Source organism: Candidatus Hydrogenedentota bacterium (assembly GCA_035416745.1).
Lineage (GTDB): Bacteria > Hydrogenedentota > Hydrogenedentia > Hydrogenedentales > SLHB01 > UBA2224.
Map to the genome: position 1 here is coordinate 1 of DAOLNV010000042.1, position 46,051 is coordinate 46,051.

25 protein-coding genes are annotated in these 46,051 nt (G+C 60.2%); 13 read left to right on the forward strand and 12 right to left on the reverse strand.

What is annotated here, in order from left to right:
• The 3 genes from PLJ71_13275 to PLJ71_13285 form a co-directional block, all read right to left on the reverse strand.
• Positions 1 to 752: Gfo/Idh/MocA family oxidoreductase (locus PLJ71_13275; protein ID HQM49653.1), on the reverse strand; the 752-nt coding region annotated here is incomplete at its 3' end.
• Between the two features lie 150 nt (positions 753 to 902).
• Positions 903 to 3,437, reverse strand: a complete 2,535-nt coding sequence (locus tag PLJ71_13280) for a glycoside hydrolase family 38 C-terminal domain-containing protein (GenBank protein HQM49654.1) — start codon at positions 3,435 to 3,437, stop codon at positions 903 to 905.
• 324 nt (positions 3,438 to 3,761) lie between these two features.
• On the reverse strand, positions 3,762 to 6,215 hold the full coding sequence (locus tag PLJ71_13285; protein HQM49655.1) for a hypothetical protein: 2,454 nt from the start codon (positions 6,213 to 6,215) through the stop codon (positions 3,762 to 3,764).
• A 395-nt stretch (positions 6,216 to 6,610) separates the two neighbouring features.
• Here PLJ71_13285 and PLJ71_13290 point away from each other — a divergent pair, with 395 nt between their 5' ends.
• Positions 6,611 to 8,590 carry a DUF4838 domain-containing protein gene (locus PLJ71_13290; protein HQM49656.1) on the forward strand — a complete coding sequence of 660 codons (1,980 nt, stop codon included), beginning with the start codon at positions 6,611 to 6,613 and terminating at the stop codon, positions 8,588 to 8,590.
• A 115-nt stretch (positions 8,591 to 8,705) separates the two neighbouring features.
• On the opposite strand, the gene PLJ71_13295 is transcribed toward PLJ71_13290, so the two are convergent.
• Complete coding sequence (locus PLJ71_13295; GenBank protein HQM49657.1) at positions 8,706 to 11,042, reverse strand: hypothetical protein; 2,337 nt, start codon at positions 11,040 to 11,042, stop codon at positions 8,706 to 8,708.
• A gap of 609 nt (positions 11,043 to 11,651) precedes the next feature.
• Between PLJ71_13295 and PLJ71_13300 the strand changes: the two genes are divergently transcribed.
• From PLJ71_13300 to PLJ71_13320, 5 genes are all read left to right on the forward strand, one after another.
• Positions 11,652 to 14,075 carry a GH116 family glycosyl hydrolase gene (locus PLJ71_13300; protein ID HQM49658.1) on the forward strand — a complete coding sequence of 808 codons (2,424 nt, stop codon included), beginning with the start codon at positions 11,652 to 11,654 and terminating at the stop codon, positions 14,073 to 14,075.
• A gap of 3 nt (positions 14,076 to 14,078) precedes the next feature.
• Complete coding sequence (locus tag PLJ71_13305; protein HQM49659.1) at positions 14,079 to 15,353, forward strand: hypothetical protein; 1,275 nt, start codon at positions 14,079 to 14,081, stop codon at positions 15,351 to 15,353.
• A 258-nt stretch (positions 15,354 to 15,611) separates the two neighbouring features.
• Complete coding sequence (locus PLJ71_13310; protein HQM49660.1) at positions 15,612 to 16,937, forward strand: Gfo/Idh/MocA family oxidoreductase; 1,326 nt, start codon at positions 15,612 to 15,614, stop codon at positions 16,935 to 16,937.
• A 32-nt stretch (positions 16,938 to 16,969) separates the two neighbouring features.
• On the forward strand, positions 16,970 to 18,037 hold the full coding sequence (locus PLJ71_13315; GenBank protein ID HQM49661.1) for a Gfo/Idh/MocA family oxidoreductase: 1,068 nt from the start codon (positions 16,970 to 16,972) through the stop codon (positions 18,035 to 18,037).
• A 78-nt stretch (positions 18,038 to 18,115) separates the two neighbouring features.
• Positions 18,116 to 19,690 (forward strand): exo-alpha-sialidase, encoded by a 1,575-nt coding sequence (locus PLJ71_13320; GenBank protein ID HQM49662.1) that lies wholly within the window; start codon positions 18,116 to 18,118, stop codon positions 19,688 to 19,690.
• A 424-nt stretch (positions 19,691 to 20,114) separates the two neighbouring features.
• On the opposite strand, the gene PLJ71_13325 is transcribed toward PLJ71_13320, so the two are convergent.
• The 4 genes from PLJ71_13325 to mprF all read right to left on the reverse strand — a co-directional run bounded on the left by PLJ71_13325 (position 20,115) and on the right by mprF (position 26,217).
• Positions 20,115 to 20,879 carry a DUF72 domain-containing protein gene (locus PLJ71_13325; protein HQM49663.1) on the reverse strand — a complete coding sequence of 255 codons (765 nt, stop codon included), beginning with the start codon at positions 20,877 to 20,879 and terminating at the stop codon, positions 20,115 to 20,117.
• 56 nt (positions 20,880 to 20,935) lie between these two features.
• On the reverse strand, positions 20,936 to 21,844 hold the full coding sequence (locus PLJ71_13330) for a twin-arginine translocation signal domain-containing protein (GenBank protein ID HQM49664.1): 909 nt from the start codon (positions 21,842 to 21,844) through the stop codon (positions 20,936 to 20,938).
• Positions 21,845 to 21,860: 16 nt separating this feature from the next.
• Positions 21,861 to 23,414, reverse strand: coding sequence for a Gfo/Idh/MocA family oxidoreductase (locus tag PLJ71_13335; GenBank protein ID HQM49665.1), 1,554 nt, complete (start codon positions 23,412 to 23,414; stop codon positions 21,861 to 21,863).
• Positions 23,415 to 23,631: 217 nt separating this feature from the next.
• Positions 23,632 to 26,217 (reverse strand): bifunctional lysylphosphatidylglycerol flippase/synthetase MprF, encoded by a 2,586-nt coding sequence (gene mprF / locus PLJ71_13340; protein HQM49666.1) that lies wholly within the window; start codon positions 26,215 to 26,217, stop codon positions 23,632 to 23,634.
• A 430-nt stretch (positions 26,218 to 26,647) separates the two neighbouring features.
• Here mprF and PLJ71_13345 point away from each other — a divergent pair, with 430 nt between their 5' ends.
• The 5 genes from PLJ71_13345 (at position 26,648) to PLJ71_13365 (ending at position 35,930) form a co-directional block, all read left to right on the forward strand.
• The gene (locus tag PLJ71_13345) at positions 26,648 to 27,457 is read left to right on the forward strand and encodes a class I SAM-dependent methyltransferase (protein HQM49667.1); all 810 of its coding nucleotides are present in this window, start codon (positions 26,648 to 26,650) and stop codon (positions 27,455 to 27,457) included.
• A 75-nt stretch (positions 27,458 to 27,532) separates the two neighbouring features.
• Positions 27,533 to 28,321 carry a formylglycine-generating enzyme family protein gene (locus PLJ71_13350; protein ID HQM49668.1) on the forward strand — a complete coding sequence of 263 codons (789 nt, stop codon included), beginning with the start codon at positions 27,533 to 27,535 and terminating at the stop codon, positions 28,319 to 28,321.
• Positions 28,322 to 28,850: 529 nt separating this feature from the next.
• The gene (locus tag PLJ71_13355) at positions 28,851 to 28,997 is read left to right on the forward strand and encodes a hypothetical protein (protein HQM49669.1); all 147 of its coding nucleotides are present in this window, start codon (positions 28,851 to 28,853) and stop codon (positions 28,995 to 28,997) included.
• 195 nt (positions 28,998 to 29,192) lie between these two features.
• A complete protein-coding gene (locus PLJ71_13360; protein ID HQM49670.1) occupies positions 29,193 to 32,285 on the forward strand; it encodes a GH116 family glycosyl hydrolase in 3,093 nt (1,030 codons plus the stop codon).
• An 81-nt stretch (positions 32,286 to 32,366) separates the two neighbouring features.
• Positions 32,367 to 35,930 carry a hypothetical protein gene (locus PLJ71_13365; GenBank protein ID HQM49671.1) on the forward strand — a complete coding sequence of 1,188 codons (3,564 nt, stop codon included), beginning with the start codon at positions 32,367 to 32,369 and terminating at the stop codon, positions 35,928 to 35,930.
• 215 nt (positions 35,931 to 36,145) lie between these two features.
• Here PLJ71_13365 and PLJ71_13370 read toward each other — a convergent pair whose 3' ends face one another.
• From PLJ71_13370 to PLJ71_13380, 3 genes are all read right to left on the reverse strand, one after another.
• A complete protein-coding gene (locus tag PLJ71_13370; protein HQM49672.1) occupies positions 36,146 to 37,711 on the reverse strand; it encodes a sulfatase-like hydrolase/transferase in 1,566 nt (521 codons plus the stop codon).
• 63 nt (positions 37,712 to 37,774) lie between these two features.
• Positions 37,775 to 39,316, reverse strand: coding sequence for a twin-arginine translocation signal domain-containing protein (locus PLJ71_13375; GenBank protein HQM49673.1), 1,542 nt, complete (start codon positions 39,314 to 39,316; stop codon positions 37,775 to 37,777).
• 381 nt (positions 39,317 to 39,697) lie between these two features.
• Entirely contained in the window at positions 39,698 to 40,990 is a 1,293-nt protein-coding gene (locus tag PLJ71_13380) for a hypothetical protein (protein ID HQM49674.1), read from the reverse strand.
• A 652-nt stretch (positions 40,991 to 41,642) separates the two neighbouring features.
• Between PLJ71_13380 and PLJ71_13385 the strand changes: the two genes are divergently transcribed.
• Both PLJ71_13385 and PLJ71_13390 read left to right on the forward strand, forming a co-directional pair.
• Positions 41,643 to 43,202, forward strand: coding sequence for a DoxX family membrane protein (locus PLJ71_13385; protein HQM49675.1), 1,560 nt, complete (start codon positions 41,643 to 41,645; stop codon positions 43,200 to 43,202).
• 86 nt (positions 43,203 to 43,288) lie between these two features.
• On the forward strand, positions 43,289 to 44,065 hold the full coding sequence (locus PLJ71_13390; protein ID HQM49676.1) for an SGNH/GDSL hydrolase family protein: 777 nt from the start codon (positions 43,289 to 43,291) through the stop codon (positions 44,063 to 44,065).
• Between the two features lie 257 nt (positions 44,066 to 44,322).
• Here PLJ71_13390 and PLJ71_13395 read toward each other — a convergent pair whose 3' ends face one another.
• Positions 44,323 to 45,504, reverse strand: a complete 1,182-nt coding sequence (locus tag PLJ71_13395; protein HQM49677.1) for a Gfo/Idh/MocA family oxidoreductase — start codon at positions 45,502 to 45,504, stop codon at positions 44,323 to 44,325.
• Between the last annotated feature and the right edge of the window lie 547 nt (positions 45,505 to 46,051).

A 46,051-nucleotide genomic window follows, 5' to 3' on the forward strand; every position in this document is an offset into this window, starting at 1 on the left:
AAATCCCAGAAACCGCGCCAGGTAGTGGGACAATAGACGGGATGATACGGCCGTTCGTTCGCCGGGCCCAGCCAGAGATTCCAGTCCAGGGTTTCGGGAACGGGCGGCCTTTCCTTCGGACGCGCCATGACCGGAAAATCGGACCAGGGATCGCCCCCGACGGGACGGTCGCTCCATGCATACACTTCACGCACCTTGCCCAGGACTCCGGCCCGCACCCACTCGCGAAGACGGCGGATCTCCTCGGAGGAATGTCCCTGGTTGCCCATCTGGGTCTGCAGGCCGGTCTGACGCGCCGTCTCGGTCAGTTTTCGCACCTCATAGATACTGTGCGCGAGCGGTTTCTGGCAATAGAGGTGTTTGCCGGCGCGCATCACGGCCATGGCAGCCACGGCATGAGTGTGATCGGGGGTGGCTACGATAACCGCATCGACATTCTGATGCTCCTTATCGAGCATAACGCGGAAATCGCGGTAGCGGCTCGCTTTTGGAAACTCTTTGTAGGTACCGGCGGCACGCTCATCGTCGACATCGCACAACGCGACGATATTCTCGCTGCTGCAGGCGCGGATATTCGCTTGGCCCATACCGCCAACGCCGATGGCCGCGATGTTGAGGCGTTCATTGGGCGAAACGCGCCCCGGTACGACCTGCGCTGTGTTGACGCGTGCCGCATGGACCGAAAGTCCTGCTGTTGCCGCCAATGCCCCAGACGTAGTCTTCAAGAACCTGCGCCGACTGATATGTGACATGTCACTGTCCTTTCCCGCCGTTGACAAGATAGAATAGACTCATTCTTTGACACCAAGAGCTTCGACCGGCCGCACCGTCCTTCTCCGTCATGGTCAGAGCCCGATTAACTCAGCTTGCGGGTGCGAATCCAGCCCCTGCTGAGCTCGACCTCAGAAACCATGGGCGAATTTGATTCTCAGCGTCTTGATCTCGTAGGGCTCGAACTGTGCTCTGACCGTTGACCCGGCGTGATCGCTCATGAACGCGACCGGGTCTTCGAGGAGGTCCGTCTCTTCAGCATTCTTGATTTCGGACGGAAGTGCGATTTTCACTGTCGTCTTCTTCCCGCGAAACTCGCAAAGACGGAGAACGAGCCGATCGGAATCGTAAGCTTTCTTTACCGCTTCGAGGTAAACGCCGTCATCGGGCTGCACAGAAAAGAAGGAATTTTCAGGCGGCAATGCTCCGGCATGCGCTTCCGCTTGAAACGCTCTCAGGGGAACGTTGAAGCCGTAGCCCTGCTGCATCACGCCGGCCTCCTGCCATGGTCTTCCGTGGGCGTATAGACTGTACCCCAACGAATGGGCGCCCTCGTCGGTATTGTTCGCGGGCGTTGTCGGACTGCGGAGAATACTCATCCGGACGGTATGTCCTTTCACATCATGTGCGTACCGCGCGTTGTTCAACAGGCTTACGCCGTAGTCCCCGGCGCTGAGATCGACCCATTTCTGGGCGGGATACTCGTGGCCGTTCGCAGGGCGGACAATCGGAGCGTACGGGCCGTCGTATGTCACCCGAGGATCGTTCAGCGCGAGCGGAAATGCGACCTTCACCATGGTGTGCACGTCGTGCCAGTCCATCGACAGCCGAAAGTCCACGCGCGGGACTCCCGCATACAGACGGATGTCCTGGGTAAAACGCGAGTTCTGATAGGAACGCTCGATGCGCACGGCTTTGCACACCGGCCCGTCTCCAGTCACTGTGACCAAAGCCGGCGTGCACACGTCGCGGGCCTCGCCCGGACAAAACGGCGCTTCGTCCTTGCCCATAACAAACCGGCCTTCCGAGTCGCCGTCATCGCTTATAGCGACTATCACGTTGCCTTCGCCATTGAGGATTTCGCGTTTTGCCTTCTTGTCGGTGATGTGTGAGAGATAACCGGTCTCGGGGTTGAGCTCGACTCGGAAGAACTCGTTCTCGAGAACGAACGGCGGGCCCGAGGGAATGGAAGACTCCTCCGCAGGAGGCGCATCCTCGCCGTGGACAAAATAGGTCTTGTATCCGAAAGAAGGAACATCATGCGCCACAAACAGCAACTTGACGATGCGTTTACTCTTATCCGTGCGAGTATCAAGGATTTGTACAGGCACGTCTTTTCCCTTGGCGTCTTTCAAGGATACCGTCTTGGTCTCTTCGGGAACCGTTAGCTCGGCCTCGACCGCATCCGTCCGCTTCCACGACAAAGCATTGAAGACAACCAGAGGGATGCCGTTCCCATTTGTGTCAATTCTGTGGGAGATCGCGTCAAGAGCGTTTCGCGTGACGTCTTCGCAGGATTCCTGGATGCTCAGATAGTCCTGCATAGCATCGAGCACCGCAGGTGGAATGGCGCTGCCGCCGAGAATATCGTGGAACTGGTTGAACAAGAGCTTCTTCCAGGCTGTCTCGAGTTCCGCGTCAGGATATTCATGGGAGAACAGCACCGAGGCCGTCGCGGCCCATTTCTCCGCGCAAAGAAGAAGGTTCTCGCACTCCCTGTTGCTTTTCTTTATCTCGGAGCATCCTGTGAGGTCACCCTCGAGCTCGAATCCCAATTCGTCGTTGATCGCCGGCAGCTTCGGTGACTGATCCAGCACCGTCTTGACATATTGGCCAAAGGTGGTGAACTTGACGTCCGCATCCGTGGAGACGTCTCGGGCAAAGACTTGAATAGCGCGAATGTCTTGTTCGTTGAGGCCGCCGCCATGATCGCCGCCGCCGACCATGAACATCACATCGTTGACGCCGTAACGGGCCGGAATCGAATTCACCTCGTCTTTCCACATCTGGAACGGCGGAGCCGAGTGACGGAACGGATTAACTCCAAGCACACGGGAGCCGTCCGGAGACTGCCACCAGAAGAGGTCCTCGCCTTTCTTGCCGCGCTTAAACATGTACGACTTGATGCCCGACTTGCTCAGGATCTGCGGCAGTTGCCACGGATGGCTCCAGGCGTCCTCCTGCCACCCGGTGGTAACATCAATGCCGAACTTCTCACGGAAGAAGCGTTTGCCCATCACGCACTGCCGCACGAGCGATTCGCCGCACGGCTCGCCGCCCTCCGCTTCGACGTACATTCCACCGACGATTTCCCAGCGACCCTCACGAACATACTGCTCGATCTTCTCGTACAGTTGGGGATAGCACCGCTCGGTGGCTTCGTAGAGCGGCGCCTGGCTCTGGTTGAAGGTGTATTCCGGGAATCGCGCCATGTTGTCGGTTGCGCGGGTGAACGTGGGTTTACAGCAGCGATGGATCGTTTCCGGGTCAAACCGCCACAGCCAGACCACGTCAATGTGTGATTGCGGAACGATGTGAATGATCGGTTTTGACGCTGTCGCCGCGGGTTCTGCCGCCTCCGCGGCGGCGGGCGCCATATACGTGATAGTCACAAAGAGCGGCAACAGGAGGCCGTTCCATCTGGCAGGAGCACTATCCGGTGTCATGACCTGTTCTCCCAGGTTACCTTTATGCCGTCAGTGAGACGGCATCAGCCATCCGCGCTATGGGTAGTTCCTCTCACGTTTCGCAAGAACCTGATAATGCCGCATCCGCGGCCACCCTATGTAATAGCATAAGGGCCTTGGCAAAACATAAAGAGGTGTGATGCCCGCGGTCGGCGCACAGGTCAGGCGCAACCCGCATCACCAAAACTGGTTACCGGCTAGATCGAATACACATTGACCCTGCGCGGTGCCATGCCATTTCCATCTTTCCCGTACAAGATTGCGCGCGTGGCCGGGATTCCGCGTCAACCACAATCACCTATGCTATGGCGCTTGCAGGCCGTATTGAGCGGAGCTGCCGGGTAGGTAATACAATTCGCAACGGTACCAATCCTGGCCTCCGGGCAGGTCGTCGAGGTAAATGGACGCGGTGTAGTTGTTTGCCGCGTTTGGCTGTTCGAGGACGAAGGGATGCATCGGGCGCGAGTAGAGGTCTTTCGGGATGACTGTGACGGGTTCCTTGGGCAACGGCGCGAGGATATCGAAGCGGCGCACGTCCGGCCCATCCCAGCGGAGATGTTCGACGCGGTATTCGCCGCCCGTGACATGCACGAGATCCTGTCCGTCCACCTTGATTTCAAAGCTGGCGAATTTGACCGCCTCGGCGGCGTGTTGTTCGAGGACTTCCGCATAGCGTTTCTGCTGGGCGGCCACCGTTGCTTCGACCTCGCTTCGTGTGGGAGCCGCGGCCCATGCCGCGAGAGCTCCGGGACGATCTTTGAGAAGAGCGCCAGCGTTTTGAAACAACTGGTCCACGCCGAAGAGTTGGTAATGGAAGCCGGGGGCCTTTGTGAATGCGTTGCGTGCCGCGCACAGGTCATCATAAGCCGTCTGCAGCGCGATGCGATGAGCATCGGAGCCACTGTCAAAATAGTCGAAGTATGCGAATATCAGCCTTACATACCCAAGATTTGTGGCGATAAGATTGCGCGTCATGTCCAGGCGTTCGGCCATTTCCGCAGCGAGCGCCATGTCCTGGATCCGGCCTTGAACATCCGTATACCTCTGACGCATCTCGTCTGCAACCGCGAGACCGTATTCGATGTCATGGAGAGTCTCGGCGCGCCAAGGGTTGCAGCGGAGGTAGATTTTCCTCATGAACTCAAGATGCGCCTTGCCGCCGTCGATGGCTGGATATCCCTCGACGGTGAATTCGCCGACGCGCATGTGCAGGAACGAGTTGAACTGGCCGTACGAAATGGGGCCGATGTGCAGGCCGTTCTGGTAGGCGTGGGGCGAGAGCAGGTAGACCTCCGCCATGCCCTCCGCGGCCTCAGGGCCGAAGTGGATCGCGCAGAAGTCGCGCGCGATGGCCCGAATGTCGTCGTAAGGGTCCCACATCAGGCGGTAGAGAACATAAGAATAGACGCCCAAGGTGTCCCATCCGCGCGCCGAGCGAGCGGCGAGCGATGCTGCGCCGCGCAAGTTGGATTGTTCCGGCAGCAGCAGATATTGGAGCCCGTTCTGAAAGTACTGGCCCGAGAACGTGGGAAAGAGATGGCTCTTGCCGCCTTCGTAGTAGTTCATCGGCTCGAAGCAGACGAGCGTCTTATGAGGGGTTTGGTTGAAGGTTTCGTTGTAGGGCTGATACCACCAGCGGTCGCCCGCCGTGATCTTGGGGATGAGATAGAGATTGTCCTGCGGAACGGCGTCGGTAAAGATTTCGCGGAAAACGGCGGGCTGATAATGCTGCTCGTTCATCACCAGGCCCCACGTGAAATGAAAGTAGGTCTTGTTGAACTCCCCCACCACCACTTGGTGCACTTTCTGGACGAATTGGGTGAACCGCTGGGTGTAGCTCGCCGCGCACGCGGGATCTTCGTGAAGCAAATCGTACGCCGCGTAATCGTCCCAGAATCCGGAGATGTCGTCGTTGCAGATCTCGACGCCGTCCAGTTCCGGCAGGACGCTGAAGAGCTTCCGGTACTTGTCCTGGACCGCGTCCCACAATTTTGGATCGCACGGGTCCAGCGTCGCGTCATGTTCTTTCAGAAGAGACGGATGATAGGTGAAGTCGTTCGAGAAACTGAAATAGTTCATGTGCAATAAGTGGGCATATTCGATTAGCTCGCGCGCCTGCTCGCGGTGAGCCGCATTCGCCGTGTTTTCCGGCTCCGAGTCCCATGGAACAAGCTCGAGCACGTTCGAGCCGGCCACCCAGTTGAACGAGCCGCGCAAGGCATCGTGCAGTTCCTCCTTTGTCCGTCCGCCGGGACCGGAGCGTCCCCAGGCGGCGCCCATGCGGAGCGTCATTGCGGGAACGCGGGTGGCATTCAACTCCGGCAGAACGCGGTATACGCGAAGCCGGTCCCACAGCCAGTACACGCCGTAGACATCGCCGATCACTGAGCCGCCGGAGACGGAGACTATCTTCCGGCCGTCTTGCGCCACGGTCTGCAGGGCATAGCCCTGTTGGTTATCGGGCGCGGACAAGGTAAGTATGCCCGAGGCCGTCAAGGCCTTTGCTTGCGCGTTGCGCGCCGCGCCGCCCACCAGAATGACGTTTCCGGAGGGCAGCGTTCCATCGTCTTTGACGGAAAAAGCGTGCCCAAACGCCTTGCCCGTTTTCGCGAGGTCCTCGACAGCCAGCGTCATCGCTCGGTCCGCCGCCAGCGTCTGCGGTAGAACCACCGCCCACTCCTCAGCCAAGGCTTGTGCCGCCATCAGGAAAAGTAGCCCAAGGCAAGCCCATACAGCGTTCGCAATCGTCTTTGCCACGAATTCCATCCTTCTTTCGTTTGCACGCTCGGCAAACCGGGTCCCCTTGCGCCAAACCAGGGAATCTACGAAGGGCATCTCACTTCTCGACCGCTTGGGGTCAAGAAACTGAACCGGGCGTCATACCGTTCTTTCAGTATGACAGAAGACCAATTGGTCATGCGAGATCCCGGTCAATCAGGGGCCGAGACACAACTTGCACGATTGCCGCGGTGATGTCTAGACGCTATGGACGCATCTCCCCCATGCCCAATTCGGTTTCGAGTCATGCATCTTATGCGCGTCGACCGCATTTATTCATACGCGTTGCTGCAATTGAACTCACGGTGTCAGGCGCGTAAGCTTCAATGATGCTCAAGAGCATGAGAAACAGCTGACTCGCCAAGGAGACTTCCGTGTATTCGAACCTCTTACTGAGTGTTTGCGCACCATTTTTTGCCGCTTCCGGGGTTTGGTTGGTCGAAGACGGCGCTCCTGCCGCAGCAATTGTCTTGCCGGCGAACCCCGAGCCGATCGCCGTCTACGCGGCTGATGAATTGGCTTACCACATTGAGAGGGCCTCGGGAGCCAGGCTGAAGATCTTGAACGAGCCCCTCGCTCAACCGCTGGGCACATCCGCCGTATATATCGGCGCGACCAAGGCCATACAGAATGCCGGCATCGACCCACAGGGCCTTAGCAGCGAAGGGACAGTGCTGCGCACGATTGACGGCAACCTGTACATCGCCGGCAACGACGGTCCGGGCGACCCGCTCAGCTGCGGCAACACGCACAGCGGCACGCTCTGGGGCGTCTACGAACTCCTTGAACGCCACCTTGGCGTGCGCTGGCTGTGGCCCGGTACGCTGGGTGAATTCATTCCGCACACGAGTGACATTGACATCCCCCAACTGGACGAAACCTTCGTGCCGCGTTTTCTGGTGCGAAATCAACGGCCGGGCCTTGGCCGCCGCGGTTTTGCCGAAGGCCGCGAGCGCATGTCTTTTTCGCCGGAACAGGCAGAGCGCTACGCCCACGATCAGACGGTCTTTCTCCGTCGGCACCGCATGGGGCGCTCCGAGAACAGCCACCATGCACAGCGCCGTTTCGGGTCCGGCCACGCCTTCGCCGGATGGTGGGAGCGTTATGGAAAGGAACACCCGGAGTGGTTCCAGATGCTTGCTGACGGACGGCGCGGCCCCGAAGACCCGAATCGGCCCGACAAGGTATCGATGTGCGTGTCCAACCCGGGACTGCACGCGAAGATCGTGGAACTGTGGGAGGAAGAGCGGAAGAAGTATCCCGGCGAAAGAGTCAATATCGACATCAGTGAAAACGATAGTTCCGCTTGCTGCGTCTGCGAAACGTGTCGCGCATGGGATGGACTGCCGCCAAAGACGAGTGGGCTGCCTGTCGGGCTGGAACGGTCCTTTGAGCCGGTACAGGCGGGAACCCGGTACGCGCGTTTTGCGAAGGCCGTGCACGCACTCGCTTCGGCCATTGACCCGGACGTCAAGGTGATCTATTACGCCTATCTGAATTACTTCTGGGCGCCCGATCCTCCGCTCGAACTGCATCCGAACATCGTGATTGAATTCGTGCCGTGGTTCCGGTGGGCGGGCTGGTTTCCTCGCACCGAAGCCGAGCATGAATGGATCAAGCAACAGTGGTTAGGCTGGCAGCGTACCGGCGTGAGCGCGCATTACCGGCCCAACTGGTTCCTCGACGGCTACACCATGCCGTTGGTTTACATGCACCAATTCGGCGACGCGTTCCAGTTTTATGCGCGCAACGGCATGACCGGAACCGATTTCGATTCACTCCAGGGCCAGTGGGCTGCGCAGGGACCCAATCTCTACCTCCTTTCACGGATCCACGTCCGCCCCGAGATGCCCGTCGATGCGATCTTGGACGAGTACTATGCTGCCTTCGGCCCAGCATCCGAAGACGTAAAGGAGTACTTCACCTACTGGGAGGATTACGCGATCAAGAACAGCCCGCGCGCCGCCGAGGCCATTCGTTCGCGCCGAGACGGCTACTTCCGGCGATACGCCCTCTACGCGCAAGTTGCAGACGAACTCTATCCCCCCGAGGTGTTTCCCCCGGCCGAGGCGATTCTTGAACAGGCCACCGAAGCCGCCAAGGGCAGCAACGATCCGACATATGCGAATCGGGTCCTTTTTCTCCAGCAAGGCCTCATTCACGCGAGGCAATGCGTGTCCACGGCCAGGGTAGTCAATGACCCGGGCGCGTCGCTGGCCGAGAAGAAAGCGGCCATCGCCGAACTGGTGAAGGTGAGGCGCGGCCTTGAAAACACCAACATCGCGAACATGGACCGGGCGGCCATCATTGAGGCCGACAGTTGGAAGGAAATTGAGGGGCTGTTCGAGCCATAGTACTCGGGCCTGATATGACAGGATGCCCATGGGGTCAGAACAAGCAGGTGAGCTCCAACGAATCCTTGCCCACCGGTAAGGACAAATTCTCAGGAACCACAGGAAAGCGGGGGTGTTACGCCCGTGTGCCCTCGCCCTTGACGGCGAGCAGCCCAACGGCCTCGGCGCACCCGTATGCCGCCGCCGTGTACGCTTTGCCCTGACCCGCGGACTCGGGCTTGTCCAGCAACCGTGCGAATTTCTCGTCCCAGGCGACACGCAGCACGCGGAGGTGTTCGGCGTTGTCGCTGATCCGTACGCTGTTGACGTGCGCCATGACCAGCACGCCCGCCTGCCCCATGCGGGAACTCGCAGGACACGACGTGTACCGCCAGTCCCGCCATTCCTCCCGCCAAGTGTCATTAGTGAGGAACGTGGTGGCACGGTCGATCGCCTTCGGGAGCCGCTCGTCTTCTGAGAGCAGGTAGTAGCGGCTCAACCCGTTGATCAGGATCGCCGTGATGAACCCCGCCATCCCGACGTGCTTGGCTTTCTGGCAGTAGCAGTGGCCTGGCGGCAATGAATAGAGCCATCCCCCACACACGGGATCCTGCTCCGCCAAAGCGTCGTCCGTCAGCGTCCGCATCGCGTTCACGTACCGGTCATCGAGTCCGGCCTCATACGCTCCGGCGAGCGCCAGCAGCGTCCATCCGGTGGTCCGCCCGCAGTGGCTGTGCCCCATAAAGGCATATTCGCGATCCTCGACGAGTTGCGCGAGATTCGCGCCGATCAGTTCGACGGTCTCCTTCAGAAAAGGGTCTCCCGTCAAAAAATAGTGGCGCACCATCCCCTGCGTCCAGATGTGCCCGAGGTTGAAGGGGTCGAGACACAGGTACGGGTTTGGACCGCCGCCGACGCCCTTCTCGACATACAGGTCCCGAATCCGCTCGACCGGGTAGAACGAGCCCACGTGGCCCACACAGTGCTCATGCACCATCCCCGCCCGGGGCGGATACCCCTTGGGCGCGCCGGTTGTATTGAAATAAGCGGCCAGTTCTTCGTTGACAAAGTGCACCGTGTCCACTTCGCTCGAGTGGCGCGCCGCCGCATCCGCTGCGTAAAAATACTTGGGGTCGCCGGTTCGGGCAAACTGAATCAGGATCTGGTTCACCGTGTCGTACTCGTGATTGCCCCAATTCACGGAACGCTCGCCGAACCAATCCCCCCAGTTCATTGCACCGTAGTCCCGGTCGTTCTCGATACCCTGGCAGTACGCGTTGAACAGACTTTCCGCCCAGGAGTCGTACTTAGCCATCTCTGTCGTCCCCGCGGGCGCGATGGCATCCCAGACCCCCGTTGCGATGCCTTGCACGGGGTCCGCGGCCGGTATAAGGGGAGCGTTGGCCATCTTGGCAAGGGCGGCGCCATCCCCAAAGAGATCGACCCAAATGTCCCAGCGCCGCGCTTGCCCGGTGCGCAACTGGTAGCAGTTCCCGTCGAACAGGTAATGATACTTGTACCACGGCTCCATGTGGTCGTAGGCGCCCGGTTCGAAGCGCGGGAAAAGGCCGACAGCAAGGCCTTCGGGTGAGGCCTCGATGCTCTTCGGCCACTGTTGCCAGAAGTCTCGCAGCGCCATCGCCACGCGGCCCTGCCCATCCTCGATGACCCCCCATCCCGGCGCTTGCCCGCCCGCGCCTTCCGCACCCTCCAATGCGTATTGTTGGTCGTCGCGCTGGAACAGCCTGACCGCCGTGTTCGAGTTCCCCTGCCAGCCCGGCGCACCGCCGATGCTGGCCGACTGGGCGCCGTTGCGGGGCCGCAGCACGAACTTCAGCTCCCGAATCCGCTGCAGGACGCCCTGGTCAGGGTCCATGAGAATGAGCGGTTCAAGACGTACCACTGACAGTCCCGCGTAGACGGATGCCCGCAGCCGGAATTGACATACCCGGCCGCCTTGGGGGTTGCGGAACGCCCCTCGAAAGGCCAGCGTCGTCCGCAACGCACCCCCACTCTCTACCTCCGCGGTCTCGATCACCGCGTCACACGCCTGCCCGGCGCTGTCGGCGAGCAGGCACACTACATCGAACCGATCCGACAGCGTCAACGCCCCGTCGCTTCTCCACACGATGCTCACGTTGCCTGATTCGACTTCGTGCCGCTCCGCCGTCGTGTGCCAGACTGGCGATTCCGGCGCCACCGGTTCCGCACCCGGCTCCCATGACAACTCGTAACGAAGCGCTTCCCCGGGGAGCGGCGTCGACTGAAAATCGAGCAGCACCCACCGGGCGCTCCCATCCTTCCACCGTGCCAATGTCTCCGCCTGCACCGGCACCGCCGTTCCCCTCTCATCCCGCAAAACGAACACAGCCCCTCCCGGCGCTGCCCCCTTCGCCACCGGCACGCCCCCTGTCACTGGCCGCACCCCGGACAATCCCGCCATATCTCGAACCGTTATCGCCAATGTATCCATCGCACCTCTCCCTGGGGAAGAAGCTATGATGCCCGCACATGTGCTCTCAGTCAATCGGGCTAATTGCCGAAACACAAGCCAGGCGCAGCCTGCACCACCCGAACTGTTCACTACTTGGATGGAATATTCTGATCATACGGGTTCAAGGTCTCCCACTTTGCAGTCCCAATGAAGCCCTCGGCGAACGAGTTCGCTTCGGCCGCTCTTGGCGGAATAGGATTACATCTCAACGGCCGTCCACGTCAACGACATCCCCCAACGGGAACCCGGCCGTCGTCGTCGCACTTCCGAAGCCAGCGTTGTAGCCAATCAGGAATGGGCCGGGCCCGAAGAAGCACAGCAAACGACTCAGCGAGTCGTGCTTCCCGTTCGACATCGCCTCCCCCCTCCGTTGTGACGGCGGTGGACTCTGCCAAAGGCTGAACGGCACTCCATCGCGCCTTGCTTGCCGCAGCATGTCCGCGCCTTTTGGCGCCGGTTTCCTTTCGATTTTCTCGTCATCCGGAGTTTTCTTTCTGGAGTTTGTATCGTGTATCGTTCTGATTGGCCATGGCGTTAGCAGGCATATAACCGGGTCGTCAGATCTTCGCACCCTGAGGAGAAGAGCAGATGGTCCTACTACACTCGGCGACTTGCTTGGCACTTTTGGCAATGGCGCCTTTCCCCGAAACGCCAAGGCTCTTTCCTATCGAACTTCCCAAACGGGACTGGGTGCATTTCAAAGCCAAAGGGTTTCCCGAGCCCGTCTGCGGGGTTGTGTATCGGCTGAACGATATCGTCACAAACGGGATGGCGCTCGGGGGACTAGACACAGGGTGCGTCGATCTCGAGACCAGCGGTCTCTTGGGTTACTGCACGATTTTCAATTCCCATGTTCCCCGCCGAGGCCCTCTGAATCTGCCCATTCTGGGACTCAACGTGAACAACGAAACCTGGGTGCTTTGCGACCCCAGACAGACGAAGCAGGGCTGGGGAGGCTACCAAAGCGGAATCGACGGCAGACCGATCCCGCCGGCGTGGGATGACCTCAATCTCGAAGCGGTGCGCACGCCGAAGGAAATACACTACTGGGGTCATTATCCCGTTGCCGACCTCGAGTTCGACATGGATGCGCCCGTCAGCGTAGGCCTGCGTGCATGGGCACCCTTCCTTCCGGGCGATGTCGTTGATTCAATGACTCCCGGCATAGTGTTTGAAGTGTTCGTACGCAACCCAGGTCCGGTCGCGCAGCGGGGCAGTGTGGCGTTTTCGTTTCCAGGTCCGACCCCGGCCGAGGCGGGAACCGGCCGTTTTCAACGCGAGCCCGTGGCGGGTGCGCTAACCGGCGTGGCCGTTCGGGGCGCCCTTTGTGAATACGTTCTGGGGGCCATCGCGGACCATGCGAGGACCGGCGGGGAACTGGGGGCCGATGGAGCAGCCTGGTCGAACCTGGCGGTTGCGCTGCCGACGGTGAACGAGACCGCATCCGGCGCCTCCGTTGCGGTGGATTTCGCGCTCGAGCCCGGCCATGAACAAATCGTCCAGTTCGTCTTGACCTGGTGCGCGCCCACGTGGAACGGCGTCGGGTATAACGGCGCAACAAGAGTCTACGAGGGATATTCAGGCGAGGCGCGCGTGTTCAAGCATATGTATGTCAAGCACTACCCGGACGCCGTGAAAGCGGCCGAACATCTGGCCCAGAACCACGAATCGCTCCTGGCGCGCGTCCTGGCCTGGCAACAGGTTGTCTACACGGACGACTCGCTCCCGGTGTGGTTGCGCGATTCGTTGATCAACGTGCTGTATCTGATTGCCGAAGACGGATTGTGGGCGCAAGCCTTGCCCCCGCTCCCCGGATGGGTGGCCGAGGCGGACGGATTGTTTGGCATGAATGAGTGCCCCCGCGGTTGTCCCCAGATCGAGTGCATTCCGTGCAGCTTCTACGGCAGCCTCCCTCTCGTCTATTTCTTCCCGGAAGCGGAGTTGTCGACGTTGCGCGGCTATAAAGGCTACCAATTCGAGGACGGAGCGCCGACATGGATCTTCGGCGGATGCACGGGACGTACGCCCTATATCGATTTTGCCTACCCGACGCGAGGTTACCAATTCACTACGAACGGCATTTCGCTTGCCGCGCTGGTGGACCGGTTCCTGTTGTGCCACGACACGCCCGACAAACGGTTCCTGAACGAATTCTATCCCATGGTGAAGCGGTGCATGACATGGACGGCCAACCTGCGAACAACGCCCACATACACCACCGGCGAGCGGCTCATCTCGATGCCGGATAAAAACGAAGGCACAGAGTGGTTCGAGGCCGCGGAACCGGGCTGGTGCGGCATGACCGCTCACGTGGGCGGACTCCATATTGCCCAGCTGCGCATTACCGAACGCATGGCCCGCGAGACCGGCGACGCGGCGTTCGCGGAACAGTGCGCCGGATGGCTGGCGGCCGCCCAAGAGGCCATGGAACAGCGCCTTTGGGCCGGCTCCTACTACCTCAATTACTGGGAACCCGATACGGGACGGAAATCGGATTTTGTATTCGGTTACCAACTGGACGGCGAATGGATTGCCGATCATCACGGATTGCCGGAGACCCTTCCTCAGGAGCGCGTGCAGACGGTGCTGGAGTCGATAAAGCGCTGCAATATCGCCCTGACCAAATACGGCGCAGTGAACTACGCCAATCCAGACGGCACGCTGATCCCCCCGGCGAAACCCGGCACGTGGGATTACGGCCGGTACAGTTACTTCCCCCCGGAAGCGCTGATGCTTGCCATGACGTACATGTACAACGGCCAACCCGAGTTCGGCATCGAACTCGCCCGGCGCGTCTGGCACAATCTCGTCTGTCTTCAAGGTTACACGTGGGACATGCCCAACATCATGCGGGGCGACGTGGATACCGGAGAGCGTACGTTCGGCAACGACTACTATCAGGACATGATGCTCTGGTCGTTGCCGGCGGCCCTGCGGCGCCAGGACCTCTCCGCACCCGTCAAGAGCGGAGGGCTCGTGGCACGGATGATTGAGGCGGCTCGGAGGAAATAGGCGATGCGCCGTCGAAACGCAGGCGGAATATGGCAGTGCGCGTCGACCTGCCTGCTTTCAGCTCTGATTTCGGCAGCCCCCTGCACCGCGGAGGAGCCCGCGCTCCAAGGCCCGCCGCCAAGCCCCCGCCCTCCCACCGTCGTTGTGTCCTGGGACGGCACGGGCGATTTCGGTCCCCAGACGCCCAACACCAAGACGGCGGGCTGGCAGGAAGCGATCGACCATTGCGTGGCCCAGGGGCGCGACCTGTACATTACGGGAGGCTGGGGAGGACGGAAAGCGATCTACAACGTTTCCGAGACCATCACCATCCCCGCGACACAGGATTTCCGGATCGATGGCGGCATCTACGTGCTCAATTGGACGGGGATTCCCGATGGTCCGGCAAAAGATCTGGTCGCCATCGACAGCACGATGAACGGCGAATACCATTTCGGCATCTTCGTATACGGCGGGGCGGGCGCGGCCTTGCGCATTCGGCCTGAGCATCCCGTCCCGATCGACGGTTTTGCGGTTACGGTCGAAACGGAGATCACGTCGCAGGGCATCGCCGATCCCTCGCCGTTCACGCCGGGGGAACGCAAGACAGGAACGGGGCTGATTCTGGACGGAAGCAGGGCGCCCATTACCTGTAGCCGGTTCGACTTTATCGGGGGAATCCTGAACTTCAACACCTGCGTTGACGTCCGGGGCGCGTTCGTGCAAAACGAGTTCCGTTGTCTGCACCTTCACACGAACGCCGACAACAGCACGTTGTTCGAGCTCGGACCAGAATGCTCGCAGAATACCGTAAAGCTCGCCGTCGGGGTTGACCAGGGCGCGAGCGGCGTCAAGGGAATCAGAATTCGGGGGTTCAACAACACTTTTGAGATCAAGACGCGCGGCGGATTTCCGCGAGGCAACGACCTGATTTTGGAAGACTCCGCCGACGGGAATCGTATAGAACTTGTTCATGGCCGGCCGGAATTTGACCCCCTCGATTTCATCACGGACGGAGCGGCACGGGCAACGAACCAGATTACCTGGGCGGGGAGCACGATTCCCGCGCGGACGATAGACCTTGCCGCCGGCACGGAAACGTACACCCAGCGGCTTTATCCGGCTTCCGTGATCATATCCAAGGGAGAAGTGTCACGGCTCACATTCGTGCGCGGTCCGACATCCATCGATTTCACGCCGTGGCGCGCCCATCCCGTCTTGCTTGACGTCGGAGATCAACTCGTAGTCGAAAGCCCGTCGCCTGTCCAACTCATGGTCATTCCCCACAAGTCTTCTTAAGAGCGGAATCGTGTTGTGAGTCAAACAAGAACGTGTTCGAACTCCGGCAGGTGGACAGCATTTCGGAACCGCCGGAGTTCGGGATTTACAGCAACTCGATTCGTTTTGATACAATTTCGTGAGCGATGTGCCCCGGGAGAATCAATGAACCCGTTTGCACGCCAACGTCTGTAACGTGTGGTTTGGATTGTCGGCGGCCTGTCAGGTTTGAGTGGAAAAACCTGGCCAGAGGCCCGATAAGCAGGAGGTAAGCGCACGATGAACAGGCGCGATTTTCTGGCCAACTCGCTCTTCGCGTCGGCCGCGGCCGGAACCTTTTCCTTGAATGCGGCTGGGGCGAACGACCGCATAGTCGTGGGCGTGATGGGCATCAACGACCGGGGAATGGACCTGGCCCTCGAATTGGCCCGTCTAGGCGATGTCGAATTGCGCTATCTCGCCGACCCGGATACCCGCCTGTTCCCCGGCCGGGCAAAGGAAGTGGAGACCCGCACTGGCAAACGTCCCGCCTGTGTGCAAGACTTCCGCCGTGTGCTGGACGACCCCGAGGTTGATGCCATCGCCATCGCGACCCCTGATCATTGGCACGCTCTGGGCACGGTTCTGGCGTGCCAGGCAGGCAAAGACGTGTATGTCGAGAAGCCCACGTCCCACAGCATTTGGGAAAGCCGAAAAATGGTCGAGGCCGCGCGGAAACACCAGCGCGTGGTACAGGTGGGCACCCAGAATCGCAGCGCCACCTACTGCAAGGAGGCGATCGAGTATGCGCGGTCGGCAGCCTTCGGCGACGTCCATTTTGTGCGGGTCATGAATAGCAAGCTGCGCGAGCCGATGGAGACCAAACCGGATGCACAGACGCCCCAGGGCGTGGATTACGACCTGTGGCTTGGCCCAGCTCCCAAACGTCCGTTTAACGAGAACCACTTTCACTATTCCTGGCATTGGTTCTGGGCCTACGGAAGCGGCGACCTCGGCAACGACGGAGTGCACCAGATCGACTTGGCCCGGTGGCTCATCAACTCGAAGTATCCCAATGCCGTAAGCTCGACCGGAGCGACCCACATGCTCAGGGACTCCAGGGATACCCCAGATACACAAGCCGTCATCTGGGAGTTTGAAGGGGTCACGATGGTACTCGAGCAAACTCTCTGGACGCCCTACATGGTCAAGACGCCGTTGGAGCTGCGCGACACGGGCGGCCTTCCCGATTGGCGGTTCAACGGCACACGAATCGAAGTATACGGAACGAAACAGTTCATGTGCCTCGGGCGAATGGGAGACGGCTGGCAAGTGTTCGACGCGGACGGCAAGCCCGTTCTGTCGGCAGGGGGACGTTTTGCGGAAACGAATACCAGACACATGGCCAACTTCATTGAATGCATCCGTACGCGCAGCCAACCCAACGCCGACATCGAGGAAGGCCACTACTCGACGCTGCTCGCCCACTACGGCAATATCGCCTACCGGGTGGGGCGCCGGCTCCGCATCGACCCCGAAACGGAGGGATTCGTCGATGATGCCGAAGCAAACGGGCTTGTCAAGCGAACCTATCGAGAGCCGTGGGTGATCCCAGACGCGGCGTAACGCCGCTCAGGAGCGTCAAGGAGGCCAACCCAATGAATCGGAGGGATTTTCTTAAGCACTCCGCAACTGCATCCGTGGCAGTCAGTGCGGCGGCCACAGCGGACGTGGGCCGGGAGGGCAGAGAGCGCATTCCGTGCGGTGTGCTCGGGTTGGGGCACGCCCACGCCTTGGATGTAGTGGAGGTACTGGCCGCCTCGCAGGACTTCAAGCTTGTGGGGGTATGTGAACCTGACGAGACCATCCGGAACCGCGTTGAGAAAGCCCCAGCGTTAAAAGACGTCACCTGGCTAAGTCAGGAAACGCTGCTCAATGACAAGCACGTGGCCATGATAGCCGTTGAAAGCATGGTGCCCCAACTGCTGGACTACGCGCACACCGTCATCGATGCTGGAAAACACCTCCATCTCGACAAGCCTGCCGGCGCTTCCCTGCCGGAATTTGAGACCCTGCTTTCGAAGGCCGGCCAGCGAGACCGCCTCGTCCAGATGGGCTACATGTTTCGATACAATGCCGGGTTTGACCTGGTGCGCCGCGCGGTGCGCGAGGGATGGCTGGGCGCCGTCTACGCGATTCATGCGAGCATGTGCACAAATCTGAATGCAGAGAAACGGAAACTGGTATCCTGGCATCCGGGCGGCATCATGCTCGAACTGGGCTGCCACCTCATTGACATGGTGCATCTGCTGCTCGGGCCTCCGTCGAAGGTCACGTCCTTTCTTCGCCACGACGGCGTTACTGCTGACGGTCTGGCCGACAACGCCCTGGCCGTCCTCGAGTATGACCGGGCCACGGCCGTAATCGAGACCGCTGCGATGGAAATGGACGCGTTCCCGGCCCGGCGCTTCAAGATTTGCGGGGTCGACGGGACTATTATCCTGGAACCCCTCGAACCTCCTGCGGCGCGCCTTTGCCTGCGCCGGAGCGTTGGCCAATTCAAGCCCGGATGGCAGACGGCATCGCTCGAGGACTTCCCCCGGCATGTGCGCGACTTCGAGGACCTGGCACGGTGTATTCGTGGCGAGGCGCCCTTCTCCTACTCCAGGGAACACGACTTGAGCGTTCAGAAGACCGTCCTCCAGGCCAGTACCCCCAGGCCGTAAGCGCTCAGTCCTCGGGCTTGCGCGAGGCTCAGCGAATGGGCCAGTATGATTCCTTGAGCCGGAACAGGAGAAACAACAATGTTCACGAAACTGGTTGTCGGCGTTTGGGTGTTGCCCTTCTCAATATTGCTCGCCGTACACGCCTTTGCCCTCGACATCGGCCAAGCGGCTGGCCCGGTCAGTTTTGAGAATCTGGACGGCGTTCATCGTGTCATGACCAACGAGAACTACGCGTCCAGAAAGGCGACGGTGCTCGTCTTCTTGTCCAGCCGCAGCGAAGCGGCGCTTGATCAGATAGAGGCGATGAATGACCTGTACAGGCGCATCCGGCTGGATGGAATTCTGTTCGTAGGCGTATGCCCGGACCCGAACCAGAAGGGGGAAGAGCTGCGTACCTTCCTGCAAAATGTTGGATGCATCATCCCGGTATATCGCGATCCTCAGGGAGAGGTTGCGAAGCAATTCGGGGCAACGGTGACTCCGGAGTATTTCATGCTGGACGAGAAAGGAATTCTTGTCTACCACGGCGCGCTCGGTGAACGGGAGGCCGGGCTCGAACTCGCGATCCAGGAGCACCTTGCCGGGAAAGAAGTCACTGCGCGCGCTGCGGTCAAGGGCGACCCGATTGATTCGACCGCGCCGGAGAGACAAGTGCCCAATAAGTACGGCACGATCTACTTCGCGTCGCAACTGATCTTCGAAAAGATCCCCGGGGCTGCCGTGCATCATTGCTCAACGGTTGCGGAAGCATCGAACAAGGACATCCTTTGTTTGTGGTACGGGGGGAGTTACGAATCCGCGGAGGATCAAGCGCTCTTTCTGGCTCGCCAGAGGAACGGCCAAGCCGCGTGGGATGAGCCTCAACGCCTGATCTTCGACCCCAACATGCCGCCAGGGAACGCCGTGATTTTCCAGGGCCCGGACCAAAGACTATGGCTCATCTGGGGACGCATGGAATCGGAGCGGCCCATACGGCGCGGCAGCGGCTGGGGCGAATGCCGGTTGATGTACCGGACATCAGCCGACAATGGCGTCACCTGGAGCGGCGATACCGAGATCCCGGATGGCTTTGGGTCTTTCCCGCGGAATCTGCCGTTCACGCTGTCCGATGGACGTTTCGGCATTCCCATGAGCGGCGAAGGGCCGCAAGGGCACGGAGGCTCATATCTCCTGTTTCTGGACCCCGCCGGCCCGGCCTGGACGCGCAGTGCGTTTGTGCGCGGCGGCAGCCAACCGACTATCATACAACGCGGCACCGGTGAACTCCTGATGCTCATGCGCAGCAGCCCGCGCATTCGTCAAAGCATTTCCGCCGACGGAGGCGCAACATGGCCGGCATCACAGGCCACCGAACTGAAAAACCCCGGTTCCGGCATCTGCATGACAAAACTGAAAAGCGGCCGAGTCCTTCTCGCCTTCAACGATACCGACGGCGACGACCGCACCCCGTTCAATCTCATCCAGTCCACCGATGACGGGATCACGTGGCAGGATCTGCGTACGCTGGAAGCCGACTGGGGCGAATTCTCGTACCCCAGCATTATTCAGGCCTCGGACGGACGAATTCACCTGACGTACACGTACCGGCGGTTCTCGATCAAACACACCGTATTCAACGAAAACTGGCTGACGAGCCTTGAACGGCCCAATTAGGTTGATTGCCCCCATCGGGGGTTAACACGAGCCGCTGATGGCGGCGGGTTCTGACTGCGCGGCCACTGGGTTTCAGTAAAGACGAATTGGAGTTCCGTCCTCCTTGGAGTCGCAGCGCGCAGGTTGGCTGTCTCCAAAGTTGGCGTGTTTCGAAATAGACGAGCTGCTACCTGCTGGATGAACAGAAGGGTCGTGTGAATCAATCGCGTGGAATCGGTGGCTACGCTGAAGCATGCCGGCAGGGGCTGGATCTTGGCGAGAAAACACGGGGCGCGCGTGAAAACTCTGTTCTGATGAGTGAGAGAGATTCCCGTTCACGCGGCTTCGCGACACCAGCTTTTCAGGATGCCCCCAACGTCTACGCGGCATTGGATGCGGCCTGCTGTCTGTGACACAGCGGCACGAGCCTCAAGACAAAGGCGGATCAGGTTTCGTGATGGACATTCTCGACGGCTTCTATCAACTCCCGGGCGTTTTCAACTGCGTACCCCTCGATATCGTTGTTGAAATAGACGAACACTTCGCGGCCGGCATCGAGCCATTCACGCACTCTCGCGGCATCCTTCCTGATGACGGCGCCGCTGTAACGCTCCTGGTAATGACCCGTGGGGCCGTGCCGCCGCACGTACACGAAGCTCGAGGCATTGGGTTCAGTCGTTGAACAGCGCGGCATGTCAGCGAGACACAACGCCGCGTCATGCCGGTCCAGCACGTCCGTGAGTTCGTCGCCAATCCAGTCGCGGTTCCGGCACTCCACGGCCACATGCCATGGGGTGCGCCCCGCCGCCTCCTTCAGGTCCGCGAGGAACGTGTCCAGCCGCGCCGTGTCGCGCCGTTGCGATGGGGGTAGCTGAACGAGCAGGGGACCCCGCTTCGCACCCAGAGGCGCCACTGCGGCGAAGAACTCCCGGACTTCTTCCCCGCAGTCAATAAGACGCTTTTCATGCGTGATGCGCCGCCACAGCTTGAGTGCGAACCGGAAGTCTGGCGGCGTGACTGCGGCCCAGCGCGTGACCATCGTCTCGCCTGGCAGGCGATAAAAGGTTGTGTTTACCTCTACGGTAGCGAAACGCTCTGCAAAGAACTGCAACCATTCGCCCGCCTTCAGCCCCCTGGGATAAAACCGGCCCCTGGCCCAGTGGGCATAGCTCCAACCACTCGTCCCCACGTGCAGCTTTCCAGCTGGCATCAAGACTGCCCTCGCGAGATGCTTGGGTCACTCGAGTTCGCCGGTACCTCTGCCGATCACACGTTCAGCATTTTGAGATATGCAACGCTCTGTTGCGTGAGCTCCCAGTTTTGCTCTACGTAGTAGTTCTTGACCCCGCCCACTTTTGCAGCGGTGAACGTCTTGACCCAATCGATACTGCCTTTGCCGAGCGCCACCTGCGGCCGCCGGCCTGCGCGCCGCCCTCCCTGCGTATCGCCGCCCGATGGGGGGGCTGCGCTCATATCGATGTCCTGCAGATGCATCGAAAAGAAACGGCCCGGGTATTTGATGAAGTAATCGGCGGCGACAAAGCCCGCAGCGATGGCGGACATCTGAAACTGGAACTTGACCAACGCCGGATCGAGCATTTCCAGCAACATGTCATAGGTCCGCGTGCCATCCACCGACGACATCTCGAAGCCTTCGTTGTGCAAGCCCTGCTGTATGCCGGCCTTCGCGGCGATAGCGGCGATTCGGTTGTACTCCTCCGCCGCCTTCTTCACCTGGTCGAGCGTCGGGTGGTTGCCCCCGTTTCCGTCCCCCAAGCTGGCGGTAATCATCTGCGTGATGCCGATTTCTTTGGCCCACTCGATGCTCTTCTCCTGTGAGTTTCGCAACTCGTCCATGGAGAAGTGGGAACTCACGGATTTCAGGCCGTGGTCCGTTAGGATGGTCTTCACGCCCTTCGGGTCCGCGAGCGGCGCGAACTCGTCGCCGTAGCCGATCGGCGAACACAACTCGAGATCGGTCACACCGATCCCGGCAATCTTCTTCACGAATGCCGGAAAGTCCTTGAGCATCAGACGCAGGGGCCAGACCTGGCATCCAATGGGCAATCCCAAGGGGCTCGCCGCGACTTTCTCCGCGCCTGCCAGCAGGCATCCTGCCACGCCGGATCCCATCGCCGCACTCTTGATGAAACCGCGTCTCGATATCGTGCTCATGTCTATGGCTCCTCCGTTACATTTCCCAGCCCGCACGATACTCGCGGGTAAGGTGCTTGTTTGCCTCGGGAACGTTCGTGATCGTTGCATTGGACGAATCCCAAAGAAGTCTTCTGCCGCCCAGCCGCAATGAAACAGCCGCCAGGTTCATCGCGTCGGAAATCGGGCCCGCAAGTGTGAAATCCCCGTAACTGGCCTGGCCTCCTTTGAAAGCGCTGATCCAGGCCGAATTGCGGTTGCCCCGCTGGCGCGGGGCGGGCTCGGCCGGATTGTTGGCCGCTTGGTAAGCGCGCATCTTTGCTTCGGGTATCAATTGAGGTTCTTCCGCGCGGAAACCGCCGAGGATCTTCCCCTGGTCGCCAATAAACAGCATCCCTTCCTCATCGAGTTCCTTGTTCTCCGCGAGGAGCTCGTCAGGGGTGGGCGGCCTGACGCCTCCGTCATACCAGAAGATGTCCACGGCGCCTCGATTCCCTTTGGGCGCAAATCGCATACGAACCGTACACGCCGTGGGAAATGAATAATCGTTATTGATCCGCTCGCAAACCAGGTCTGAAACAGCACACACGTGGCTCGGAGCGGACTCCACAATGACAGGCGAATCCAGATCAAGGAGTTGGAATATGGGCCAGAGACTGTAGTGTCCCATGTCGGCAATCGATCCGCCCCCAAACTCATACCAGCCGCGGAAATTGGTGTGGGTGTAATTGGGGTGATACGGGCGCTCCAACGATGGGCCCAACCAGAGGTCCCAGTCGAATCCCGCAGGGATCGGAGGCGTGTCGGTGGGCACAGTCGCGAATTGAGGCCACATGGGACGGCTCGACCAGTTGTGGATCTCCCGCAGCGTGCCGATGGCGCCGCTCGTGATCATGTCCAGCGCCGGTTTCACACGTGAGCCGTCACTGGCCGGCAGGAAATGCGTGGCAATGTTCTTCGCGCGGGCGGTCTCGACGACGAGCCGGGCCTCCAACAGCCGATTCGCCAGCGGCTTGTGCATGACCACATTCTTTCCCTTTTTCAGGGCCGCGACAGCCGCGGCGGCGTGCGTGTGATCCGGCGTCATCACCTTCACCGCGGTCACGTCTTCTTCTTTCTCCAGCAATTCACGGAAATCCACATAGGTGGCGCATCCCTTGAACCGTGCCTTACCGCGCTGTTTGGCGTAATAGGTTTCGACAATCTCCTTGCCGACATCCCGGCCCCCCGGCGGATGGTTGATACCTTCTCTCCAACCGGGTTCCTGAAGCAGCTCCCGGACTACGTTCCGGACCTCGCCCTTTTCCCATTCCAGGTAGTTCTCGCCGTCCTTCTCGACATCGCACATGGCAACGACCTGGACGTCCGGGCTCGCAAGTATGCCGCCGATCTCCCGAACGGCCTGTGTCCCGAAACCGATGCAGGCCAAAGTCACTTTCTCGCTGGGCGCAACGAACCCCTGGCCGCCCAGCACATGTCGTGGGACGATAGAGATGCCGGCAGCTGCCGCGCCGCCCGCCTGCATGAACTGGCGCCGAGAAAGGTTGCCGTCAGCGTTTGTGTTTTCTGTGTGCGAAGGACTGTTTTTCATTGGAGTTCTCCCCACGGCGATTGCTAGTGCATCCGAACCCTCGGAATGACCTGCATGCCTGAAGTCCTCTGTCCTTGTGCCCGCCCACGCCCCGCATGGACACTCGAGCGATCAGCCCGCCTCCTCAATATTACCGGATTTCCGATTCATCCAGGTAATGGTTGCACGCTCATGCGCAGCCCCTTTCTCGGGGGCGGCCGAACAGGAACCTCATGGCTCATTTGGCCACGGATCCTTTAATCCCGCGGTTTACCAACTTGGCAATGCTGGCGATTGCTTGTGGAAAAGCTGTAGCCCTGGCAGGCGCCGCGACGTAGCGGGGCTGCCATTCGGGATGGAACTTCTCCTTGTAGCGGCGCAGGCCTTGAAAGTTGTAGAACCGCTCGCCATGTTCGAAGACAAGCGCTGCCACGCGGTTCCACAGGGGTGAAGCTTGCCGTTTCTCAATGCCAGAGAGGGGCGCCATGCCGAGATTCAAGTCCTGGAATCCTTGCTCTTTGCCCCAAAGCATAAGTCTAAGAAAGAGGTAGTCCATGACTCCGGCGGGAGCGTTTTCGGAATGGCGCATGAGATCTATGCTGAGCTCTTCCTTGCCCTTGGTTTCGAAGAGGTTCGCGAAGGCCACAATGCGTCCGTCCTGCCTCAGAATGGCATGACGAAACTGGACAAGGTATTTCGGATCGAAAAAACCGAGTGAGAACCCTTTCTCTCGTGTTTTCTTGTGACGCAGCCAATCATTCGAGATCGTCTCGAGTTCGGGCAGCAGGGCGGGCACCTCCTCACGCTCGACAATGTGAAAGGCCGTACTTTCGCGTTCGAGCCTGTTCAGGATATGGCGTTCCGTCTTCCGGCCCGAGCCATCGAGGGAGAAAGACGCGAGGTTTACGTGGGCTTCTTCGCCTATCTTGACGGACATCAGGCCCAAGTCGGCGTAGAGGTAAAGATTCTCGGGTCTGACCTCGTAGAAGACTTGCATGAGTCCCTGGCGATCGCAGAGTTCCCGGAACTGCCAGGCGAGTTCGCGCCGGACACTCTCCGGGCCGACAGGGTCGCCCATGGCAACCGCGCAACGTCCAGCCACATTGTACATGATGAAGCCGCAGTCCGAGGTGTCCACCACGAACCGTTTATCTCCCAGCAACGCCAAGAAGGCGCATGTGTCAGTCGATGTAGCTATGATCCTGCGTATGGAGCCGGACACAGACGTGTCCGCGGCAAGTTTTCCGGCTGGCGCCGGCCGCAGCAGTCGCGTCAACCCGAAACATGCGACCAGGATACCCACTCCGACAGCGGCTCGCAGTGATCGCGGGGCACTCTTACTGAACTCGAACTGCCACCAGAGTTGCGAGGAGTATTCGACATGCTTATGCGCGAACAAACCCAGCCAGAAACTACTGGCGAGGACCATAGCGACACCCACGGTCCATGCCAGGCCCAGGCGAGGAGACAAAAGCGAACCCTTGCGGTAAAACTCCCCTCGGCACGGCAACAACGCAGCCAGAATCAGCCCGAGGAGCACGGCTTCTTCGTAGTCCAACCCTTTGACGAGAGAAACCACTATGCCAACCAATAACAGCGCCACTACCCCCCAATAGGCCGCGTCGACGCGCCGCTGAAGCGCCCGGGCCACGAGAAGGAGCGCCACACCGACAAGGCTGGCTGCAAAATGAGAAGTCTCCAGGAGCGGCAGGGGGATCCTGGATTCAAGCAGAGCGATTCGCCCGGACGCCGGAGGAGACGCCCCGGAAAGGAGCAGAACGCATCCCGCAATAAGAGTCAGAAACGCAAAGGCATCGGGGGCGATTGGCGAGAGGGCCCGGATTGTCTGCGAGGCGCGGCCAAACACAATACGCCGTTGGGCAAGTTCATATATTCCGAGGACCGTCACGGCAAGTAGCAGAGGCGTCAGGTAGTAGAGCACACGAAACACGATCAGCGCGGTAAGAATGCGCGCGGAGGGCGCATAGGGCGTCAGACAAGCAATGAGGACCGTTTCAAACACGCCGAGGCCGCCGGGGACTTGGCTTACCAATCCGGCGAGGAGCGCCAACATGAAGAAACCGGCAAAGGAGGGAAAACCGATGGGCGTATCAAACGACATCAGGCAATAAGCAACCCACGCTGTTACAGATAAATCGGCGACGCCCACCAACACCTGGCCGATCGCGAGTCTTCCGGAAGGTAGCTCGAGGCGCCACTTTTTCCAGTGGAGGTTTGCACGCCCTGAAAGACTTGCTGCCAGGTAACATGCGCTTATACCGGTCAAGCCAACCCCGAGGGGAAGACGAAACTGCGCGGGGAAAAGCGGCGGAAACACACCCCTCGGTTCCAGGAGACACGCCGCGCCGCCCATCGCGGCAAAGCCCAACCACCCGGTGAGCGTACAGAAAGCGATAATACGGGCAATATCGCCCGCGGAAACCCCCCAGCTCGAATAAAGGCGGTAGCGGATAGCGCCACCGCTCAAGAAAGAATACCCCACGTTGTTGCTGAGGGCGTACCCCGAGAAGGATACCAGCGCAAGGCGGTGATACGGCATCGGAATAGAGGCATAGCGAAATGCCAACACGTCGTAGAGGGTCAGGATGAAGTACCCCAAAGCGGTAAGAAACGCGGCCAGTGCAATATGCCCAGAGGATATGGCGTGAAAGGCCTCGCGCAATTCCTGGTAGTGGACGTTGCGAAACTCGTGATGGATGGACATTCCCGCCGCCAAGAACGCCGCGATGCCCACTGCAGGAGCGGCCTTGTGCAAGATGGAGCGGAACGAATAGCCGCTGCTATCTATGGCCGTATTATCCATGCATGCCCGCCCTGTTTCGCGTCTCTTGCCTCATCCGAGACCGCGTCCACGAGATGTTGTTCGCATCTGTGAGTGCTCGCTGCTGCAATGAACTTACAGCCTCGGGTACGTGAACGTCAACGATGCTCAACGTAATCAAGAACTGCCGTGTGTGGTTGTCCCCAAAGCCCGGTATCGCCGCGTATCTGACGGCTGAGAATCTTGCCCTTTGTCAACAACTCATCGGGCTCAATAAAAACCAGCATTACCCAAGCCATCACCAGTCACTTGAATCTCTTCACTACCCTGGTGATAATCACGGCAACGGGCGCTGCAGTGTTACGCCGCCATCCGCTGCACTTCCTGACCGCCGCCCACAACGAGGCGTTCCGGCCGGCGCGGAGAAGCTGCGCGGCTGAAGGCGGGCGTCAGGCATGCGGGGATCCAGACGATGGCTGAAACGGTGCCGGCCCTTCGTCGGCTCGACAGGAGTGCCTACCCTGAATTGACCGGGTACTCGGACGAGGAGATTTGGCGCGACAATGAGGGCCCCGGTGCGCTCTATCTGGCCGCACGGCTCTCGCGCCACATGGGAGTGAAGAAAGGCGGTCTCGTTCTGGATCTTGGCTGCGGCAAGGGGGAGTCCTCGATCTTCCTGGCCAGGCATCTCAGCGTCCGCGTGGTCGCCGTCGATCTGTGGACAGAAGCAACGTTTCTTGCCGGCAAATTCACGCGTCGCGGCTACGGGTCCCGGATCCTGCCTCTTACGTTGGACGCGCGGAGACCCCTGCCCTTCTCAAAGGGTTTCTTCGATGCGGTCTTCTGCATGAACTCCCTGAGTTTCTTCGGCGGCGACGCGGATTCTCTACGCCGGCTTGTCAGCCACATCAAGCCGGGCGGTTCCCTGGTCGCCGGCGGGGAGTGCATGAGCGGGAAGTTCACGGACGAACAGAGACGCGACCCTCCGAAAGTCTACAGCTTCGCCGAAGGCGTATGGGAGAACGGCTTCCTGAAACTCCATTCGCCAGCGTGGTGGCGGGAGCTGTTCATAGCCTCTGAGGTCCTGGACGTGCGCGAATGCGCCGAACTCGACGATGGCGTCGTTATGCATGAAGAGATGTTGACTGCCGCTTCGCCGCGCGGGTACCTTGGGGTGAGTGCTGCACAGACGAGGGAGCTGGAAATGCGGCAAGTGCTGTACGGCCGCGAACATGACCCGCGGATGACGGTATTCCTTGCCGCTGCTTCGAGGAAGCGATAGCCCGACAAGGAGCTGGGTCCGGCGGCGGAGACGCCGCAGCTCAGCCCCAGCGCTGGCGTGAAAGGAACAGTATCCATGAACGCTCCGAAGGACAGCCATCCAGGGGATGGCGACAAGACCGACTCGCCGAGGGCGGAGGCGAGTCCTTGTCCGGACGCGCCCGAACCCATGGCCGAACCCCATCCCGAAGCCGGCGCAGTCCATGCCTTTGCTGGTATGGACTTTGTGTGGGTTCCGCCAGGGACCTTCCTGATGGGAAGTCCCCTCGGTGAGGAGGACCGGTATGAAGACGAGGTGCAACATCAGGTCGCCATTCCCGAGGGGTTCTGGCTGGGGAAGACCCAGGTGTCGCAGGCACAGTGGAAGGCGGTCACGAGGAGCCATCCGTCGGAATTCCAGGGAAACCACTTGCCGGTGGAGTGCGTAAACTGGAACGACTGCCGGGGATTCATTCAAAAGTTGAACGCGCAGAGTGAAGGGGTGTTTCGCCTCCCCACGGAAGCCGAGTGGGAGTATGCGTGCCGTGCGGGGACCACAACTGCGTATTGCTTTGGCGATGACGCATCGAACCTGGGCGACTACGCCTGGTATGACGAGAACAGCGAGCGCACGGCGCATCCGGTCGGCCGGAAGAAGCCCAACGGCTGGGGCCTCCATGACATGCATGGCAACGTCTGGGAATGGTGCGAAGACTTGGTTGTGTACCCCACAGACGTCAAAGGCGCCCCCTCAGGAGACTGCCGCGCGGTGCGGGGCGGGTCCTGGAGTGATTTTCCCAGAGCGTGCCGCTCGGCGAACCGGCCCAGCCATTTTCCGTTCAGCCGCCGCAACAACTGTGGGCTTCGATTGGCACGGAATCCGTAGGCTGGTCTACCCAATGGCCCTTTTGTCCTCTCGCCTCCAGGGACCTATGAGATAGCTTGACACGCGTCGACATCTGCAATTCGAAGCCGTGCGACTGAGTTCAGGAGCCAAAAACAACACAATCAGGCGCCATGGGCTGAGGATAGATTCCAGAGGAGGATGGGCTGTCTTTTCCAAACGAAAGAGAGCATGATGCCCGCAGATTGAAACACGGTCTTGGGTCCGTCCCAAAAACGGAAGCGAAACGCGACCCAGTTCATCGGACACCGTTATGACCTGGAGCGAATACTCTCACCATACGTATTGCCTCACTGGAATTTTGGTCTCATCGGAACTTGTTTGATCAAATAGGCAGGCCATCCAAGAGATGGCCTTCCCTTTCCGCCAGCGGATGGTTATGTTGCCCGATCAAGTGCTAGTTGCGAGAGATGCTCAGGCTGTTTGGCACGAACACTCTCTATTTCAATCGGGCCAGAGCAGTAAAGGGCGAGCAGCGCCATGATGAAAGGGCGTCCACTATGAAGAGGACATGGAAATACACTGTGGGGGCCGGTTTATTGGCTGTAACCGGTACGCTAGCGGGTTGTGCGACGACCTCAGAACTCTCTACAGCAAGCAACTGTTCTGGGGCGTTCGTGGAACCCTCGACCAGGACGGCGGCGCGGGAGAACTCTGAGAGACAACAGGTCAAGACATCGAACAAGATGTCCGCGGAAGAGCATGACAAGCTTCTCGAGGAGTACCAGCGCTTGAAACGGAGATTCTGAGGCCACGGCCTGAGTATGAAATCTAACATTCCTTCCTGGGAATCCGGCCGCGCACGGCCTATAATGCCGTTCTTGTCCGGCCCAACGAGGGAAGGAATGTGAGAATGAGGCAAAACTCTCCCCCCGAACCCGCAGGCAAATGCTCAATGGCCTGCGGGTGTTCCGTTGACCGGCGCACGTTTGTGAAGGCCGCTGGAGGCGGCGCATTGACTTTGCTGGCCTCGCGATTGCCTGCGATGGCAGGGCCGTTCGAAGCTGCGGATTTCGGGAAGCTCGTGCCACCCGACAAGAAACTCAGCGCGGACTGGGTCAAGTCGTTGTATGCGCGGGGCACGCCGACAGTCTACCGGGGCGAGGAGTTGAGGTACATCGGTATGCCGGTTGGGGGAATCTGCGCCGGACAACTCTACCTTGGCGGCGACGGCACACTGTGGCACTGGGACATTTTCAATCAGCCAATTGGTACGGGCGCCGGCCACTACGCGCATCCCATGGAGCCGGCGTCGTCAGTCGAGCAGGGCTTCGTGCTGAAGATTGGCGATCGTATCCACGCGCTGGACCGTACAGGGTTTGCCGATGTTCGTTTCCGCGGCGAGTATCCGATTGGCATCGTGGAATATCGCGACCCGGCATTGCCGGCAGAAGTAATATTGGAGGCCTATTCTCCGTTCATCCCGCTCAACGCCGATGATTCCAGCCTTCCAGTCACGATTATGCAGTTGACGGTCAAGAATACCAGCGCCGAAGCATTGGATGTGGAATTGACCGGGCGGTTGGAGAACGCGGTTTGCCTCTACCACCGCGGCCTTGCCGGCAAACGCCGCAACCGGATTGTGCGCACCAGCGGGCTTACGTTTCTAGACTGTTCCGCCGAGAAGAGCGACCAGCCCGCTGAAGCGCCAGAGCCCGACGTGGTCTTCGAGGATTGGGCCAAAGAGGATTACGACGGTTGGACCGTGGAGGGAACCGCGTTCGGCACAGGGCCCATCCTGAAACCGGCGATTCCCGACTACCAGGGAGACGTAGGCGGCGATACCGAGCGAGTCGTCAACTCGCACGCCACCGCGCCGGGCGGGGACGTCGCCGCAAAGGACGAAGCGATTGGCAAGCTGACGAGTCGTCCCTTCAAGATCGAACGCCGGTTCATTCGGTTCTGGATCGGCGGCGGCAATCACCAAGGCAAGACCTGTTTAAACCTGGTGATCGACGGAAAGGTCGTTCTCACGGCCACCGGCCAGGCGAATAACCGGATGTCGCTCCAAAGCTTCGACGTGCGCAAACTAAAGGGCCAGGAAGCCGTCATCGAAATCGTGGACGCCGAGAGTGGCGGGTGGGGCAACATCGGCGTCGGCAGGATCACATTTACCGATGAGTCCCTCGAAACCGGCGAGCTGGAAGAAATGCCCGACTTCGGAACCATGGGGCTTGGGCTGCTCGGGGACCTGCCTGACCAGATCTCCGGCGAGGCAGCCGCGCCGCTGGACGACAAGCTGGTCGGCGAAATCGGCCGCAGGTTGAGGCTCGACGCCGGGCAATCCGCCGCGGTGACGTTCATTCTGGCCTGGCACTTCCCGCACTTGACGATGGACAAGCTACCGGGCGGGCGATTTTACGCGACGCGGTTTGCATCGGCGGCCGCGGTCGCGCAGTACGTGAACGATAACTTCGCCCGTTTGTCGGGCGAGACGAAGCTATGGCGGGACACATGGTATGACTCCACGCTGCCCTACTGGTTCCTGGACCGCACGTTTCTGAACACTTCCATTCTTGCCACGTCAACGTGCCACCGGTTCAAGGACGGACGATTCTACGGTTGGGAAGGAGTCGGCTGCTGTGCCGGCACATGTGGACACGTTTGGCAGTACGCCCATGCTGTCGCGCGGCTATTCCCGGTGTTGGAACGCGACACGCGCGAACGGGTGGACTTCGGTCTGGCGCTCGCGCCGGATGGCGCCATCCGGTTCCGCGGCGAGCACAACGATATTCCAGCAATTGACGCGCAATCCGGGGCCATATTGCGGGCTTACCGGGAGCATCAAATGTCGGCGGACCCGGCGTTCTTGCGCAGGAACTGGGCGAACATCAAACGCGCAATGGAATGGTTGATAGCCAAAGACGCGAACGGCGACGGAATTATCGAGGGCAACCAGCACAACACGCTGGACACGGACTGGTTTGGCCCGGTGGCATGGCTGAGCGGTTTGTACGTCGCCGCATTACGGGCCGCCGAGGAGATGGCGCGCGAGGCCGGCGACACGGAATTCGGGGAGCGGTGCCGGGGCATCTTCGAAAAGGGGCGGCAGAACATCGTCGACCGCCTGTTCGATGGCGAATACTTTATCAACAAGCCTGACCCCATGCACCCCGACGCGATTAACTCGGGCAGCGGTTGCGAGATCGACCAAGTAATGGGCCAGAGCTGGGCTTGGCAAATCGGGCTGGGACGGGTGTTGCCGCAGAAAGAAACGCTGTCGGCGTTGCGTTCGTTATGGCGTTACAATTTTACGCCCGATGTCGGCCCTTACCGGGAGGCGAACAAGCCGGGACGCTGGTATGCGATGCCTGGCGAAGCCGGTTTGTTGATGTGCACTTTCCCGCGTGCAGACTGGAATTATGACCAAGCCAAAGGGAAAGGGGCGGACTGGGCCGCCGGGTATTTCAATGAATGCATGAACGGCTTTGAATATCAGGCCGCCGGGCACATGATCTGGGAGGGCTTGGTGCAGGAAGGGTTGGCGGTAACGCGCGCCGTGCATGATCGGTATGACGCGTCGCGGCGAAACCCCTGGAACGAGATCGAGTGCGGCGACCATTACGCGCGTTCGATGGCCAGCTACGGTGTTTTCCTGGCGGCGTGCGGCTTCGAGTACCACGGACCCAAAGGGCACATAGGCTTTGCGCCACGACTTACACCCGAGAACTTCAAGGCGGCATTCACGAGCGCCGATGGCTGGGGAACGTTCCGCCAGACCATTAGTGACAAGAACCACGAGGCGGAGATTGAGCTACGGCTCGGTACGCTTCACGTGCGGACGCTGGCATTGGCGACAGCGGCGGAACCGCGAATCGTGACGGTGACGGTTGCCGGAGACAAAGCCGCCAACGAACATCGTATGGAGAATGGCCGGCTGCTAATCACCCTGACCGACCCGGCCCGCATCGAAGCTGGAGACAAGATCAACATCGCAATCTCGTAAATAGATGCAGGACGCTTGAAAGGATTCATCGTCCGTTTGAACAAATATAACTCATTCATGCAAAGGGGCTTGCGAACTTTGATGAGGTTCGGAAGAATGGCAGGTATCGGCGAAAGGCTGCCCCGCCTTCTTTCTGCTTTGAATACGCGTCTTGCCTGTGCCGCCTGTCTGTTTTCGCTCGCTCATCTTGCCTATGCCCAAACGCTTACCGTCTGGGACGGCTCGGAATCCAGCCTCTCTGCGTGGTCGGCGCCAACCGGGCTGCGCACATCCATCCTTGATGGCCGCCTCTGCCTGAACATCGAACAGCCCGATTCGCGCATCACGCGCTCCGAAATCACCTGGACCCCCTCGCCGACGGACACGTTTGTGATTAGCTACCGCGCCGAAGGTTTCACCGTCGCAACCACGGCCGGGGAGATTTTCTACCAGAATGACGCGCATGCTTTTGCGGACACGTTCTACGTCAACCTTCCGTCACTCGTGCTGGATGGGCGGCCGCATGAGCTGGTCGTGCCCGTTCGCGACTATCTGAGGTCAGGCATCGGCGATTGGGTTGGAAACGGGCCGATCACGTCGTTGCGCATGGATCTTGTCGACCAGGCTCCTGGGCGCATCGAGATTGAATCCATTCTCCTAAGCGCGAGCGTGCGTGGAATCACGCTTGACGAAATCGAAGCCGCAGCGCAGGTGAAGTATCTGTTCCCGACCAACGCATTCACTCGGCAATCCAATGGTGCGTTCGAACGGAACGTGATTCTCCCCGAGGGCGAATATACGGTTTGGGCGCATTTCCTGGACACCGAACTCGGCCAGCGACAATTGAATGGTTGCACCATCAACGGGGCGCTCGTCGAACCGCCTGCCCTTCCGAAAAGCGGCCAGCATGCGTGGGCAAAAGCCGGCAGTGTTTCCGGCGGCCCTTTACGCCTCGGCATCAACCAGCCGCCGTCCGTCCTCCTTGACGCCATGCTCGTCGCCCGCGGCGCCGAACCTCCTCACGATAAGCCTCTCATCCTTCGGGAAGCGCCCGCGAGCGCCATTATGCCATCCGCTCCGGAGCACAAACCTGGCGAAGACGAGACGCTGCAACCACGGCCTACCGAATGTGTCTCGTGCGAATTCCGAGACGTCGTCAACGCAGGTGAAAACCAGGAGGTCACGTTGGTGTTTCGCTCCGAAACGCCTGTGTCCGCCGGCGAGGTCGTGACCCTCCGTGCTTGTCCGCCCGGGAGCAGTAAGGCGTTACATTCCGTCCAGTGTACGCTGATCGCAGAGCAATGCACGCACAGTGACGATGGCATGGTGACGGTTACAGGCCTCTCCCTGCCCATATCGCGCTGGCTCCCGTCCCTGCCCCTCGAGCTGCGGTTCGAGTTGGACGGCAGGCAACTCACCAAGATGCCCGCAAACCTTATCTTTGCCTATCACAACGACCCGCCCCGCGAAACACTCGAGAGCCATGTCGACGCCTCAGGGAACGTACCCCGGCTGGTCGTCAATGGAAAACCTATCTATCCGTTGATCGGAAACGCGGGCGGTCGCGATATCCCCCGCACGCGCGAAGCGTTCAAGCGTGCGAATTTCAACATCGAATCCAGTTGGATCGATGGCTTGGGCTCCGATCAATGGTGGGTGGGGCCGGATGCGTATGATTTCACGCCGGTAGACGCCAAGATCGTCGAAGCGCTCGACTTCGATCCCGCGCTTTTGGTTCTGCCTATTGTCTGGGCCGCCCCGCCGGATTGGTGGAAGGACGTTTACCCCGATGAGATGGCTCGATTCAGCGATGGGACTACCTGGAACTACTACCGCTCCGCCCACTCGTTCTCGTCCGAAATCTGGAAGCGCGACGCGGCCGCCGCCCTCTCGGCTTTCGTGCACCACGTTGAATCCATGCCCTACGCTTCGCGCGTGCTCGGCTACTGGATTATCGGCGGCGTCTCGGCGGAATGGCAGGGTTGGGGCTGCCATGCCTCGCACGAGAATGGGCATCTCATGGATTACAGCCCACCCGCGCAGGCCGCATTCCGTGCATTCCTTCAACGCGCGCATCCCGATCGCGCCGCGCAGTTCGCCACTGCGCAAGTTCCATCTATCGAGCAGCGCCTGGCCAGCGAGCTGGGGATGTTTCGCGATCCGGCCGCCGCGCAGATGGTCATCGACTACGACGCATATTATTCCGAGAGCGTCGTCGACGGCATGCTCCATTGCCTGCACGCCGTTAAAGAGTCCTGCGGACGCAAGAAGATCACGGGCGTCTATTTTGGCTATTCAATGGAATACGCCAACATGAGCTGGGCGCACCACATGAGCGGGCATAACTCCCTGCGCAAAGCGCTCGATTCGCCGGATATCGACTTCTTCTCCGCGCCGCCGAGCTACGCCGTCCGCAAACTGGGTGAAGACCAATCCTGGATGTGGCCGTTCAGGGCCATGCAGAAGGCCGGCAAGCTGGTGTGGGTTGATGACGACACGCGCACATACTTGTCGGGGGAGTGTGGCTATTCGCCGTTGATCAACCCGGAGGAAACAAGGGAGGGACTGCGCAGAAACTTCGCCAAGGTCTTGTGCCGCCTGTGCCCCCTGGGGTATCTGCCGATTGAATCCGGTTTGGAACTCGATGACGCCGGTGTGGCGCACGATATCCGCATCATCCGGCGTGCCGGTGAACTTGCGCTGGCGAACAATGTCGAGCGCCACCCCGAAATCGCGGTCGTCATAGACGAAGACAGCGTCAAGTACCTCAAATACGATGCCGAGCGGCTGCCCTCCGGCGAGGTCGACCGCATCATCGGTTGGAACGGCAACGTTGCCAACACGCCCCGCAGTGTCAACACCCTCACGGGCGACCTTATCAGCTATCAGCGCGACCGCATCGCGCGTATCGGCGCGCCCGTTGACTACCTGCTGTTCAGCGACCTCCCGAAGTACGAGCACGTCTACAAGCTGTTCATCATGTTGAGCTGTCTTCAATACGACGAAGCCGAATTGCAGGCCGTCCGCGACAAACTCCAGGCCAAGCCCGCGACAGTCCTCTGGTGTTACGCGCCCGGGTTCATCCACGAAGGAACGGCCACTGTGCAGAACATGGAGGCGCTGACCGGCATAAGCCTTGCCATGCTGGACGCCCCTTCGTCGCCGCAAACGAACATTGTCGATCTCACGACGCCGTTTTGCGGACCGGCTCTGGATTCAACGACCTTCGGTGTCGAATACGCCTTCGCACCGCTATTCCACGTGGTTGACGACCGCGCAATGGCTCTCGGGCGGTATTGTGATACCGGCAAGATTTCACTCGCGGTGAAACAGGTTGGCGTTTCCACCTCCATCTTCTGCGGCTCCAACAAACTAAGCGCCGGCCTCCTGCACAGTATTGCTGGAGCCGCGGGCGTCCACCTCTATAGTGACAGCCTTGAGCCCTGCGACGCCAATGATCGGTTCGTCTATCTGCACAGTTCCCAAACCGGACCAAAAGCCGTCGCACTGAGACAACCCGGCGACGTTATCGACGTCTACGAAGGCAAGCTCTTGTTCGAAAACGTCGACCACTTCACCATAGACATGCCGTTGGAAACCACAAAGCTCTTCTACATCGGCGACGGGGACGCGTTTATGAGGTTCATGGACTACCCGTCTCTGTGAGAACCGCATTTCGCGGAGGGATGCGCTGGGAGGCTGCGGTTTCCCCCGCAGGTTCAAAAGACTCAGCCGGGCTTCAAATCCCTTTCTCAGCATGACGGAAGGCCGGTGAGCCGGACGAGATTTGAACGTATCAAGCGGAGACACGGCTCGGCGCGTACGGCTCAGAGTGACGCCGTGGAAACGAGAATACCGTTGTCTGCAGGAATGTCCCGGCGCTATGCGTGCAACCAGGCTAGAATCCGTGCCTCGTCATCATCCTTCCAGGGCACGACGTCTTCGGGTTTGAGGTCGTCCCACCCGCTGAAGATGCGCGCCATGGTTTCCTTGTAGGTCTTGGCTTTCTGCTGCTCGTCACGCCACTGAGCGAACGATTCGCGATCGTAGGCCTTCACCTTCGCGTCCACAGCCTCATAGTCAACGATGCGGCGCAAGAGCGCATCCATCTCCCCCACAACCGCGGATTCGGTGCCGGCGCGATTCCACACTTCGTCGGGATCGTCCTTCAGGTTGAAGAGTTGCGATGGATGGCCGACATAAACAATATACTTCCAATCGCCTCGGCGAAGCATGAAGGTTCCCGTGTTGAGCGTGGTGTCGTGAAATTCGCTCAAAACCCAGTCTGGCCTGTTGGACGACGTCCCGATCAGTTCCGGCATCAACGAATGACCGTCCAGTCCGTCCGGGGCGGCGATGTTGGCCATGTCCATCAGCGTGGGATAGATATCCACGAGCGATACGGGCGCCGTCACCTCGGAGCGGCGCTGCACGTCAGGGCCCGCAATAATCAGGGGAACACGCGCCGATGATTCATAGTGGTTCATTTTGTAGAACTGGCGGTGTTCGAGGGCGTTTTCGCCGTGATCGCTCGTGAAGATCACGTACGTGTTGTCCGCGAGGCGCGTGCGCTCCAGCGCCGCGAGAATCTCGCCTGACATCGTATCGACCTCGGCGCACATGGCGTAGTAGGTGCGCCTGACGCGCTGCACCATGTCCTCCGAGAAACCGTGCATCCAGTTCTTGACCGCACGCTGATAGGCCATGACGGGGTGATCTTGTCTGTCCGCCGGAGGAATCGTTACACCGCGCTCGTCAATCAACGCATAATACCTGTCCGAAGTCATGAACTTGGGATGCGGCGCGCTGACCCCCAGGTAGAGCAGGAAGGACTTTTCCGGCGACTCGGCGGCATCTTCGAGCCACGCTACGGCGCGCTCCGTGTTCTCCCAGTCCTTTAGATGCACCCGCGCCTCGCCGCCTGCGACCAACTCGGGACCGGCCATTCGGTACTGAGGCCGCGCAATATCCGCCGACCGCGTCCATGCGGACACGCGTGCCCGGACTGAGTGCGCTCCGGATAGATAGTCTTCTTTTCCGTAGGTCTGTGTGCGATATCCCGCCGCATCGAGTTGCGTGCGGAATGTCGCATCATTTGGAGACAGTCCCTTGTAGTTGTTCCATCCTTCACAATGATAGGTGTGCCGCCCGCTCCACATGCTCGCCCGCGACGGACAACAAATTGGATTGTTGCAGTAGGCGTTTCGGAACAGAACCCCGCGATCAGCCAACGCATCCAGGTTGGGCGTGGCTTTGCGCATGGCGGGATGGCCCATGCATCCGAGCACACGGCCGTCCCAGCTGTCGGTCTGGATAAACACAATGTTGGGCCGCCGCGATGCACGGTCTGCAGGGACACTCGGCACAGCACCCGATGCCAACACCGTCGAAGCCGCCAAACCTGCTTTCTTCAAGAACTCTCTACGACCCAGGCTGCCAGCCGCCATTGTCCAGTCCTCCTCAACGAGGCAAAAAACGCCATCGGATATCCCCGATTATCGATTGTCCAGTCAGACTTCCTCTACAACCTTCATTCCAGTCAAATGGGCGAGATGGCGGATCGTTCGGGTGTGGTCGCCGTAGTACGCCACCCGGTGCAACGAGGCATAGTAGTCCTTGGCGCTCTCGCCCAGGGCCCCGCCGCCCCAGTTTTCGAGCAGTTTGTCGGCGTCGTTTACCTCGGCGGCGATTTCCGTCCGGCAACCGCGCTCTTCACCTTTGGGAACCTTGGGAACTTCGATGATCTTTCCTGTAAACATCAACAGGGTGTCAAGATGGACCAGTTTGGTGAAGGTGACTGTCTGCCCGATGCGATAATGCACCTCGGTCACCGCACCGCCACGGACCTCCGCATGCCTCCGAAGCAGGTAGGGCGACCTGGGGCTCTCAGGGCCTTCCATTCGCAACGGAGCCGAGCAGTGAGAGAGGTGAAACGCGTTCTTGGACGTATCCACGCCCGCCGCATTGCCAAGGAAACCGGCCCGGTTCAGCGCGTGCCGGAAGATCAGCATTGTGAGGAGGCAGTCCATGTCCCCGTCGCAGGCCGCGGGGATGCCCCGGTCGTTAAGACGTGAAAAGCCCAGGCATGGAAAACCGCGCTCGAGCCAGCGCATACACGTCCCGACGCATAGTCCGTCAGCATGGTTTTCGGCGATCAACTGGTCCAGAGTCAGGCTTGCCCTGGCGGCCTTGATTACGTCTTCGCGAGCCGGTTCGACGATACTCTCGGCCTCGTCGAGCCACGTTTTCGCCTCGGTCTCCGCGGCGGCGGCGTCCACCTTCGCCATTACCTCGTCGTAACGCCCTTCGGCGATCTGCACGAGTTCGACCCCGAGCCGTTCTTTTACCTTATCCGGCGCATAGGACTCGGGCGTGCCCTTGAACGGCGGGGAAACGAGTACCCGGCTTCGCCGCAATAGCGGAGCCACCCTCAGCAATGCCGCTGCCCGCTCCAGGTCGTCGTAGTCGGTGCTGTTATACAGCGTGATCCGCTGTCCTTCCTCGCGCCACGGCTTCACCAGGCACCAGTCGTGCCCGCCAACGACAGGGAGGTGAAACAGAGCCACTGGCCGGCGCTGTTCGAAGATCGTTGGCATGACTCTTTTCGGGCCGAAGATGTCCGCGCTGATTGCCAGCACGGGAGCGTCGGGACCCGCTTCGTAGAGCAACCGACCGGTCTGCTCGGCATTACTCGCTTGGCCGACGACGAATTCCACGTTGCCAAGGTTCTTCTCTGCTTCGGCCAGGCGCTTCCGCACGGCCGTGATCTCCGCTTCTGACGGGGTCCAACTGCGCTCCCCCGGCTCACCAGCAATAATGGCGCAAATGCGAACCTTGGAATTGGCAACGGACGCGGAACTTGACGTTTCGGAGGCGGCCGCCAAATGGCCCGTTGCCAGCGCTATCCCGCTCACCGCGCTTGCCCCCAGAAACTGCCGGCGTGTGCAATGCGTACACATAAACCATCCCTCCTCTTTTGTCGCCGGCCGGCGCGGACCGCGCGCCGATGTCTCGGCGCCGGAACCCGGCTTGTCGTACGTCCCCTCATTCATCCGACGTTTCCTGCGCGGACCTTGACGGATCCCTGAATGTAAGCTGTGGCAATCGATGGCAATAATAAGAATGCCCTGTAGCCATTTGAGCAGAAGTCCCGGTTGGATCTCAAACTCCGGGCTCGATAGACGGCACAGGCAGAATGTCCCGCAGTCGATACACTTCATCATCGCTGGCTCTCTCGCCGATTTTCAGAAGAGACCCCGGCTCCATGGCGATCGCAGCATCCGACCTATGCTGAGACAAGCCCGGTCGAATCCGCTGTGAGCCAGAGGCGCCCCCCCTGCCCCGCCAACAGGCTCGGAGATGGCATGGATCGGAATGAGCCAGGAACCGTCCTCGATGTGCAGCGCCGGGGGACGTGAAAACGCTGAACGCTCTCAACGTCGAGCGAGCGCCTCGTAGTACTCGCGGTCGAATCGTGCAAGCTCGTCGGGAAACTGGCGCCACATGCGGCTTTGCCGCCACAGCCGTGCGTGATTTCGAAGAGCGGCCTCGATATGCGCCGAGGTCGGAACCACGAACTGGTAACCCGACGCTCCCGTGGACCCGTAGTAGCACCACATGCCGACACTGTTGCTGATCTGATGCCCGCTGACCGAGTACCGAAGGAAGGGATCGAGCTCAGAATCGCCGCGTCCCGCTTCGCCGCGCAGGCAGAAGTCCGCGTACGCAAAGACAAACGGGAGGTACACGTCCACGCTGCCGAATGGGTCGGTGCTCGAGTGCAGGTATAGAATCTTGTCTCCCAACAACGCCCGCGCCTGCCGCATGGACTGATACCCGACCCGAAAATCGTCGCGCAGCGGACACCACCCATCGAAATACAGCCCGTCCAGCTGGTACTGGTTCAAGACGCGTTCAAACTCGCCAAGCAGGTCAGGCGCGCTCGAATAGTAAGGGATGCAGTACACGACCACCTGAAGGCCGACTTGATGCGCGTCATCCAACATCCGCACGAAGGCGTCCGGGTCCATGGGCTCATGACGATCCGTTTCCCACGGCTTCGGATGGGCGTAGGAGCCGCCCGGGGGATCTTCGACCCATTCCGGCGCATCCCTCCAGATCTCTTCGTGCAATGCGAGAATCTGGCAATGCTGCGCTATCTCTTCGAGCGACGCCCGCGACGCGTAGCGTTCCGTGATCTCATTATCCTTGAGGAGATAATACAGAATGTCGTGCGATATCGACTGGCCGATTCGTTTTGGATTCTCGGAGCGGGGCGGACACAGCGACACCCACAGTTCGTCCCATCGCGCGAGATGACAGCGGAAAGACCAGGGCTTTTCCTTGTCGAGGAACTCTGTTGGACGCGGCGGGATGGAGAAGAAACCGCATCCACCGAGCTCGTCCAGCAACAACCGGTTGCCCCGGAGCTCCCTGCGGTACACCGGGTCGAAGAAACACTGGAAAGAAAGCTTCATGTTTTGCTGGGGTTCGAAGATGAGCACCGAATCCCCCTGGACGGTGATACGGAGACCGTTGCCTTCGAGGGTGCAGCGGAATGGCGTTCGTTCCGAGATGCGCCACGGAGCGAAATGCCCGTCCAGCGACAGGCTCAGGAGTTCACGGTCCGCTCCGAGGCGTTGGCGCATGTGCAGCACGTTATCCGGGTCCAAGGTTACTTCGCTCCCGGGCGTGAGGATATGGAATCTGCCACTTTCGGTGCTCACATCCTCGATCCCCATGCCCATCAGGACCTCGTTGGATGTTGGATATTCAGCACCCCTATTCGCAGGCGCTGCTCCCGGAAACGCACAAACCAGCGGAACAGACGACATCGCGGTGAGCAGGCGCCTTCGGGAAATCGTTGGGTCTTCTGTATACGGACCGGTGGGCTCGATCATGATGCTGGTCCTTTCCTGGTTTCTCCCATATCGCCTGTTGGGATCTCCGCCTGGCGCGTACGGGAATCATAACGATCGCACCGGATGATAATGAAAAGACTGAATCAGAAGGTTAACGATTTGAAACCCGTATGGTCAAGAAACTCAACCAAGCATTGAATCCCTTTCTCAGCAAGACAGGGAACCGGTAAGTCATGCGGGAGCTCGCCCGATTTGAGGCGGAGACACACCCTGCGCGGCTGCCGTGGTCATGCTTGTGCGCCATAGAAACACATCCTCCCCATACGAATCCGGCCGGATTCGAGTCAAAAGTTCCATGCGGCCTCGCAGCGAGAGCATGCCCCTGAGACATTCCTGGCAGGCGGCCCTTTCTCGCTCCCGAGAAGTCCGCCAGCATTGTACGCCATGGAAGTCCTGCGCTAAGATACCGGCTGCCGCCGGGCCGATGAACAGCAACTGCATGTAAGGAGAAGCGATTATGTCACTGAAATCAAACAGCGAAGTAACGGGGCCAGGCGCGTTACCTGGGGTCGTGCTCACGCTGTTGCGCGTGCTCATCGGCTGGCATTTCCTTTACGAGGGCATTGTAAAACTTGCCGCGGACAGTTGGAGTGCCGGCAGTTACCTCGCGGGGTCGCGCGGCGTTTTCGCGGGCTTCTACCACTGGCTGGCGGCCACTCCGGAAGCGCTCCGTCTCACGGACCTGATGAATATGTGGGGCCTGACCCTGCTCGGGGCCGCGCTGATTCTGGGGCTGTTCACGCGCACCGTGTGCGTGCTGGGCGCGCTGCTGCTCTCCTTCTATTACTTGGCCTATCCGCCGTTCGCCGGGCTCGACTTTGGCGTACCCGTGGAGGGCCATTACATGATCGTGAACAAGACGCTGGTCGAACTGGCGGCGCTGCTGACATTGACCGCCGTGCGGCCCGGTACCCAACTGGGGTGGGATCGTGTTGTGCGCCTCGTTTGGGAGAGGAACAAACGAGCAGCCAACGCTCAGAGCCCCGTTGCCGGAACCGCCCCACTCTCAACGCGCCGCGAGGTGCTCGCCGGCCTCGCGACTACCCCGCTGCTGGGCGCATTCGCCTGCGCCTATAAGCGCCAGCACGAGCAGGAATCGCTCGACGCCATGTCCGGCGCGACCATCGTGCTGCGCGACACGACCCTCGCCCAGTTGAAGGGATCCTTGCCAAAGGGCGCCATCAAGGACCTGAAGTTGAGCCGCATCATCCTGGGCAACAACCTGATCGGAGGCTGGTCCCACGCGCGGGACCTCATTTACGCATCCGAATTGTTCAAGGCATACAATAACGATCGAAAGGTCTTCGAAACGCTCATGCTCGCCGAAAAAGCCGGAATCGATACCATGGTCGTGGTGAACGACCAGTTCCCACTGTTCAATAAGTACAAGCGGCTCATGGGCGGTAAACTACAGACCATATGCCAGACGTTCCCGGCGGAAAAGGACCTGTTCACGGACATCGACAAGGCCATCGACAACGGCGTGACAACGCCCTACTTCCACGGAGGGACCGCAGACCGGTTCGTGCAGCGAGGGTGGATCGAGCAGGTTGGCAAGTGCGTCGAGCATATTCGGCGCCAGGGCTATCCTGCGGGCATCGGAGCACATTCAATCCAGGTGCCCATCGCGTGCCAGAAGGCCGGTATCGTTCCCGACTACTATGTCAAGACCTGTCATCACGACAGGTATTGGTCTGCTACACCGCGCGCGAACCGTACCGAGTTTTCAGTGGAGCTAAGCCCGTCCGGCGATCACGACATGCCATACGACAATATGTTCGACGTGTTCCCCGAACAGACTATCGAGGTCATGAAGAGCATCGAAGTGCCATGGATCGCCTTCAAAGTGCTCGCGGGCGGCGCGATTCACCCCACGGACGGTTTCCACTACGCGTTCAAGAACGGCGCCGATTTTCTGTGCGTGGGCATGTTCGATTTCCAGATCGTGGACGATGTCAACATTGCCATGGACACCCTGGAAGCGTGCAAGGAACGGGAGCGGCCCTGGCGCGCGTAAGAAAAAGCGTAGCGCCGCGGCAGTGAGAAATGCAGTGTGCCCGGTTTGGGTCGGGAAAAAGAGCAACGGTTGAAGGAGTACATGAAATGAGTATCACTGAGCCGAGTCGAGGATGTACACGCCGCAGTCTGATTCAGTGCGGGGTTGCCGCCGCCGCGGCTTCGGCACTGTCGGGCTGCGCTACGCGGCCGCACACGTGCGGAGCAGCCCTTGGAAAGTCCCTTGTGCAAGACGGCGTCGTGCTTTTTCAGGGGGACTCCATAACGGACGCGGGACGGGACAAGGAGAACGCCTCTGCAAACAATTTTCGAGCGTTGGGACAGGGGTATGCGAACATGATCGCATCGGCTCTCTTAGGCGGGCACGCCCCCCTGCGCCTGCAGTGTTACAACCGCGGGATCAGTGGAAACAAGGTGCCCGATCTGCAGGCTCGTTGGCAGGCGGACACGATCGACCTGAAGCCTGCGGTGCTGAGCATACTCATTGGAGTGAACGACATCTGGCACAAGCTGGCGGGTAAGTACAACGGCACCGTGGCGGACTATGAACAGGGGTTTACAAAACTGCTTGCCGATACGCGCACGGCTCTTCCAAAAACCCGGCTCGTGATCTGTGAACCCTTCGTGCTGGAGTGCGGAGCGGTCAACAAGGAATGGTACCCGGAGTTCACCGAGCGGCGCGCGGTGGCAAAACGCGTCGCTGAGGCAGCAGGGGCTGCGTGGGTGCCATTCCAGGCCATGTTCGACGAGGTGGTCAACGATACGACCCCTCCCGCCTACTGGGCGGGCGACGGCGTGCACCCCACGATGGCGGGCCATGCCTTGATGGCCAAGACCTGGCTGGGCGTGACAGGGCTGGGATAGTTCGCGCGGGGCGCAGGCCACTTTCCCGGGAACACCACATCGGAGGAATGTTCTCTCAGCCTTCTGATCAGGGCGCCGTTGCCATGCCTGAGATTTCGTCCGGCCCGAGCCAGTCCGTGCGCTGAGCGGAATCTCATGCTGCGCATGTGGCGCCCGGTCTGCGCATTCAAATTCGGGCATCCGGGTGCTCGCGGAACGATTCTTACGCCTAAGCCGCCGGTTCGAACCCGGACCCCGCGACAGGCCGCTCTTCTTCATCATGCCCAACGCTTCAGGGGATGGGAACGGTCTTCCAAGGGTATGGCCACGCGCCCGCCTTGAACGCACGAACCAAATACGGCCTGGATCAACTCCCACGACGCGAGGCCGTCGTGCACGCTGAAGGCCGGGCGGCGATTTTCCTCGATGGCGCTGATGAGGTCGTCCGTGATGACCTTGTTGCGCTCGCGGAGCGGATCCTTGACCTCGACGGCAGGGGCGTCCGGCAACGGCTTCCAGTTGACGGCGTTCCCGCCGGGGGCCCAGGCCGAATCGTCGAACCAGTGCACGCTGACCGCCTCGTCGCCTCGAGGAATGCGGATGGAAACGATTCCGCGGCTTCCGTAGATGTCGATGCCGAAGCGGCCACCGTTTCCGTCGGGGTTCTTCATCGAATCGAAGTATCCGGCGGTGCCGCCCTGGAACGCGTACATCGCGTGAACGCGCTCGCCCACGATGGGCCCGAGCGGCTCGGTTGCCGCGCGCACGTCGGCAGGCGTGGCCGCGCGGCCATCGACGGTGACGTTGGCAGTGCACCACGCCGGCGAACCGCCCATGAAGAAGCGCATCAGGTCAAGCACATGGGTGCCGAGCACGATCAGATCCTCTCCGCCGGCGCGGTGGTCCTCCTTGCCGCGGGCGCGCGCCTCCAATACCGTGCCGATGAGACCCTGCTCGCACACCAGCTTCTTCGCGTGCTGAACCAGCGCCATGCCACGAAAGTTGAAGGCGATTGCCCACTTCAGGTTCTTGGCCTCGATAGCGGCGACCATTCCGTCGCCGCTTGCCAAGTCGTCACAAAAGGGTTTCTCGATGAACCCGTGAGCGCCAACCTCGGCGCAAGCCAAGACGTAGTCGCGGTGGTTCACCGTGCATCGCGGCCCTACCGCCACCAGGTCAGGCCTCTCTTTCTCGAGCATCTCGCGATAATCCGCGTACGTGCGCTCGACGCCCACCTCCTTGGCATGCTGTGCCCGGCCGCCCTCATCCGGATCCGCCAATGCGACGGTTGCCACGTCGTCCCGCAACGCAAACGCGTACTGGATGCAGTGCCCATAGCCGCCCATCTTGCTGTCGCCGATGATGCAGGCCTTGTACTTCTTCCCTGACCCCGTGCCCGCTATCGCGGCCGCGGCCATAGCGGACGACGCCGCGATGAATTCCCGGCGGTTGAGATGCATTTCCGGTCCTCCGTGTTGTCCAGAACAGACGCCCGCAGCATAGGCGAGCGATGGGACGTCGTCAAGCGAAGCCGCCCTTCGCTGTCCTCCAGACCTCAGATGTACCGTAACCTGCACCGTACGATTTGCACGCCGCGCGCTTCCTGTGGCATATGTGCATCGGAGCCGGTGGCAAACAAGGTCCAGCCCGTTCCAACAACCCGGCAGCCGGCACTCATAGCCCGGATGCCGGCGGGTCGAATCGGGTCCCCTCTCCACAAGTACAGCGATTCCGTGGTGCTCTCGAGATTGAGGCGGAGAACGGGTGGGTGTGCCCCTGCCGTCGCACGGCGCTTTCAGTAGTTTGGGGTACTTTGCGGCCGGCCGGCAAAAGAAAAAACCCCGGAAATGCCTTGTTTTCTGGGGTTTCTATGTGTATGGTGCCGGAGGAGGGACTCCTTCCTCGCCCCTATAGTTGAATGACTCAGGGTCTGAGCGCCCACGCAATGTCTGCTTTTCAGGTTCCTACAAATACCCGAGCGCCTCGAGCTGGGCCTTCCGCACCGTC

What these genes read in the sequence shown, in the direction of transcription:
- PLJ71_13280 (HQM49654.1), bottom strand. Translation starts at nt 3,437, where the DNA reads ATGACACCGGATAGTGCTCCTGCCAGATGGAACGGCCTCCTGTTGCCG.
- PLJ71_13295 (HQM49657.1), bottom strand. Translation starts at nt 11,042, where the DNA reads ATGGATACATTGGCGATAACGGTTCGAGATATGGCGGGATTGTCCGGG.
- PLJ71_13300 (HQM49658.1), top strand. Translation starts at nt 11,652, where the DNA reads ATGGTCCTACTACACTCGGCGACTTGCTTGGCACTTTTGGCAATGGCG.
- PLJ71_13305 (HQM49659.1), top strand. Translation starts at nt 14,079, where the DNA reads ATGCGCCGTCGAAACGCAGGCGGAATATGGCAGTGCGCGTCGACCTGC.
- PLJ71_13310 (HQM49660.1), top strand. Translation starts at nt 15,612, where the DNA reads ATGAACAGGCGCGATTTTCTGGCCAACTCGCTCTTCGCGTCGGCCGCG.
- PLJ71_13315 (HQM49661.1), top strand. Translation starts at nt 16,970, where the DNA reads ATGAATCGGAGGGATTTTCTTAAGCACTCCGCAACTGCATCCGTGGCA.
- PLJ71_13320 (HQM49662.1), top strand. Translation starts at nt 18,116, where the DNA reads ATGTTCACGAAACTGGTTGTCGGCGTTTGGGTGTTGCCCTTCTCAATA.
- PLJ71_13325 (HQM49663.1), bottom strand. Translation starts at nt 20,879, where the DNA reads ATGCCAGCTGGAAAGCTGCACGTGGGGACGAGTGGTTGGAGCTATGCC.
- PLJ71_13330 (HQM49664.1), bottom strand. Translation starts at nt 21,844, where the DNA reads ATGAGCACGATATCGAGACGCGGTTTCATCAAGAGTGCGGCGATGGGA.
- PLJ71_13335 (HQM49665.1), bottom strand. Translation starts at nt 23,414, where the DNA reads ATGAAAAACAGTCCTTCGCACACAGAAAACACAAACGCTGACGGCAAC.
- mprF (HQM49666.1), bottom strand. Translation starts at nt 26,217, where the DNA reads ATGGATAATACGGCCATAGATAGCAGCGGCTATTCGTTCCGCTCCATC.
- PLJ71_13345 (HQM49667.1), top strand. Translation starts at nt 26,648, where the DNA reads ATGGCTGAAACGGTGCCGGCCCTTCGTCGGCTCGACAGGAGTGCCTAC.
- PLJ71_13350 (HQM49668.1), top strand. Translation starts at nt 27,533, where the DNA reads ATGAACGCTCCGAAGGACAGCCATCCAGGGGATGGCGACAAGACCGAC.
- PLJ71_13355 (HQM49669.1), top strand. Translation starts at nt 28,851, where the DNA reads ATGGAAATACACTGTGGGGGCCGGTTTATTGGCTGTAACCGGTACGCT.
- PLJ71_13360 (HQM49670.1), top strand. Translation starts at nt 29,193, where the DNA reads ATGAGGCAAAACTCTCCCCCCGAACCCGCAGGCAAATGCTCAATGGCC.
- PLJ71_13365 (HQM49671.1), top strand. Translation starts at nt 32,367, where the DNA reads ATGAGGTTCGGAAGAATGGCAGGTATCGGCGAAAGGCTGCCCCGCCTT.
- PLJ71_13370 (HQM49672.1), bottom strand. Translation starts at nt 37,711, where the DNA reads ATGGCGGCTGGCAGCCTGGGTCGTAGAGAGTTCTTGAAGAAAGCAGGT.
- PLJ71_13375 (HQM49673.1), bottom strand. Translation starts at nt 39,316, where the DNA reads ATGAATGAGGGGACGTACGACAAGCCGGGTTCCGGCGCCGAGACATCG.
- PLJ71_13385 (HQM49675.1), top strand. Translation starts at nt 41,643, where the DNA reads ATGTCACTGAAATCAAACAGCGAAGTAACGGGGCCAGGCGCGTTACCT.
- PLJ71_13390 (HQM49676.1), top strand. Translation starts at nt 43,289, where the DNA reads ATGAGTATCACTGAGCCGAGTCGAGGATGTACACGCCGCAGTCTGATT.
- PLJ71_13395 (HQM49677.1), bottom strand. Translation starts at nt 45,504, where the DNA reads ATGCATCTCAACCGCCGGGAATTCATCGCGGCGTCGTCCGCTATGGCC.